59 protein-coding genes and 2 tRNA genes (2 of these 61 cut by a window edge) are annotated in these 54,126 nt (G+C 70.1%); 26 read left to right on the top strand and 35 right to left on the bottom strand.

The window, feature by feature from the left end; translation table 11 throughout:
• Positions 1–1,022 carry the 5' portion of a winged helix DNA-binding domain-containing protein gene (locus tag LWP59_RS01125; RefSeq protein WP_144632644.1) on the bottom strand. Its footprint begins 85 nt before the window's first position, so the window shows 1,022 of its 1,107 coding nt (coding positions 1–1,022); the start codon lies at positions 1,020–1,022; its stop codon lies off the left edge, out of view.
• 121 nt (positions 1,023–1,143) lie between these two features.
• Here LWP59_RS01125 and LWP59_RS01130 point away from each other — a divergent pair, with 121 nt between their 5' ends.
• Positions 1,144–2,142: a beta-ketoacyl-ACP synthase III gene (locus LWP59_RS01130; RefSeq protein ID WP_144632647.1), complete on the top strand. Its 999-nt coding sequence runs from the start codon at positions 1,144–1,146 to the stop codon at positions 2,140–2,142.
• Between the two features lie 28 nt (positions 2,143–2,170).
• On the opposite strand, the gene LWP59_RS01135 is transcribed toward LWP59_RS01130, so the two are convergent.
• From LWP59_RS01135 to LWP59_RS01160, 6 genes are all read right to left on the bottom strand, one after another.
• Positions 2,171–3,652: an adenylate/guanylate cyclase domain-containing protein gene (locus LWP59_RS01135; protein ID WP_144632650.1), complete on the bottom strand. Its 1,482-nt coding sequence runs from the start codon at positions 3,650–3,652 to the stop codon at positions 2,171–2,173.
• Between the two features lie 13 nt (positions 3,653–3,665).
• Positions 3,666–4,643: a non-homologous end joining protein Ku gene (gene ku / locus LWP59_RS01140; RefSeq protein ID WP_144632653.1), complete on the bottom strand. Its 978-nt coding sequence runs from the start codon at positions 4,641–4,643 to the stop codon at positions 3,666–3,668.
• A 3-nt stretch (positions 4,644–4,646) separates the two neighbouring features.
• Positions 4,647–5,591, bottom strand: coding sequence for a non-homologous end-joining DNA ligase (gene ligD / locus LWP59_RS01145; RefSeq protein ID WP_144632656.1), 945 nt, complete (start codon positions 5,589–5,591; stop codon positions 4,647–4,649).
• 45 nt (positions 5,592–5,636) lie between these two features.
• Positions 5,637–6,452 (bottom strand): SigB/SigF/SigG family RNA polymerase sigma factor, encoded by an 816-nt coding sequence (locus tag LWP59_RS01150; RefSeq protein ID WP_144632659.1) that lies wholly within the window; start codon positions 6,450–6,452, stop codon positions 5,637–5,639.
• Positions 6,449–6,886, bottom strand: coding sequence for an ATP-binding protein (locus LWP59_RS01155; protein ID WP_144632662.1), 438 nt, complete (start codon positions 6,884–6,886; stop codon positions 6,449–6,451). Before LWP59_RS01155 ends, LWP59_RS01150 begins: the two co-directional genes overlap by 4 nt.
• Positions 6,887–6,961: 75 nt before the next feature.
• A complete protein-coding gene (locus LWP59_RS01160) occupies positions 6,962–8,017 on the bottom strand; it encodes an Rv2629 family ribosome hibernation factor (RefSeq protein WP_144632665.1) in 1,056 nt (351 codons plus the stop codon).
• Between the two features lie 154 nt (positions 8,018–8,171).
• On the opposite strand from LWP59_RS01160, the gene LWP59_RS01165 reads away from it, so the two are divergent.
• Positions 8,172–8,936, top strand: a complete 765-nt coding sequence (locus LWP59_RS01165) for a sulfite exporter TauE/SafE family protein (protein WP_144632667.1) — start codon at positions 8,172–8,174, stop codon at positions 8,934–8,936.
• Here the strand turns inward: LWP59_RS01165 and hisC are convergent.
• On the bottom strand, positions 8,918–9,976 hold the full coding sequence (gene hisC / locus LWP59_RS01170; RefSeq protein ID WP_144632670.1) for a histidinol-phosphate transaminase: 1,059 nt from the start codon (positions 9,974–9,976) through the stop codon (positions 8,918–8,920). The two genes, LWP59_RS01165 and hisC, sit on opposite strands and share 19 nt — an antisense overlap.
• A gap of 105 nt (positions 9,977–10,081) precedes the next feature.
• Between hisC and LWP59_RS01175 the strand changes: the two genes are divergently transcribed.
• The 5 genes from LWP59_RS01175 to LWP59_RS01195 all read left to right on the top strand — a co-directional run bounded on the left by LWP59_RS01175 (position 10,082) and on the right by LWP59_RS01195 (position 14,714).
• Positions 10,082–10,708 carry a dienelactone hydrolase family protein gene (locus tag LWP59_RS01175; protein WP_144632673.1) on the top strand — a complete coding sequence of 209 codons (627 nt, stop codon included), beginning with the start codon at positions 10,082–10,084 and terminating at the stop codon, positions 10,706–10,708.
• Positions 10,709–10,722: 14 nt separating this feature from the next.
• Positions 10,723–12,708: an acetoacetate--CoA ligase gene (locus LWP59_RS01180; protein ID WP_144632676.1), complete on the top strand. Its 1,986-nt coding sequence runs from the start codon at positions 10,723–10,725 to the stop codon at positions 12,706–12,708.
• A 32-nt stretch (positions 12,709–12,740) separates the two neighbouring features.
• Positions 12,741–14,450, top strand: a complete 1,710-nt coding sequence (locus LWP59_RS01185; RefSeq protein WP_229858259.1) for a phosphatidylglycerol lysyltransferase domain-containing protein — start codon at positions 12,741–12,743, stop codon at positions 14,448–14,450.
• 59 nt (positions 14,451–14,509) lie between these two features.
• Positions 14,510–14,599, top strand: a tRNA-Ser gene (locus LWP59_RS01190).
• Between the two features lie 42 nt (positions 14,600–14,641).
• Positions 14,642–14,714, top strand: a tRNA-Arg gene (locus LWP59_RS01195).
• A 228-nt stretch (positions 14,715–14,942) separates the two neighbouring features.
• Here the strand turns inward: LWP59_RS01195 and LWP59_RS01200 are convergent.
• Positions 14,943–16,253: a nucleotide disphospho-sugar-binding domain-containing protein gene (locus tag LWP59_RS01200; RefSeq protein ID WP_144632679.1), complete on the bottom strand. Its 1,311-nt coding sequence runs from the start codon at positions 16,251–16,253 to the stop codon at positions 14,943–14,945.
• 83 nt (positions 16,254–16,336) lie between these two features.
• Between LWP59_RS01200 and LWP59_RS01205 the strand changes: the two genes are divergently transcribed.
• A complete protein-coding gene (locus LWP59_RS01205) occupies positions 16,337–16,984 on the top strand; it encodes a TetR/AcrR family transcriptional regulator (RefSeq protein WP_144632682.1) in 648 nt (215 codons plus the stop codon).
• Between the two features lie 141 nt (positions 16,985–17,125).
• Here LWP59_RS01205 and LWP59_RS01210 read toward each other — a convergent pair whose 3' ends face one another.
• The 3 genes from LWP59_RS01210 to LWP59_RS01220 form a co-directional block, all read right to left on the bottom strand.
• Positions 17,126–17,389: a tyrosine-type recombinase/integrase gene (locus LWP59_RS01210; RefSeq protein WP_144632685.1), complete on the bottom strand. Its 264-nt coding sequence runs from the start codon at positions 17,387–17,389 to the stop codon at positions 17,126–17,128.
• Positions 17,390–17,516: 127 nt separating this feature from the next.
• Positions 17,517–18,005: a hypothetical protein gene (locus tag LWP59_RS01215; protein WP_144632688.1), complete on the bottom strand. Its 489-nt coding sequence runs from the start codon at positions 18,003–18,005 to the stop codon at positions 17,517–17,519.
• Between the two features lie 125 nt (positions 18,006–18,130).
• The gene (locus LWP59_RS01220; RefSeq protein ID WP_229858257.1) at positions 18,131–18,382 is read right to left on the bottom strand and encodes a PIN domain-containing protein; all 252 of its coding nucleotides are present in this window, start codon (positions 18,380–18,382) and stop codon (positions 18,131–18,133) included.
• 280 nt (positions 18,383–18,662) lie between these two features.
• Here LWP59_RS01220 and LWP59_RS01225 point away from each other — a divergent pair, with 280 nt between their 5' ends.
• Both LWP59_RS01225 and LWP59_RS01230 read left to right on the top strand, forming a co-directional pair.
• On the top strand, positions 18,663–18,824 hold the full coding sequence (locus tag LWP59_RS01225; RefSeq protein WP_186383011.1) for a hypothetical protein: 162 nt from the start codon (positions 18,663–18,665) through the stop codon (positions 18,822–18,824).
• A 77-nt stretch (positions 18,825–18,901) separates the two neighbouring features.
• A complete protein-coding gene (locus LWP59_RS01230; protein WP_144632691.1) occupies positions 18,902–19,585 on the top strand; it encodes a serine/threonine-protein kinase in 684 nt (227 codons plus the stop codon).
• On the opposite strand, the gene LWP59_RS01235 is transcribed toward LWP59_RS01230, so the two are convergent.
• Positions 19,578–20,180 (bottom strand): response regulator transcription factor, encoded by a 603-nt coding sequence (locus tag LWP59_RS01235; protein ID WP_144632695.1) that lies wholly within the window; start codon positions 20,178–20,180, stop codon positions 19,578–19,580. The genes LWP59_RS01230 and LWP59_RS01235 overlap by 8 nt on opposite strands.
• Positions 20,181–20,247: 67 nt before the next feature.
• Positions 20,248–21,372 (bottom strand): IniB N-terminal domain-containing protein, encoded by a 1,125-nt coding sequence (locus tag LWP59_RS01240; RefSeq protein ID WP_144632698.1) that lies wholly within the window; start codon positions 21,370–21,372, stop codon positions 20,248–20,250.
• A gap of 389 nt (positions 21,373–21,761) precedes the next feature.
• Here LWP59_RS01240 and LWP59_RS01245 point away from each other — a divergent pair, with 389 nt between their 5' ends.
• The gene (locus LWP59_RS01245; RefSeq protein WP_229858256.1) at positions 21,762–22,256 is read left to right on the top strand and encodes a hypothetical protein; all 495 of its coding nucleotides are present in this window, start codon (positions 21,762–21,764) and stop codon (positions 22,254–22,256) included.
• A gap of 57 nt (positions 22,257–22,313) precedes the next feature.
• Here LWP59_RS01245 and LWP59_RS01250 read toward each other — a convergent pair whose 3' ends face one another.
• Positions 22,314–22,907: an ImmA/IrrE family metallo-endopeptidase gene (locus tag LWP59_RS01250; RefSeq protein WP_144632703.1), complete on the bottom strand. Its 594-nt coding sequence runs from the start codon at positions 22,905–22,907 to the stop codon at positions 22,314–22,316.
• 1 nt (position 22,908) lies between these two features.
• Entirely contained in the window at positions 22,909–23,280 is a 372-nt protein-coding gene (locus tag LWP59_RS01255) for a helix-turn-helix domain-containing protein (protein ID WP_144632706.1), read from the bottom strand.
• Positions 23,281–23,401: 121 nt separating this feature from the next.
• Between LWP59_RS01255 and LWP59_RS01260 the strand changes: the two genes are divergently transcribed.
• Entirely contained in the window at positions 23,402–23,623 is a 222-nt protein-coding gene (locus LWP59_RS01260; RefSeq protein WP_144632709.1) for a DUF2188 domain-containing protein, read from the top strand.
• 73 nt (positions 23,624–23,696) lie between these two features.
• On the opposite strand, the gene LWP59_RS01265 is transcribed toward LWP59_RS01260, so the two are convergent.
• Positions 23,697–24,311 (bottom strand): D-sedoheptulose-7-phosphate isomerase, encoded by a 615-nt coding sequence (locus LWP59_RS01265; RefSeq protein ID WP_144632712.1) that lies wholly within the window; start codon positions 24,309–24,311, stop codon positions 23,697–23,699.
• A gap of 86 nt (positions 24,312–24,397) precedes the next feature.
• Complete coding sequence (locus LWP59_RS01270) at positions 24,398–24,679, bottom strand: metal-sensitive transcriptional regulator (RefSeq protein ID WP_144632714.1); 282 nt, start codon at positions 24,677–24,679, stop codon at positions 24,398–24,400.
• 107 nt (positions 24,680–24,786) lie between these two features.
• Between LWP59_RS01270 and nicT the strand changes: the two genes are divergently transcribed.
• From nicT to LWP59_RS01285, 3 genes are read left to right on the top strand one after another with little or no spacing between them, the layout of a single operon-like run.
• Complete coding sequence (nicT, locus tag LWP59_RS01275; RefSeq protein WP_229858254.1) at positions 24,787–25,845, top strand: Nickel transporter NicT; 1,059 nt, start codon at positions 24,787–24,789, stop codon at positions 25,843–25,845.
• A 36-nt stretch (positions 25,846–25,881) separates the two neighbouring features.
• The gene (locus LWP59_RS01280; protein WP_144632717.1) at positions 25,882–26,085 is read left to right on the top strand and encodes a heavy-metal-associated domain-containing protein; all 204 of its coding nucleotides are present in this window, start codon (positions 25,882–25,884) and stop codon (positions 26,083–26,085) included.
• Positions 26,085–28,265: a heavy metal translocating P-type ATPase gene (locus LWP59_RS01285; RefSeq protein WP_144632720.1), complete on the top strand. Its 2,181-nt coding sequence runs from the start codon at positions 26,085–26,087 to the stop codon at positions 28,263–28,265. The genes LWP59_RS01280 and LWP59_RS01285 overlap by 1 nt, the downstream gene beginning before the upstream one ends.
• On the opposite strand, the gene LWP59_RS01290 is transcribed toward LWP59_RS01285, so the two are convergent.
• Entirely contained in the window at positions 28,262–29,410 is a 1,149-nt protein-coding gene (locus tag LWP59_RS01290) for a permease (RefSeq protein ID WP_144632723.1), read from the bottom strand. The two genes, LWP59_RS01285 and LWP59_RS01290, sit on opposite strands and share 4 nt — an antisense overlap.
• Positions 29,411–29,475: 65 nt before the next feature.
• Here LWP59_RS01290 and LWP59_RS01295 point away from each other — a divergent pair, with 65 nt between their 5' ends.
• A complete protein-coding gene (locus LWP59_RS01295; protein WP_144632726.1) occupies positions 29,476–30,618 on the top strand; it encodes a CaiB/BaiF CoA transferase family protein in 1,143 nt (380 codons plus the stop codon).
• On the opposite strand, the gene LWP59_RS01300 is transcribed toward LWP59_RS01295, so the two are convergent.
• From LWP59_RS01300 to LWP59_RS01325, 6 genes are all read right to left on the bottom strand, one after another.
• On the bottom strand, positions 30,601–31,380 hold the full coding sequence (locus LWP59_RS01300; protein WP_144632729.1) for an IclR family transcriptional regulator: 780 nt from the start codon (positions 31,378–31,380) through the stop codon (positions 30,601–30,603). The genes LWP59_RS01295 and LWP59_RS01300 overlap by 18 nt on opposite strands.
• Before the next feature lie 12 nt (positions 31,381–31,392).
• The gene (locus LWP59_RS01305) at positions 31,393–32,715 is read right to left on the bottom strand and encodes an MFS transporter (protein WP_144632732.1); all 1,323 of its coding nucleotides are present in this window, start codon (positions 32,713–32,715) and stop codon (positions 31,393–31,395) included.
• Between the two features lie 33 nt (positions 32,716–32,748).
• On the bottom strand, positions 32,749–34,029 hold the full coding sequence (locus LWP59_RS01310; RefSeq protein ID WP_222425399.1) for a glucarate dehydratase family protein: 1,281 nt from the start codon (positions 34,027–34,029) through the stop codon (positions 32,749–32,751).
• Between the two features lie 11 nt (positions 34,030–34,040).
• On the bottom strand, positions 34,041–34,967 hold the full coding sequence (locus LWP59_RS01315; RefSeq protein WP_144632739.1) for a 5-dehydro-4-deoxyglucarate dehydratase: 927 nt from the start codon (positions 34,965–34,967) through the stop codon (positions 34,041–34,043).
• A gap of 129 nt (positions 34,968–35,096) precedes the next feature.
• The gene (locus LWP59_RS01320; RefSeq protein ID WP_144632742.1) at positions 35,097–36,884 is read right to left on the bottom strand and encodes a thiamine pyrophosphate-requiring protein; all 1,788 of its coding nucleotides are present in this window, start codon (positions 36,882–36,884) and stop codon (positions 35,097–35,099) included.
• 65 nt (positions 36,885–36,949) lie between these two features.
• The gene (locus LWP59_RS01325; protein WP_144632745.1) at positions 36,950–37,972 is read right to left on the bottom strand and encodes a Ppx/GppA phosphatase family protein; all 1,023 of its coding nucleotides are present in this window, start codon (positions 37,970–37,972) and stop codon (positions 36,950–36,952) included.
• Between the two features lie 52 nt (positions 37,973–38,024).
• On the opposite strand from LWP59_RS01325, the gene LWP59_RS01330 reads away from it, so the two are divergent.
• The 3 genes from LWP59_RS01330 to LWP59_RS01340 all read left to right on the top strand — a co-directional run bounded on the left by LWP59_RS01330 (position 38,025) and on the right by LWP59_RS01340 (position 39,895).
• Complete coding sequence (locus LWP59_RS01330) at positions 38,025–38,387, top strand: hypothetical protein (RefSeq protein WP_144632748.1); 363 nt, start codon at positions 38,025–38,027, stop codon at positions 38,385–38,387.
• Between the two features lie 9 nt (positions 38,388–38,396).
• Entirely contained in the window at positions 38,397–38,717 is a 321-nt protein-coding gene (cutA, locus tag LWP59_RS01335; protein ID WP_144632751.1) for a divalent-cation tolerance protein CutA, read from the top strand.
• A 95-nt stretch (positions 38,718–38,812) separates the two neighbouring features.
• Positions 38,813–39,895, top strand: coding sequence for an MBL fold metallo-hydrolase (locus LWP59_RS01340; protein ID WP_144632754.1), 1,083 nt, complete (start codon positions 38,813–38,815; stop codon positions 39,893–39,895).
• On the opposite strand, the gene LWP59_RS01345 is transcribed toward LWP59_RS01340, so the two are convergent.
• The gene (locus tag LWP59_RS01345; protein WP_144632757.1) at positions 39,892–40,275 is read right to left on the bottom strand and encodes a PPOX class F420-dependent oxidoreductase; all 384 of its coding nucleotides are present in this window, start codon (positions 40,273–40,275) and stop codon (positions 39,892–39,894) included. The two genes, LWP59_RS01340 and LWP59_RS01345, sit on opposite strands and share 4 nt — an antisense overlap.
• Before the next feature lie 52 nt (positions 40,276–40,327).
• Between LWP59_RS01345 and LWP59_RS01350 the strand changes: the two genes are divergently transcribed.
• Positions 40,328–41,092, top strand: coding sequence for a metal-dependent hydrolase (locus LWP59_RS01350; protein WP_144633049.1), 765 nt, complete (start codon positions 40,328–40,330; stop codon positions 41,090–41,092).
• A 10-nt stretch (positions 41,093–41,102) separates the two neighbouring features.
• Positions 41,103–41,654: a TetR/AcrR family transcriptional regulator gene (locus LWP59_RS01355; RefSeq protein ID WP_144632760.1), complete on the top strand. Its 552-nt coding sequence runs from the start codon at positions 41,103–41,105 to the stop codon at positions 41,652–41,654.
• Here LWP59_RS01355 and LWP59_RS01360 read toward each other — a convergent pair.
• The 7 genes from LWP59_RS01360 to LWP59_RS01390 all read right to left on the bottom strand — a co-directional run bounded on the left by LWP59_RS01360 (position 41,647) and on the right by LWP59_RS01390 (position 48,908).
• Positions 41,647–42,756, bottom strand: a complete 1,110-nt coding sequence (locus LWP59_RS01360) for a hypothetical protein (RefSeq protein ID WP_144632763.1) — start codon at positions 42,754–42,756, stop codon at positions 41,647–41,649. The genes LWP59_RS01355 and LWP59_RS01360 overlap by 8 nt on opposite strands.
• The gene (locus LWP59_RS01365) at positions 42,731–43,912 is read right to left on the bottom strand and encodes a hypothetical protein (protein ID WP_144632766.1); all 1,182 of its coding nucleotides are present in this window, start codon (positions 43,910–43,912) and stop codon (positions 42,731–42,733) included. Before LWP59_RS01365 ends, LWP59_RS01360 begins: the two co-directional genes overlap by 26 nt.
• 2 nt (positions 43,913–43,914) lie before the next feature.
• Positions 43,915–44,235 carry a hypothetical protein gene (locus LWP59_RS01370; RefSeq protein WP_144632769.1) on the bottom strand — a complete coding sequence of 107 codons (321 nt, stop codon included), beginning with the start codon at positions 44,233–44,235 and terminating at the stop codon, positions 43,915–43,917.
• On the bottom strand, positions 44,235–44,765 hold the full coding sequence (locus tag LWP59_RS01375) for a YbaB/EbfC family nucleoid-associated protein (RefSeq protein WP_144632772.1): 531 nt from the start codon (positions 44,763–44,765) through the stop codon (positions 44,235–44,237). The genes LWP59_RS01370 and LWP59_RS01375 overlap by 1 nt, the downstream gene beginning before the upstream one ends.
• A gap of 69 nt (positions 44,766–44,834) precedes the next feature.
• On the bottom strand, positions 44,835–46,289 hold the full coding sequence (locus LWP59_RS01380) for an NAD-dependent succinate-semialdehyde dehydrogenase (protein ID WP_144632774.1): 1,455 nt from the start codon (positions 46,287–46,289) through the stop codon (positions 44,835–44,837).
• A 130-nt stretch (positions 46,290–46,419) separates the two neighbouring features.
• Positions 46,420–48,015, bottom strand: coding sequence for an ABC transporter permease (locus LWP59_RS01385; RefSeq protein WP_144632777.1), 1,596 nt, complete (start codon positions 48,013–48,015; stop codon positions 46,420–46,422).
• Entirely contained in the window at positions 48,012–48,908 is an 897-nt protein-coding gene (locus LWP59_RS01390) for an ABC transporter ATP-binding protein (protein WP_144632780.1), read from the bottom strand. Before LWP59_RS01390 ends, LWP59_RS01385 begins: the two co-directional genes overlap by 4 nt.
• A gap of 93 nt (positions 48,909–49,001) precedes the next feature.
• On the opposite strand from LWP59_RS01390, the gene LWP59_RS01395 reads away from it, so the two are divergent.
• Positions 49,002–49,493, top strand: a complete 492-nt coding sequence (locus LWP59_RS01395) for a GbsR/MarR family transcriptional regulator (RefSeq protein ID WP_144632783.1) — start codon at positions 49,002–49,004, stop codon at positions 49,491–49,493.
• Here the strand turns inward: LWP59_RS01395 and LWP59_RS01400 are convergent.
• Complete coding sequence (locus LWP59_RS01400) at positions 49,474–50,052, bottom strand: TetR/AcrR family transcriptional regulator (RefSeq protein WP_144632786.1); 579 nt, start codon at positions 50,050–50,052, stop codon at positions 49,474–49,476. The two genes, LWP59_RS01395 and LWP59_RS01400, sit on opposite strands and share 20 nt — an antisense overlap.
• Positions 50,053–50,141: 89 nt before the next feature.
• Here LWP59_RS01400 and LWP59_RS01405 point away from each other — a divergent pair, with 89 nt between their 5' ends.
• Positions 50,142–50,777: an NAD(P)-dependent oxidoreductase gene (locus tag LWP59_RS01405; protein ID WP_144632789.1), complete on the top strand. Its 636-nt coding sequence runs from the start codon at positions 50,142–50,144 to the stop codon at positions 50,775–50,777.
• Here LWP59_RS01405 and LWP59_RS01410 read toward each other — a convergent pair.
• Complete coding sequence (locus LWP59_RS01410) at positions 50,774–51,124, bottom strand: SRPBCC family protein (RefSeq protein ID WP_144632792.1); 351 nt, start codon at positions 51,122–51,124, stop codon at positions 50,774–50,776. The genes LWP59_RS01405 and LWP59_RS01410 overlap by 4 nt on opposite strands.
• Before the next feature lie 206 nt (positions 51,125–51,330).
• Here LWP59_RS01410 and LWP59_RS01415 point away from each other — a divergent pair, with 206 nt between their 5' ends.
• From LWP59_RS01415 to LWP59_RS01425, 3 genes are all read left to right on the top strand, one after another.
• Positions 51,331–52,479 (top strand): C1 family peptidase, encoded by a 1,149-nt coding sequence (locus LWP59_RS01415; protein WP_144632795.1) that lies wholly within the window; start codon positions 51,331–51,333, stop codon positions 52,477–52,479.
• A gap of 25 nt (positions 52,480–52,504) precedes the next feature.
• Positions 52,505–53,140 carry a hypothetical protein gene (locus LWP59_RS01420; RefSeq protein ID WP_144632798.1) on the top strand — a complete coding sequence of 212 codons (636 nt, stop codon included), beginning with the start codon at positions 52,505–52,507 and terminating at the stop codon, positions 53,138–53,140.
• 417 nt (positions 53,141–53,557) lie between these two features.
• On the top strand, positions 53,558–54,126 hold the 5' portion of the coding sequence (locus LWP59_RS01425) for an RNA polymerase sigma factor (RefSeq protein ID WP_144632800.1). 37 nt of this gene lie beyond the right edge of the window; 569 of the gene's 606 nt are visible here — the first part of the coding sequence; it begins with the start codon at positions 53,558–53,560; its stop codon lies off the right edge, out of view.

Below are 54,126 nucleotides of genomic sequence, written 5' to 3' on the forward strand. Positions count from 1 at the left end.
GCCGTGTCCTTTTTGGAGATTCGCTGGTGTTGCTCGATCTCCAGGGCCGCGGCACCCCGTTTCCCGGTGATTCTCCAGGTACCGCGGACGAAGCCGTCGACGAGCACCGTTCCGGGGAACACGCCGTTGGGTACTCCGAACACCCGTTTTCGTGCCTCGGCCGTCGGGACGCGGGTGCGATCGGCGTGCGAGAGCAGCAGGTTGACGAATTCCGCGATGAACCGCGGAGGAGCGGGGATGTCCGGGCCCGGACGCGGTGCGTCGGGCAGGTCGAACAGTTCGCGGCCCTGCTCGTCCTGGAAGGTCCTCAGCTCGGAGCGTAAGCCGTCGACGACCTCACTCAGCCGGGTGAGACCGCTCCAGGCTTGGACATCGTTCACCGTGGCCGGACCGAACGCGGCCAGATAACGGCGCGTCACCTCGTCGAGCCGGGCACGGGGGTCGAGCGGGCGGCCGAGCCACTCCTCGGCCGTCGCGTACTTGGGCTGTCCGCTGCGACCCCACACCGCTCGTGGCGGAATCTGTACGAGCGGTAGCAAGCCGCGGGCGGCGTGGGCGAGCGCGGCCGGCGGCCGTTCGGGATGCCGTTGCGCGAGCAGCTTGCCGAGCTCGGCTCCCGTGCACGGACGCTCGGCGAGCACGGCGCGGGCGTCCTTCGCCAGCGACGTCAGGTCCAGCCCCGTCAGCGCCGCGGCGTAGGCCTGGTTTGTCCGCAGGTCGCGATCGAGGATCGGCTGCACGAGCGGGCGCAGGAACAGGCAGTCCTCGGACGTCACCAGGTGGACCGTGCCGCGCATCAGCACGATCCGTACCACCGAGCGATCCAGCAGCAGGCGCGAAAGGCCCTCGGGTGCGAAGCCGTGCAGCCGCGACCACAGCCCGAAGTACGGCGGGAACGGCGCCTGCGCCTGCATCCCGCACAGGTGCCGGACGGCCTCCAGCGGCGACAGCTTCACCGGGCGCAGCAGGAACTGCCGCGCGAGGAGCGCGCGGTTCAGTGCCCTGGTGCCGAAGACCTGCATGGCCGCACCCTAGGCCGCGGCACTGACAGCTTTTCCTGCTCGTAGTCCTTTCGAGCGGACTTCCCGTGACCTGGAACACAACTGACCGGTCTACCCAGTGGTAGGACCTACAAGTGAGGGCATGCAGAAGGGGCACTCCGCCGTTGTGACCGGGCTCGGCGCCTGGCTGCCCCCGCGGGTGGTGGGCAACGACGAGCTGGCGCAGCGGCTCGACACCTCCGACGAGTGGATCCGCTCGCGCACCGGCATCCGCGAGCGCCGGATCGCGGACCCGGATACGTCCACTGTGGACATGGCGGTGCACGCGGGCGGCAACGCGCTGCGCAGCGCCGGCTCGGACGTCGTCGACGCCCTCGTGCTCGCCACGTCCACCGCCGACCAGCTCTGCCCGGCCAGCGCCCCGCAGGTCGCGTCCGGGCTCGGGTTGAGCGGGATCGCGGCGCTGGACGTGAACGCGGTCTGCAGCGGGTTCGTGTACGCGCTCGCGACGGCCGGCGGGCTGATCGCCGCGGGGACGGCGGACCGCGTGCTGGTCATCGGCGCGGACGTGTTCAGCCGGCTGTGCGACCCGCAGGACCGTGGCACGCTGCCGATCTTCGGCGACGGCGCGGGCGCCGTCGTGCTGCGCCGCGGATCGGCCGACGAGCCCGGCGCGATCGGCCCGTTCGACCTGCACAGCGACGGGGAGCTCGCCGATCTGCTGATCGTGCCCGCGGGCGGGGCGAAGCAGCGCGAGTCGGCCGACCCGCACGACTACTTCCTGACCATGCAGGGGACGACGGTCTTCCGGCACGCGTGCGCGCGGATGGCCGAGTCGGCGCGCACGGTGCTGGACCGGGCCGGGCTCGAGGTCGGCGACGTGGACCGGTTCGTCGGGCACCAGGCGAACCTCCGGATCCTGCAGGCCACCGCGAAGCAGCTCGGGCTGCCCCAGGACAGGGTGGTCGCGAACATCGGCCACGCCGGCAACACGAGTGCGGCCTCGATCCCGCTCGCCCTCGCCGACGCGTGTGACGACGGGAGCCTGCAGCCGGGGCACCGGGTGCTGATGGCGGCGTTCGGCGCGGGTCTGACCTGGGGTTCGACGCTGCTCAGCTGGCCGGACGTGAAGCCGGGGTAGGTGGGCCGAGGCGCGGTCGCACGACCCGTCAGGCGGTCCAGGTTGCCGTCGGCTCGTTTCGGCCTCGCAGCCGGATCTTGCGGTACGGCGTCCAGCGCTCGCGCTCCCCGGCGGAGCTCGACGCCAGCACCGCCTCGCTCGCCAGGATGCGGCCCGGCACCTTCTTCGCGTGCTCCGTCAGCCGGGCGGCCTCGTTCACCGCGTCGCCGATCACGGTGTACTCCAGGCGGCTGCGGGTGCCCAGCTGTCCGGCGAACACCATCCCGCACGCGACCCCGATCCCCAGGTCCAACTCGCCCTCCGCCCGGACGGCGTCGCGGATCGCACGCGCCGCGGACAGGGCCGAGGTCTCCGCGTCGGCCAGCTTCGTCGGCGCCCCGAAGACGCACAACGCCGCATCGCCCTGGAACTTGTTGACCAGCCCACCTCGCGCGCCGACCGCGGTGACCACGCTCGCGAACAGCCGGTTCAGCTTCCGCACGATCTCCTCCGGCGACGTCCGGTACGCGAGCGCCGTGGAGTCGACGACGTCCACGAACAGTGCCGTCACCTCGCGGACGTCGCCCGACAGCGAGACGCCGTGCTCGATCGCGTGCCGCGCCACGTCGTCGCCGACGTGCCGGCCGAACAGGTCGCGCATGCGGTCCCGCTCCCGCAACCCGGCGACCATGCTGTTCACCGACACCTGCAGCTGACCGATCTCACTGGCGTCGTCGACCCGCACCTCGACGTCCGTGCGGCCGCGCGCGACCAGGCCGAGCGCCGCCCGCAGCCGGTTCAGCGGCGACGCGACCGCACGCGCGAGCAGCGCCGTGCCCAGCGCGCCGGACAACAGGCCGACGATCGCCAGCATGATCAGGCTGGCCTTGTCGTCGGCGTGCCCGAGATCCGGCGGCGCCGCCACGATCAGCACGCCGAGCAGCGGCACCCCGCTCGCCACGCCCCAGGTCAGCACCAACCGCGACCGCACTGTCACCGACGTGACCTGCTCCGGCGGGGTGACCTCGAGCGCGACCGTCAGGATCGGCCTGCCCACCCACTCCGCCGCGAGGTACATCAGCCCCACCGTCAGCAGGCCGCCGGCGCCGATCGTGAGCGTCACGCCGAACGCGTCGAGCCATGAGCCCAGGATCGGCGTGATCCCGCCCAGCAGCACCGTGCCGCCCAGCCACAGCGCGCCACTGACCATCGCCATGTGCACGGGCAGGCGCAGCGCGCGTTCGGCCTCCGCCGCGGTCGGGCGCCTGCCCTCGGCGAACCAGACCGCGGTGCGCCGATGCAGGAACGCTGTCCACAGTGAACCGATCAGCACCGAAAGGACCACGTACGCGGCCGCGACGAGCACGAAGGTCAGGTTGCGCGAACCCATGTCCGCGGGCAGTCCCTGCAGGACGAGCAGCAGCGCGACGGCCGCCGCGCCGCAGACGCTCGAGCCGACACCGAGCGCCACGAACCCGAGCGCGGTGCGCAGCGCGACGCGAAACTTCGTGAACCGCGTGGGCCTGCGCACCCCGTGATCGTATTCAGGACGCGCGCTTGCGCGCGGGGCGAGCCTCGCTCACCGCCTCTTCCAGCTCCGCCCTCGACATCTTCGAGCGACCCTTGACGTCCAGCTCGCGCGCCATCTTGTCCAGCTCGGCCTTGCTCAGCTCGGACAGATCCGGCGTCTTCTTCCCCGGCGTCTTCTTCGGCGGCGAGGACGGGCGCTTCTTCCCGCCACCGCCCTTGCGGCTCTCCACACTGCGCGAGAGCGCCTCGAACAGGTCGACGACCTTCGTCGGCTCCGACGGCGGCGCCTCGACCGACACCTTCCGCCCGGCCTTCTTGTCGTCGATCAGCTTGTGCACCCGTTCGGTGTAGGTGTCGTGGTAGTCCTCGGGCTGCCAGTCCTCGGTCATCGAGTCGATGAGGCTGACCGCCATGTCGAGCTCCTTGCCCCGGGCCTCGGTCTTCGACGGCAGCTTGTGCAGCTCCTTCATCGGGTCCCGCAGGTCCTCGGCGAACAGCAGGGTGTCCAGGATCAGCACGTTGTCCCCGGCGCGGATGGCGGCGATCTGCTCCTTGCCGCGCATCACGAACCGGGCGACGCCCGCCTTGTTCGTGCGGTCCATCGCCTGCAGCAGCAAGCCGTACGCGCGGCCGAACTCCTCCTTCGACGGCGCCAGCCAGTAGCTCTTCTGGAAGAAGATCGGGTCGATGTCGTCGAGGTCCACGAAGGCCTCGATGTCGATGGAGCGCGAGCGGCCCGGCGCGATCTCGTCCAGCTCGTCCTGCTCGACCAGTACGTACTCGCCGTCGCCGAGGTCGTAGCCCTTGACGATGTCGTTGTAGTCCACTTCCTTGCCGGTGCGCTCGTTCACCCGCCGGTAGCGGATGCGGTCGGAGGTGTCGCGTTCGAACTGCCGGAAGTGCACGGTGTGGTCCTCGGTCGCGCTGTAGAGCTCGACCGGCACCGTGACCAGGCCGAAGTTGATCGCACCACTCCAGATCGCCCGTGCCATGGCTCACCCCTCCCGGATGACCTCGATCGGCGGCTTGTCGTCGCGCAGCCCGGTGAACCGCGGATGCCGGAGCTTGCCGTCGTTCGTCCACTCGGAGAAGCGGACCTGCACCACCAGCTTCGGCTCGACCCAGCGCGGCCCGCGTTCGGGCACGACCTCGCCGAACGGCGAACGGTCGCACCGCAGCTCGCCCAGCGTGCCGGCCAGCTCGCGCAGCGTCGCCTCGTTGTAGCCGGTGCCGACCTTGCCGGCGTAGCGCAGTTTGCCCCGGTCGTAGTAGCCGACTAGGAGGGCACCGAAGCCGCTGCGGGAGCCGCCGGGCTTGGTGTAACCGCCGACGACGAACTCCTGGTCCTTGACGCACTTGAACTTCAGCCAGTCCGAGGTGCGGCCCGGCCGGTACGGCGCGTCGGCCCGCTTCGCGATCAGGCCCTCCCAGCCGTGCGCGCACGCGTACTCGAAGTACGTCTCGCCGTCGAAGTTGCGGTGGTTCGAGTAGCGCAACGGGTCGACCCAGTCGAAAGCGTTGCGCAGCAAGTGTTTCCGCTGCCGTAACGGCAACCGGCCGGTGTCGGCGTGGTCGAACTGGATGAGGTCGAACAGGTAGTAGTACACCTGCACGCCGGTCGCCTCGATGCGGTCGCGGTCGGTCAGGTGGATGCGCGGCTGCAGCTTGGCGAAGCTGGTCTGCGGTCCGTCGAACGCCACGATCTCGCCGTCGGCGACGAAGTGCGACGGGCCGTGCGTGGCCAGCGCCTCGACGATCTCGGGATAGGAGTCGTTGACGACATGGTGGTTGCGGGACCAGAGCGTCGGCGTGCCGCCCGCGCGCGAACAGATCGCCCGGACACCGTCGAGCTTGCGCTCGAACAGCCAGTTGTCACTCGAGAAGCGCCGTTGAGTCAGCGTCGCGAGGGTGGGCTCGCGCCAGCCGGGCTCAGTTTGCATGATCAACGGGTACCCCCGATGCCGCAGCTGGAAACCGGGGTCCGATCAGGGTGAGACTACGTCCTCGTCCTGTTCGGTCAGCCCTTCGCGCAGCCTTTCCAGGGTCCTGGCGAGCAACCGCGAGACGTGCATCTGGGACACCCCGATGCGTTCCGCTATCTGCGTCTGGGTCATGTTGTGCACGAACCGCAGCCCGAGGATCTTGCGTTCCCGCTCCGGCAGCTCCTGGATCAGCGGCAGCAGCGCCTCGTGGTTCTCGACGCCTTCGAGCGCCGCGTCCTCCTCGCCGAGCGTGTCGCCCAGCGCCAGGTTCTCGGTGTCACCGGAGAGGACCTCGTCCAGCGACATCGAGTGGTAGGCGTTGCCGGCCTCCAGGCCTTCGAACACCTCGTCCTGGCTGATGCTCAGGTGCGCCGCGATCTCGCTCGGCGTCGGCGCGCGGCCCAGCCGCTGCGCGAGCTCGGTGTTCGCGGCCGAGATCGACAGGTGCAGCTCCTTGAGCCGCCGCGGCACGCGCACCAGCCAGCCGGTGTCGCGGAAGTGCCGCCGGACCTCGCCCATCACGGTGGGCACGGCGAAGGACAGGAAGTCCGAGCCGCGGCTCGCGTCGAACCTGTCGACGGCGTTGATCAACCCGACCGTGGCCACCTGGACCAGGTCTTCCTTCGCGACGCCTCGACCGGAGAAGCGTTGTGCGATGTGTTCTGCCAGTGGGAGATGACCGGTCACCAGTTCGTCCCGCAGCGCCGTCCGGCGAGGATCGTTCTCGTCGAGGGCCTTCAGCTCGTCGAACAGCGGAGCGAGGTGCTCGTATTCGTTGGACGAAGTGGGTTTTGCTGGCTCGGCTCGCGAGCCGGTCACGCGCCCGCCCCTGGCGCGTCGACCACGACCCGTCGCTTGGCGAGTTCGATGTCCACCTGGTGGCCGAGTTGCCCGTTCGAGGTGACCCGGCTGTCCACCGAGTCGGTCAGTGTCGTCAGCACCCGCCAGCCGAAGGACTTCGTGCTGGGAGAACTGTCGCTCTCGGAATGCACTGTTCCGGTGAACCGGAGCTCGTCGTCGGACACCGTGAACCGGCACCGCATGGTGCTGCCCGGCACCGCCCTGGTGATCAGCGTCGAGCACGCTTCGTCGACGGCCAGCCGGAGGTCGGCGATGGCGTCGAGGTCGAAGTCGGCGCGGGTGGCGATGGTCGCCACGACGGAACGCACGATCGGCAGGTGCACGAGATCGGCCCCGAGCCAGAGCTCGATGTCGTTGTGCGCGTGCAGGGGCGGTGGTTCCCAGTCTGCCACTTTCACCTCGCCGTAGTTCGGATGCTGCTGCGCACCATGATGCCTCGAACGGGGGACTCTCGCCTGCCGGTACCGTCACCCGTGCCGGAGGATCGCGCCGAAGCCTTCGGTAAGTGCGCTGTCAACGTAGACGAGGTCCGCGTCGACCGCGATGGCGGCCACCGGGACGGCCTCGTCGGCCCGCCGCTCGTGAGCCTGCGCGGCGCCGAGCGTCCGTAGCTCGGGCTCGGTGACGGCGATCTGCGTGGGGGACTCGCCGGTGAAGACGGTGCCGTCGCCCGGATCCGCGATCAGCAGGGTCTCGACGTTGCTTTCGACCAGGGCGCTCGTGACCGCCTCCAGACCGTCGACGGCCAGCCCGCTCTCGCTGTGGAGCGCGTTGTCGAACCGCTCCAGCACCTCGTCCAGCCTGCGCTGCTTCTCGGTCAGGACGACTTCGCCGGCGACGTCCTCGTGGGTCACTTCCCGGGCGATGTCCTGCAACCGCTTCGGCAGCGCCTCGCGTACGGCGCGCCGCCCCTGGATCTCCCCGGCCACGACGACCAGCTCGGCGCCGACGCGGTCGGCGAGCTTCGTCACGTCGTCGGCGATCTCCGCGACGTTCCGGCGGATGGTCTCCTCGGTGCGCCGGCGCATGTCGTACTGCGCCATGCCGCCTCCGCGCACCTGGTGCACGGGATGGTCGCGCCCGGACACCTCGTCGGTGTCGAGCTTGCGGCCGTGCTCGTCGTAGGCCGTGACGGTGGCGTCGACCTGGTTCACGGAGGCCACGACGTACCTGACGCCCGGCTTCGCGTACCGGGTCAGGGGCACCACGTAGGGCAGGTCGGACACCCGGGTGACGGGTGCGGCGGGCGGCTCGTCCAGGCGTTCGTCCACCACGACGGAGTCGCCGGCCGCGACCAGGGCGCGACCGCTGCGGCCGACCGCTCTGGAGCCGTTTCGCACCGCCGACTCGAGCGCGTTCAGCGTCTCTCCGGGGGCGTGCTGGGCCGAAAGCTGGTCGTGCAGCTCGCGCCAGCGCAGCTCGAGCTGCTTCTCGGCGTCCTCCGTGTCGTGGGAGTCCTCGAAGTAGACGGACGTGAACGGGCCTGGGGTGGTCACAAGCTGTCGTAACGTCGTCGTCTGCATGGGCCGGTGGTACCCCGCTGCGTGAGGGGCAAAACGTGCTGTTCGATGGGGTCATGGCGGCTGAGTTCAAGGATCTTTGGCTGGATGCGGACGATCATCGGACCCTCGCGGACCGGCGCGGCCCGGAGGGCGACGAGCTCCGGGTATCCGCGCGATGAGCTGGTGGCATGCGCTGATCGTGCTGCTCGCCGGGGTGTGGGCGGGCACGATCAACACCGTCGTCGGGTCCGGCACGCTCGTCACGTTCCCGGTGCTGGTCGCGCTCGGCTACCCGCCGGTGACGGCGACGACGTCGAACGCGCTCGGGCTCGCGCCGGGCACCATCAGCGGCGCGATCGGGTACCGGCACGAGCTGACCGGGGAGGCGCGGCGGCTCGTGCGCTACAGCGTCCCGTCGTTCCTCGGCGCCATCGGCGGCACCGTCCTGCTGTTGTCCTTGCCGCCCAACGCCTTCGAAAAGGTCGTGCCGGTACTCGTCGGGCTGGCGGTGGTGCTCGTGCTCGTGCAGCCTGTCGTGTCGGCCCGGGTGGCCAGGCGGCGCGAGCGCGCCGAGACGACGGCCGGCCACGGCGGTCCGCTGCTGCTGTTCCTGATCTTCCTCGTCGGGATCTACGGCGGGTACTTCACGGCCGCCCAGGGCGTGATGCTGATGGCGTTCATGGGCATGCTGCTGACCGACCCGATCCAGCGCATCAACGGCATCAAGAACGTGCTCGCCGCCGTGGTGAACGTCGTCGCCGGCGTGATCTACGCCTTCATCGCGCCGATCAGCTGGCCGGTGGTCGCGCTGCTCGCGGTCGGCTCCACGCTCGGCGGGCAGCTCGGCGCCAAGATCGGGCGCCGGCTGCCGGCCACCGCGCTGCGCGTCGTGATCGTGCTCGTCGGGGTCGCCGCGATCGTTCAGCTGGTCCTGCGGTAGCTGCGCGCGGCGTGCAGGAACAGGTCGTTCTCCTCGGAGTGGCTGATCGTCACCCGCACGCCGGAACCGGCGAACGCGCGGACCACGACCTTGTTCGCCAGCGTGTGCTCGGAGAAGTCGACCGCGTCGTCCCCGAGCGGCAGCCAGACGAAGTTCGCCTGCGTGTCGGGCACCTCGTAACCGGCCTCGATCAGCTCGTTCCGCACCCGCTCGCGCTCGGCGACGATCGTCTCGCAGCGCGCGAGCAGCTCGTCCTCGGCATCGAGGCAAGCCATCGCCGCGGTCTGCGCGAGGGAGTTGACGCTGAAGGGCACGTACACCTTCCGCAGCGCCGCGGCGATCTGCGGCGGGCCCGCGAAGTAGCCGACGCGCAGCCCGGCCAGGCCGTAGGCCTTGGAGAACGTGCGCAGGACGGCGACGTTGTCCCGCGTGCGCACGTAGTCGACGCCGTCCGGCACGTCGGGGTCGGTGACGAACTCGCGGTAGGCCTCGTCCAGCACGACGAGCACGTCGGAGGGCACCCGGTCGAGGAAGCGGTCCAGCTCCGCGCGCCGGTTCGCCGTGCCGGTCGGGTTGTTGGGGTTGCAGACCATGATCACCCGCGTGTTCGGCGTGATCGCGTCGGCCATCGCGTCGAGGTCGTGCGTGTGCGTCGAGTCCAGCGGCACCTTCACCGGGTTCGCGCAGGCGATCTGCGTCGCGATGGGGTAGGTCTCGAAGGACCGCCACGCGAACACCGCGTCGTCGCCCGGCGCGCACATCGCGTGCATCAGCTGGTGGCACAGCGCCACCGAGCCGCAGCCCACGGCGATCTGCCCGGCAGGCAGGCCCAGCTTCTCCGCGAGCCGGGCCGCCAGCTTGCCGACGCCGGGGTCCGGATAGCGGTTGAGATCGGTGGTGGCCTTGGCGATCGCGGCGGCGACGCTCGGCAGCGGCCCCCCCGGGGTCTCGTTGCTGGAGAGCTTGATCGCGCCGGGCACGGACCTTCCCGCGACGTAGTCGGGCAGCGTATCGAGGTCGACGCGGGGCTGGACCGGCATTACTGTGCTCCTTCTGGGCGAAAAGCTGCTGCTGTCACGTTAACCCGTGGCTTCGGCAGAAGTTCATGTTGACTTCTGTTCACTCCGGGATGGTTGAGTAGGGAGATGACGCAGACGCACACCGAACACTACGAGCGCGAGGACGGCCGCGCGATCGAGCTGACCTATGCCGAACCCGAGAACGTCGTGCGTGGCGGCCTCGTCGTCCTGCACGAAGCCGAGGGGATCACGCCCGGGGTGCGTCTGCTGATCGCGAGTCTGGCCGGCGAGGGATGGCTCGCCGTCGCGCCACACCTGAAGGGCGAGCCGGCGCGCGAGGACGTCCTCGCAGCGACGGACATCACGTTGGCCTGGCTGGTCGACCACGGCGTGCAGGCGGATCTGCTCGGCGTCGTCGGGTTCGACCTCGGCGGCACAGCGGCGCTCGTGGTCGCGTCGAACCGCAAGCTCGGCGCGGCCGTCAGCGTGGGCGGGCAGGGTGGCAGCGAGCTGCCCGCGCTCGTCGAGATCGCGGGCAAGCTGACCAGCCCGTGGCTGGGCATCTACGGCGACGCGGGCGACGAGCTCGGCGCGGCGGAGGTCGAGCAGCTGCGGGACGCGGCGGCCACCGCGGGCGTCGTGAGCAACGTGGTGCGCTACCCCGGCGCCAACCACCGCTTCGACGCCGATCCGAAGGCCGCCGTCGAGGCCTGGCAGCGCACGCTGAGCTGGTTCGACGCGCACCTGCGCTGACGTAAAGTCGCCGTGTGACCAATGCTGCTGACACCCCCGAAGTCCTCTGGCGGCCCACCTCGGAACAGATCGTCGGAAGCAGGATCCAGGCGTTCCGCGAATGGTTGCGCGGGCAGCGTGGCGTGCAGCTCGCCGACTACGACGAGCTGTGGCGGTTCTCGGTCGAGGACCCGGCGGGGTTCTGGGGCGGGCTGGCCGAGTTCCTCGGCGTGCGCTGGCACGAACCGCCGCGGTCGGTGCTCGACGGCGCGCGGATGCCCGACACGAAATGGTTTCCCGGCAGCACGCTGAACTACGCCGAGCACGCCCTCTCTCGCGGCGTCGCGGGCGCGACGAAGGCAGACGACGAGCTCGCGGTGATCCACCGGCGCGAGGACGGCGTCGAGGGGGAGCTCACGTACGGCGAGCTGCGCAGCCAGGTCGCGGCGGCGCGGGCGGCGCTGGCCGAACTCGGCGTGGGCAAGGGCGACCGGGTCGTGGCACTCGCGCCGAACTGCCCGCAGACGCTGGTCGCTTTCCTCGCCACGGCGAGCCTGGGGGCGACCTGGTCGTCGTGCTCGCCGGACTTCGGGGTGCGGGCGGTCGCCGACCGGTTCACCCAGATCGAGCCGAAGGTGCTCATCGCCGTCAACGGGTACGTCTACAATGGACGGTCCTTCGACGTGCGGCCGACGGTGGACCAGCTGCGCCGGGACATCCCCTCGCTCGCCGCGACAGTGCTCGTGGAGTACGTGGGCGACGGCGAACTGGACGGCACGCTCGACTGGGATGCGTTGCTGGACAAGCACTCCGGCGCCGAGCTGGCCTTCGAGCCGGTGCCGTTCGACCATCCGCTGTGGGTGCTCTACTCCTCGGGCACGACGGGGCTGCCCAAGGGGATCGTGCACGGCCACGGCGGCATCGTCGTCGAGCACCTCAAGGCGCTGGCGCTGCAGTCGGACCTCGGGCCCGGCGACCGGTTCTTCTGGTTCACCACGACCGGCTGGATGATGTGGAACTTCCTCATCGGCGGCCTGCTGGTGGGCACCACGATCGTGCTGTTCGACGGCAGTCCCGGTCAGCCCGACCTCGGCGCGCTGTGGCGGCTGGCGGACGAGCGGAAGATCACCTATTTCGGCACGTCGGCGCCGTTCATCCAGAGCTGTCTCAAGGCGCGTCTCGAACCGGGAGCCGACCACGACCTCTCGTCGCTGCGCGCGATCGGGTCGACCGGCTCGCCGCTGAGCGTCGAAGGGTTCCGCTGGATCGCCGGGAAGATCGGCGAGCACGTACAGATCTGTTCCGTCTCGGGCGGCACCGACCTGTGCGCGGCGTTCGTCTGCGCGGCCCCGGACCTGCCGGTGTGGCTCGGCGAGCTGTCCTGCCGGGCGCTCGGCGCGGCGGTCGCCTCGTACGACGACGACGGCAACGAGGTCGTCGAAGAGGTCGGTGAGCTCGTGGTCACCCAGCCGATGCCCTCGATGCCGGTGTTCTTCTGGAACGACCCCGACGGCACCCGGCTGCGGGAGGCGTACTTCGACTACTACCCGGGCGTCTGGCGGCACGGGGACTGGATCCGGATCACCGAGCGGGGCTCCGCGGTGATCTACGGGCGCAGCGACTCCACGCTCAACCGCGGCGGCGTCCGGATGGGCACCGCGGAGTTCTACCGGGTCGTCGAGGGCTTAGATGAGATCGCGGACTCACTCGTGATCGATACGACCAGTGCGGGGAATACCAACGGTGAGCTGCTGTGTTTCGTCGTGATGGCAACGCGCGCGAGCCTGGCGGACGTCGAGCCGGATCTGCGCAAGGTGCTGCGGGCAGAGCTGTCCCCGAGGCACGTGCCCGACCGGTTCGTCGAGGTGGCTGAGGTGCCCAGGACGCTGAACGGTAAGAAGTGCGAGGTCCCGGTCAAGAAGATCCTTGCCGGGATGGCGCTGGACCGGGCGGTGAGCCGGGACGCGCTGGCCAACCCGGCGGCGTTGCAGCCGTTCATCGAGCTGGCCAGGGGGAGTTAGACAGAAGGGGAGCTGGGTTGGTGGGGAGGTCGTTGACGGGGGAAGCGCATCCCGCGCTGTGGCGCCTGACGGGGGCGGCGTCGGTGGCGGCGATCACCTGGACCACGAGGCTGGTCGGGCTGGTCGCCGTGCTGTCGGTGGTGCTGCCCGCCGGGCGCCGGGGGATGCGCGGTCGCGTGGCGGAGTGGCTGGAGCTGCCGCAGGACGCGACCACTGGTGCGGCCGCCGTCGTGCTGGTGACGGGCGTCCTGCTGATCCTGCTCGCGTCAGGGTTGCGGCGGCGCAAGCGCCGGGCGTGGCAGCTCGCGCTCGCGGCGAGCGTGCTGCTGGCGCTTTCGCATCTGGGGCTGCGGCACGTGCTCGGGGCCGGGCTGGTGTCGGTCGCGCTCGCGGTGGCGCTGCTGGCCAACCGGCGGCACTTCATCGCGCTGCCGGATCCGGTGACCGGCCAGTGGCGTGCGGTGCGGGTGTTCCTGCAGCTGTTGCTGGCCGGCCTGGTGATCAACTTCGCACTGCTGTCCTTCGCGCCGCACAGCTTCGTCGAGCCGATGGCCTGGCAGGGCAGGTTCGCGTACGCGGCACTCGCGCTGATCGGCATCGGCGGGCCCGCGGTGTTCCACGCGATGTGGCTCGACGATCTGACGACCTCGGTCGGGCTGCTGTTCGGGCTCGGCGCAGTGCTGGTCGCGGCGTACTTCCTGCTGCGCTCCGCCGAGCCGGCGCCGCACCTGTCCGAGGAGGAGAAGGCGCGGCTGCGTGACCTGCTGGCGCAGCACGGCGCCCGCGACTCCCTGGGGTACTTCGCGCTGCGCGACGACAAGTTCGCGGTCTTCTCGAAGACGGGCAAGGCCGCGGTCACCTACCGGGTGATCGCCGGCGCCGCGGTCGCCTCGGCCGACCCGCTGGGCGACAGCGAGGCCTGGCCGGGTGCGATCGAGGAGTTCCTGGAGGTCTGCCGGCGGCACGGCTGGGTGCCCGCGGCGATGGGCACCTCGGAGCTGGGCGCGACCGTGTGGGCGCGCTACCACCTGGACGTCCTGGAGATCGGCGACGAGGCCGTCGTCGACGCGTCCACGTTCACCCTCGACGGCCGGATCATGCGCGGCGTGCGGCAGGCCGTGTCGCGCACGAAGCGGGCCGGGTACGAGGTGCGTGTCCGGCGGGCGGAGGACCTGGCCGAGGGCGAGCTCGCGGAGCTGGAGGCGCTGGCGGCGAACTGGCGTGGCAGCGACACCGAGCGAGGGTTCTCGATGGCGCTGGGACGGATGGGGGACCCGGGCTCGGTGCTGGTCACGGCGGAGCAGGAGGGGCGGATCCGGGGGTTGCTGCAGTTCGTGCCGTGGGGGACGGACGGGTTGTCCCTGGACGTGATGCGGCGGGACCGGACCGCGGACAACGGTGTGAACGAGCTGATGATCTCGGAGCTGCTGCTGGTGGCGCGGGAGCACGGGGTGCGATACGTCTCGCTGAACTTCGCCGCGTTCCGGAAGCTGATGGAGCAGGGCAGGCGGATCGGTGCCGGCCCGGTGGCAAGGGTGTCGGCGAACGTGCTGGGCTGGGCGTCACACTGGATCCAGATCGAGAGCCTGTACCGGTTCAACGCGAAGTTCCAGCCGAACTGGGTGCCGAGGTACCTGGTGTATCCAGGGGTACGAGAGCTGCCGCGGGTCGGGGTCGCCGTCTTCGAAGCGGAGGGCCTCGGCGGGCGTTCGCGCTGGTTGATGCGCATGCTGCAGCGGTGAGGGGGTGCCTCGCCGGGGTGGTCGGGGGCTGTGTACTCTGTCTGAGCAGTGGTCGTCCGGGAGGCTTCGCCTAGTCTGGTCTATGGCGCCGCACTGCTAATGCGGTTGGGGGTAACCCCCCCTCCCGGGTTCAAATCCCGGAGCCTCCGCTCAGCGCCGGTTCGCCGGATGCTAAGTTGATAACTGAACAAGCGCCCGTAGCTCAACGGATAGAGCATCTGACTACGGATCAGAAGGTTAGGGGTTCGAATCCCTTCGGGCGCGCGCAAGGTTGAGACAGCAAAACCACGAAACCCCCTGGCGACAGGGGGTTTCGTGCTGTCCGGGGTAGATCTTGCTGCCGGTCGTCCCCGGCCGGGTTTCAATGTCATCGACGGGTGCGAGTGCCCCAGCACGTCAGCGATCACCCGCTCGGCGGCAGAAGAGGACGTTTCCAGCGCCGCAGCCGAGAGCTCTCGCTCACGAGGGTCGTTGGCGTGATTGGCCGAGTGGCTACTGTCGTGCGAGACCGGTGCGCCGGTAGTCGGCGACCAAGGTGTCGACGATCTCGGCGAGTCGGTGAACCCCGCGAGTGGTGGTCATGCGCTCGGCCATGCGATGAGCGGCGTGCCGGTAGCGGGGGTCGCCGAGCACGGCACGGACGGCACGGCGGACGGCGTTCGGGGTTGGGGGGTTGGTCCTGATGCGACGTCCTACGCCCGTCCACGCGACTCTGGCGACGACTTCGGGCTTGTCCTCGTGGCTGCCGGCGGCCACGATGGGCACGCCGTAGCGCAGCGCGTACTGCACGCCGCCGTATCCGCCGTTGGTGACGTAGACGTCGGTCTTGGGTAACAGGTCGTCGTAGGGCAGGAACTCGGCCGCGCGGGCGTTCGCGGGCAGGGGCGGCAGCGATGCCACGGGGCGCCCGCCGGTGGCCACAGCGACCAGTACGTCTTCGTCAGCGAGGGCTTCGAGCGTTGGCTTGACGAGCTGTCCGAAGTCCCTGTTGGCGATGGTGCCTTGTGTGACGTGTACGACGGGTCTCGAGCCGTCGAGTTCCTGCCACCACGGGGGGAGCGGCGCTCGCGAGCCGGAGGCCGAGATCGGTCCCGTGAAGTGCAGGGACGCGGGGGCGTCGGATCGCGGGTACTCGAACTCAGGCACGGTGAACTGCGCGATTGCATCAGCCTGACGCGGCCAGTCGAGTACCGCGAAGGGAATCGGGCGGGCGTGTATCCGATGGAAGATCTGGTCGGCGATCTGTTCGACCGGCGGGAACACGACCTTGTCGGTGAGCAGTGCGAGCGCGGTGTTGCGGAGTCGGCCTAACGGGCCGCGCATCGGCGTGAGCCCCATGCCGAACGGCGCGGTGTCCCGACTGGGGATCATCAGCGGGCAGATGCCGCACATCACGATCGGCGGCCGGACGCCGAGCGGGTGGCCGAGGAGGAACGCGCTGCCCGTGAGGGCCGGATCGGTCAGCAGCACGTCGGCAGGCTCGGCGGCGAGCGTCGCCATGACGGCATCGTGTTGGGCCTCACCGGGGCGTACGAAGACGTGCACGATGTCATGGGCGATCGCCTTCGTGCCTTTCAGGGCGGCGCGCTCGGGAAAGGTCTTGTTCCAGTCCTGCCGGTCGTCGAAGTCGGCCTCAGCCGGCAGCGGCAGATGCTCGGCGCCGGTGGACCCGACGGCGTCGGCGAACCTGGATCCGGTGATGAAACGGACCCGGTCTCCTCGCCCCGCGAAGTGCCGGGCGGCGGCGAGCAGTGGGGTGACGTGCCCCTGGATGGGCACTGCGGCGATCGTGATCGACGGCATGACGGCGACTCCCTTGTCCCCGGCCAGATGAGATAGGTTGGACCCCATGGAGCAGTATTCATCTGTATGGTACCGTAGTCAATATGTCGGGTGCTGAGAGCCGCACTCGCACGTACCGTTCCGAGCTTCGGCAGCGCCAGGCGGCGCAGACCAGGCGATGCGTCGTCGAGTCCGCCGTCGAGGTGTTCAGTGAGCACGGGTACCACGGCGCCACGTTCGCGCAGATCGCGAAGCGGGCCGGCGTCTCGGTCGAGACGGTGCAGAAGCACGGTCCGAAGACAGCGCTGCTGTGGGCCGCGGTCGAGGTGGCGTCCTTCGGGGCCGAAGGTCAGATCGACTTCTTCGACACCGACCGAGGGACGGCGATGCTCCAGCTCGATGCACCGGACGCGTTCGCGACGTTCGTCGGCGAGCTGGTGCTCGCGATCAACGTGCCCGTCGCCGGTGTGTGGACGGCGGTCACCGCCGCAGCCCATGGGGACCGTGAAGTCCGGGGCGTCCTGGCCGAGAGACTCACCTCGATCAGGACGCAGGTCAAGAACATCCTCCGCACCGTCGCCGAGCGCGGCTGGCTGCGCACCGACGTCCCCTTCGACGACCTCGTCGAGGCGCTCTGCGTCATCACCAGCGTCGAAAGCTACGTGCGCTACGTGCGCATGGACGGCAAGTCACACGAGCAGTACAAGGCCTTCGTCACGCGCACAGTCCACGACACGATCCTCATGCGCTGATGCCCACGGTTCGTAGCTGTCGTTTCTTCTCCTGTTCAAGGCGGCCCCTGCGGGCCCGCTGACCCGGCCCGGATTCTGTCGAATGGCCAGGCGCGGCGTGCGGCTGGCGCCGGTCCCACGCGGCGGTTCGACATCAGAAGGTTAGGGGTTCGAAGCCCTTCGGGCGCGCGCAAGGTTGAGACAGCAGTACAGAGGGCCCCTGGTCACAGGGGATCCTCTGTACTTGTCGGGTGATACGCAGCAAGGCAGCTCCGCCACCTTGGGGCTGGCCTGCTTCCGTCCGAAGTAGGTGTCGAGCGTCATGCTCGCCCGCTTGTGCCCGAGCCGGTCCGCGATCTCCCGCACCGTCAGTCCCGCCTCGTCGAGCAGGGTGGCGGCGGTCTTGCGGAAGTTGTGACTCGTCACCCAGTCGAAGCCGAGCTTGCCAGGGCCTCCCGGAGGTCGGCGTTCGTGTTCGACCGGTCCCGGAGCTTGCCGACCAGCGTAAAGGGAGGCAGGGACGAGGGGGGTGATCTAAGGGGACCGGGCTTTGTCACGACTGCACGTGACCGCCTGGCTTTGCCGACTCCGGTTCGGGGGCTGTGTGGAGCGCATTGCGCGAGCGGTGCCGGCGCGAATCAACGGCCAAGCGGCGCAAGTAGGGCCAGACTGGCATGCCATTCTGAGCGTCGCGAAGCGCTAGGAAGCCCGATTGTTCGCCAGCGTCTACAAGGCGTGTAATCGTAATCCCCCACATTTCCAGGGCATCACGTCGAGGTATGTAACGCTTGAAATACAAAAATCCGAACAGTTCCAGCGTGGCCAGCGCGTGGTTTGCGTACCTGTGTTCTTCGCTGGTGAGATCACCCGGTTGCTGGTTCTGCTCGGCCAACTCGAAGAGCACACGTCGCCCGTGTTGCCGGTCCGCGTCGAGTAGCTGGTCATGCATCCGGACGTAGAGATCACGCTTACTCGCCCGGCGGTTGTAGAGGAACACGAAAGCGCTGAAGAGCAACGCGATGAATGACAAGACGATGGCCATCCACGCAGCCTCGCCGCCGCACGAAGCAGATCGACACCGACAACGCAACGACCTGGCAACACGTTGAGCTCAGGACGACCGTGTTTAGGCTCCGGACGCTACTCCGTCAGCAGCTCAAGCCCCTCCTACTCGACGAAGTCCTTGTAGTCCTTGACGTTCAGCGTCGCGAGAGGGACCTCGAAGGCCAGGCAGCACGCAGCGACCCACGTGTCGTTTTGCGGGCGTGGCTGGCCTCGGTGCTGGGCGTAGAACGACATCTCGCTCCAGTCCGCGCGACCTTCGGAGTACCAGGCAGGATCGGCAGCGGTTGAAGCTACTCCGCTCACGACGAGGCGCCCCCAGGAGCGCACGTGCGTCCATTTGCTCAGCTCGGCCAACGACAAACTTGATCGCCGGACGGCAGCCCACCAATTGCCATGCCAGCCAGGACTGAAGCTTCCGCTTGATCACCAGCGACGCGACGTACGGGGAGCCCGGCAACGAGCAGCCGCCGAAGTTGTCGCCGGCGCATGCGAACGACGCCCTTGGCCCGGCCAGGACTCGCCGCCTACAGCGTTCTCAGCGGGCTCGACAACAGCACTCTTCTGCACTTCTCCCAGTACACCGACCCGGACGCGCCGACGCTGGCGGGGCACCGGTTATGGAAAGACGAAGTCGATGCCGCCGTCCCGGCCCTGCAACGGGATCGGTGTCACGGCATGCCATCGCCACCGCCGCGCGGTCGTCGATCCGGCCGACCGGCCACGGGCCGAGGGGATGATCTCCGCCCACTTCTACACCAGCCTGGACGAGTCCCGGGTGTTCAACTTCGCCTACTAGACCTCGGAACAGGCCCACCGCGCGGTCGGCTCGGGGAACAGCCGGGGGAACGCGTCCTGCGTGTCCTGCGCAGCCCGGTGCCCGCGATCAACCGCGCCGAGGTGTCGGTCGGACTGTCCACAGTGGTCGCCCGGCTGCTCGCGCCGGACGCCGCGAACCGGCCGCCGGACGCCGCCTGGGTCGTCACGCAACTGGCCGGCATGCTGCCGCCCGACCCGGCCATGAGCAGTGCGAGCCTGGCGCCAGGCTTCCCTGGCGAACTCGATTTCGTCCCGCCGCCGGATCCCGCGGCCGGTCTCGTCGCGACCACCGGAACCGAGCGTCGCTCGCGGCGCGGCTACCTCGTGGCGGGCGGCACCGTGCTGGCCGCGCTGGTCATCGCCGCTTTCCTGCTGTGGTCACGCGGCGACTCCGACCAGCTGCGCACCACGCCCCGGCAGCCACCGCCACCGGCTTCGGCGACCGGCACGACGGCCCCGGCCGCGGTGCGGCTGGAGCCGGTCGACCCGGTCGACCTCGGCAACCAGGTGCAGCTGAGCTGGTCCGCCGACAGCGGCCGGACCCTCGACTTCGCGGTGATCGTCGCGGGGGGAGAGCGAGCCCAACCACACCCTGCTCGCGCAGCGGAACCACGCCATCACGGTGCCGGTCGACCCGGTGCGGAAGTACTGCTTCGAGCTGCAGGCCACCGACAGCAACCAGGTCTACCAGAGCCCGCCCAAGGCGATCCGCGGCGCGGTCTGCCACCCGTAGTCAGGTGATCAGGCCGTGCCGGAGGCCGGAGGCGACCGCGTGCGCGCGGTCGCGGACGCGGAGTTTGGCGTACAGCCGCCGGGCGTGGGTTTTCACGGTGTCCTCGGACAGGTAGAGGTCGCGGCCGATCTGGGTGTTGCTCTTGCCCTGGCTGATTCCGTACAGGACCTGCAGTTCCCGGTCGGTCAGCTGGATGTCGAGCCGGTCGGGGCGCTGGCGGGGGATCGGCGCCGGGGCGGTGCTCACGAGTGCGTGCGCGAGCATGGCGACGAGCACGGGCCGGGACGCGGTCCACTGCAGGAACCCCCGCGCCCCGGTGGCGATCGCGGCGGTGATGGTGGCGGTGTCGTCGGGGGCGCCGAAGACGATGACCGCGGCGCGCGGGTCGTGGGCGAGCAGTCGCCGGGTGGCTTCCACCCCGGCGTGCACCGCGCGCTGAGTGCCGATGAGAACCAGGTCGGCGGGATGCCGCCGGTAGGTGGCCAGTAGCTCGTCGGTGTCGACGACGCAGTCGATGTGACTGACTCCGGGCACCGCGGACATCACGCGGGACAGGCCGTCCCGGATGCTGCGCCGGTCGTCATGGATCAGGACGGTGGTCACCGGGTTCCTTCGATGGTCGAAGCGGGCCCCCGCGCAACGGCGGGGGCCCGCTTCCGGGTGAGGACTGTCAGTGACCGAGGGGCAGGTCGGTGTGCAGCGTGTCGGCGAGGTCGGGCAGCGCCGCGGCGTGGTCGACCGTGCCGAGGTCGGCCAGCGGGCTGTGCGACACGGTGTCGGTGACCGCGGTGTGGGCGCCGGCGATCAGCTGGTGCCCGGCGTCCGGGACGGGCAGCTGCGGCAGGCCGGCCATGGCGTGCACCGGCAGGTCGGTGGGCAGGGTCGTCGGCAGGTTCGGGGCCGGCAGGGCCGGGACGTGGGTGACGGCCTCGGACACCATGGCGGAACCGTCGGTGACGTGCCCGGCGAGCTCGCTGCCACCGGTCGCGACGGCCTGGCCCGCACTGCCGCCTGCGCTGGTGAAGTAACCGGCCACGGTGGCCGAATTCCCGGCGATGGCACCGGCGAGCGCCTCGCCACCGGTCGCGGTGTAGGCGGCGACCACGCCGGTGGCGGCGGTGGTGTCGCCGAGGGTGGCGGCGTCCAGAGTGGAGCCGGGGTCCACGCTGGGCGCACCGGCGGTGCTCACGCCGTAGGTGCCGAGCGGGGACACCGACTCCAGCGTGCCGGCGACCGCGTGGCCGGTGGTCGAGACGGCACCGGCGAAGCTGCTGTCGGGGCCGGTGATCGTGCCCGCGGCGGCGAGGCCGTCGGCGGTGACCACCCCGCTGCCGGTGAAGGCGCCGAAGTCGGAGGTGAGGGCACCGGCCACGCTGCCGCTGTCACCGTCGGTGGCGGCGGCCAGGGCGGCGTCGACGTGGTCACTCGCGTAGGCGAGGCTGCCGGCGAAGCCGTCCGGAGAGGTGGCGGTCGCCGTGGTGAGCGCGCCGAAGTCAGTGGCGGGCAGGGTGCGCGCGGTCTCGCAGAGGCAGTGCAGGTGCCGGATCGCGCAGTGCAGATCGTCGACGGGGGAGGCGGGGAGCGCGGCGAGCCTGGTCTCGATCATGTCCGCCGCGGGGGCCGGCAGGTGGTCGGTGACGAGGGCCGTGGCTTCCTGCACGTCGGCGCCCGTGGCGTCGGACAGGCCGGCGGTGGCGAGCGCGCCGGCCGGGTCGGCAAGGAACGCGGTGTGGCTGGCGTCGTCGGTCAGGAGCGAGACGACGAACTGGTGCAGGGACTGGATCGGGTGGGACACGGGTAGCTCCACGTGAGGTGTGCGAAGAGTGGGGTGGCGTGCAACCGCACGACCAGACCAAAGCTAGGGATCAGCACCGGCGGTGGCATCGGGGATCGATCCCCTCGATCAACTCTCGGAGGACCCCATCCCCCGATGGGGTGTTAGGGGATTTCACCCTATCGAGGCGATCGCCGGGCAGAGCTCACGGACCGTCGAGGCAACAAAGGGTTGGTGCCGGTGATCACCTGTTCGGCAAGCCGGTGCGCGCCCCCGCTGGCACGGACCTCGGTCGCGGTCGCCGTCCATTGCGGAAAACGCTGGCGGTTGGCGTGGACCAATCGCTAGGGTGTGGGCCGCCCGGCAGGCTACGGGGATTGGCGGTCGTCCGAATGGGTACTCGATCGGGTATGAGTCGCACGCTGCTCGGGATCTACCTCAACGATCACCTTGCCGGCGCGATGGCTGGTGTCGACCTGGCGAGACGGCTCGCGCGCAACGAGGGCGAGTGGGCGGGCAACGGCAAGCTCGAGCGGCTCGCCGAGGAGATCGAGCAGGACCGAGCCACCCTGCTGGAGATCATGGCGGCCCTCGGCGAACCCGTCCGGAGAGTCGAGATGCTGGCCGGCTGGGCGGCGGAGAAGGCCGCGCGGTTCAAGCTCAACGGCCGTATCGTCACGCGTTCGCCGCTCAGCAGGCTGATGGAGTTCGAGGCGATGCGCCTCGGCGTCGAGGGCAAGGTCGCCGGCTGGCGCACGCTCCGCGCCCGCGCCGCGGTCGATCCCCGGCTCGACGCGGCCAAGCTCGACGAGCTGATCACCAACGGGCGCAGCCAGATCACCCGGCTCGAACGGCTGCGCGCCCGGGCGGCGGCCGAGTTGTTCGGGGCCGGCGAGGACGGCTGACGCGGCACTGTCCTGTATGGACGGACGAGTTGTCCCCAGCTGTGCGCAACCTGTGGATCACTGCGCCGGCGCGAGTCGGGCCCGCGACGCCCTTTCCCGCCGACGGCAGGCGATCCGCCGGGCAGCGGTGACGTTCATCCGCCACTGCGCCATCGGCAGGCTGACGCGGAAATGGTTCGCCACCGACCGGTCCGACCAGTCCTTGAACGCCGCCAGCCGCGCGGCCTCGGCGGGGATGAGCAGCTCGCCCGACAGCTCCGCGGCCTCTTCCTCGATCTCCCGGACCGCCGAACGGCAGCCGTTCTCGTCGGTCAGCATCGGGCCGAAGGGGTGCTCCAGCAGGACGTGCGCCATCTCGTGCGCGAGCGTCGCCCGGCGGCGTTTCGGGTGGTGCACGTGGTTCTCGATGATGATCGCGCCGCTGGGCTCCAGCGGTACCAGCGCCGCGGAGAACACGTGCGGCCGGACCTCGGTCAGGTGCCGCACCGACTCCGGCGGCAACGCGGGATGGGTGAGGTCGAAGACCTCCACGCCGTACAGCTCGGCGAGCGCGTACGGGTCCAGCGGCGCGAACACCTCCGTGCCCAGTTCCTGCCGCACCTCGAGGGCGAGCTCCTTGGCTTCCTTCTTGAAGCCGCGCCGCAGAGCCACTTCAGCCTCCCTTGTTCCTGGCTCTCATGTGTCGAAGCGTGATGCCGACCACGTCCAGCACGTGCTGCTGGTCGGACTCGCTGAGTTCCTCCTCGGCACGCAGCAGCGGTGCCAGCTGCGCCTCCAGTGACGGCCGGGATCGCTTGTCGCGCACGCCTTCCGGCCACACCATGAACGTCTCCGCCGGCATGCCGAGCCACTGCACCAACGCGATGAACCCGTCGAGGTCGGGGCGGTGCCCGTTGCCCATGCGGCTGACCAGCGACGCGCTCACCCCCGCCTCGGCCGCGAGCTGGCGCCAGGACAGGCCCCGGGCCTCGCGCTCCGCGTCGAGCGCCCCGTGCAACCTGGCCGCGTCCAGCCGTCCCGCCATCGATCCACGCACCCTCCGTCTTTTCGTCGTTGCAGTGTTGCTGGGGCGTTGTGGTTGTGCAACACTTGTGCAGATTGGGAACACTGTTGCAGCTCTGCAACACCACGGAAGGGGATCTGCCATGTCGTGCACCGTCTACTGGGTCTCGCCGCTGTTCGGCAGCTGGGACGTCCGGCGGGTGGACCGGGTGGTCTCGCACCACGGGCGCAAGCGTGAAGCGGTGAGCGTGGCCGCGCGGCTCGCGCGGCGGGACAGGCCGAGCATGCTGAAGATCCAGCGGCGGGACGGGTCCATCGAGAGCCGGCGGGTCTACGGGCACGATGCCCTTCCGCCGGCCGGCTGAGCTCTGTTGGACGCAGGGGTTCTCGAACATGGGTTCGAGACTAGGGGTGGGGTCTGACAGTTCGGGGCGTCGGTCAGCCGGCCTTGCGGGGCGAGTCCGAAGTGGACAGTTCGTTTTCCAGTACAGCGCCCAGAATGTGCACCGCGACGAGATGTGCCTCCTGGACGGTGGCTGCCGTGCCGGGCAGGCAGATCGCGTCCTCGACGACGTTCGCGAGCGGGTTGGGGCCGGGGCCGGTCAGTGCCCACACGTTGGCGCCGGCCCTGATCCCCGCCTCCGCGGCTAGGGCGAGGTTGCGGCTGCGGCCGTTGGCGGACAACAGCACCAGGATGTCCCGCGGCCGCGCGTGTGCCGTCACCTGGCGGGCGAAGACCTCGGCGTAGTCGTGGTGGTACTCGTCCCCGATGGCGGTCAGGCTCGATACGTCCGCGGTCAGTGCGATCGCGGAGAACGGGGGTCTGCCCTGGGGGTAGCGCCCCATCAGCTCGGCGGCGAGCTGATGGGCTTCGGCGGCGGAACCACCGTTGCCCGCGGTGAGTACACGGTTGCCCTCCTGCAGGCGTTCGGCCACCAGGTGTCCCCACCGGGTCAGCCGAGCCATCTGCTGCCGGAGTGCGTCCAGCGTGTCGTCCAGGGTGCTCAGGTGTCCGCGCGCCACATTCGACAGGGGTGTGGTGGTCGCGCTCATGGCAGTGGAATGCCCCTCGCCGCGGAACTGAAACAGCGGCTGGATCGAGCGAGCTGGCGGGTTTTCCCGGGCCAGGGAGGGAGGTGTCAGGACTTCACGAGCCGCGCGATGGCGTCGGAGGCTTCGCGCACCTTGACCTCGGCCTCGTGGCCACCCGCCTTCGCGGCGTCGACCACGCAGCCGGCCAGGTGCTCGTCGAGGAGCTCGAGCGAGAACGACTGCAGTGCCTTCGTCGCCGCCGAGACCTGGGTCAGGATGTCGATGCAGTACTTGTCCTCCTCGACCATCCGCTGCAGGCCCCGGATCTGCCCTTCGATCCGGCGCAGGCGCTTGAGGTAGGCGTCCTTTTCCCCGCTGTAGCTTGCCATTGCGCTGCCCACCTTCGTGCTCGACTTCGTCCGATCATACCCGCTCCCCGTATCTCGAGACAGAAGCGAAACCCCAACCGGCTGCTCATCTGATTACTCTGGCAGGTATGAGCAGACGTGACTGGCTGCCGGTGTCCGCGATGGCCGGCTTCGTGGTCGTCCTCAACGTGCTGGGCTGGGGTGTGCTGACCCTGTTCGTGGTGCCGGAGCACTACGCGATCGGGAACGCGCAGGTCTTCGGGGTCGGGCTCGGGGTCACGGCGTTCACCCTCGGCATGCGGCACGCGTTCGACGCCGACCACATCGCCGCCATCGACAACACGACGCGCAAGCTCATCGCGGACGGGCAACGGCCGCTGACCGTGGGGTTCTGGTTCTCCCTCGGCCATTCGACGATCGTGTTCGTGCTGTGCCTGCTGCTCTCGCTCGGCGTGCGGGCGCTGACCGGCCAGCTGGAGAACGACGCCTCGACGCTGCACCAGGTGACCGGGGTGGTCGGGGTCCTGGTGTCCGGGGTGTTCCTGTGCCTGATCGGGCTGGTCAACCTGGTCGTGCTCACCGGGATCGTCAGGGTGTTCCGCGGGATGCGGGCCGGCGAGCTCACCGAGGCGCAGCTCGAGGAGCAGCTGAACAAGCGCGGCTTCCTGAACCGGATCCTCGGCCGGACCACCGCCGCGGTGCGCAAGCCGTGGCACATCTACCCGGTCGGCGTGCTGTTCGGCCTGGGCTTCGACACCGCGACCGAGGTCGGCCTGCTCGTGCTCGCGGGCGGCGCGGCCGCGTTCTCGCTGCCCTGGTACGCCATCCTCGTGCTGCCGGTGTTGTTCGCGGCGGGCATGACGTTGTTCGACGCCGCCGACGGGCTGTTCATGAACCGGGCCTACGACTGGGCGTTCGCGCAGCCGGTGCGCAAGATCTTCTACAACATCACGGTCACCGCGCTGTCCGTGGCGGTGGCCCTGCTGATCGGCGTCATCGAGCTGATCAGCGTGCTCACCGAGCAGCTGGGCATCACGACCGGGCCGCTCGCGGCGATCGCGAACCTGAACCTGGACTACGTCGGGTTCGTCATCGTCGGGCTCTTCGCGGTGACCTGGGTGGTGGCGCTGGTGGTCTGGCGCGTCGGCCGGATCGAGGAACGCTGGGCGGTGCCGGCCGAACAGTAGGTTTCCCCGGTACGGGTAGGGGGTATGATCGGCACCATGACTCAGACCAGCTACACCGTCACCGGGATGACCTGCGAACACTGCGTCAAGGCGGTCACCGAGGAGGTGGGCCGGATCGAGGGTGTCGAGTCCGTCGCGGTCGACCTGCCGTCCGGTGCGCTCACCGTCGTCAGCTCGGGCGAGTTGAGTGACGACGCGGTGCGCGCGGCGGTCGACGAAGCGGGCTACCAGGTCGCCTGATGACCGCCACCGCGGACCACGACCGGCTGGAGCTCGCGATCGGCGGGATGACCTGTGCGTCCTGCGCGATGCGGATCGAGAAGAAGCTCAACAGGCTCGACGGCGTCACCGCCACGGTCAACTACGCCACGGAGAAGGCCAACGTGACCTTCCCGGTCGGCGTGGACCCGAGGCGGCTGGTGGAGACCGTCGAGGCGGCGGGCTACACCGCCGCGCTGCCGCGGCCGGGGCAGGACGAGGACGCGACCCGTCCGTTGCGCCGCCGCCTGATCGCGTCCGCGGTGCTGGCTATCCCGGTCGTGGTGCTCGCGATGGTTCCCGCCTGGCAGTTCGACTACTGGCAGTGGGTGTCGCTCGCGCTCGCGACCCCGGTCATCGGCTGGGCGGCGTGGCCCTTCCACAAGGCGAGCTGGACGAACCTGACGCACGGCACCACCACCATGGACACGCTGATCTCGGTCGGCACGCTGGCCGCGTTCCTGTGGTCGCTCTACGCGCTCGTCCTCGGTGACGCGGGCATGATCGGCATGCGGCATCCGTTCGCGCTGACCATCGAGCGCTCGGCCGGGGACGCGGTCTACTTCGAGGTCGCGACCGGGGTCATCACCTTCCTGCTGGCGGGGCGGTACTTCGAGGCACGGTCCAAGCGGCGGGCCGGCGCCGCGCTGCGGGCGCTGCTCCAGCTGGGCGCGAAGGAGGTCGCGGTCCTGCGGGACGGCGCCGAAGTGCGGATCCCGGCCGACCGGCTCGCCGTGGGCGACCGGTTCGTCGTGCGGCCGGGGGAGAAGATCGCGACCGACGGCGTGATCGAGGAGGGCGCGTCCGCGGTCGACGCGAGCATGCTGACCGGCGAGTCCGTGCCGGTCGAGGTCGGGCCGGGGGACGCGGTCGTGGGGGCGACGGTCAACGCGGGCGGGCGGCTCGTGGTGCGTGCGACCCGGGTCGGCGCGGACACGCAACTGGCGCAGATGGGCCGGCTCGTCGAGGCCGCGCAGGCCGGGAAGGCGCAGGTCCAGCGGCTGGCCGACCGGGTCGCCGGGGTGTTCGTGCCGATCGTGCTGACGCTCTCGCTGACCACGCTGGTCGGCTGGCTCGCCGCGGGCGGCACGCCGTCGGCGGCGTTCACCGCGGCGGTCGCGGTGCTGATCATCGCGTGCCCGTGTGCGCTGGGACTGGCGACGCCGACGGCGCTGCTGGTCGGCACCGGGCGCGGGGCGCAGCTCGGCATTCTCATCAAGGGGCCGGAGGTGCTGGAAGGCACCCGCCGGATCGACACGATCGTGCTGGACAAGACCGGGACCGTGACCACGGGCCGGATGTCACTGGTGGACGTGCGGCTCGCGCCGGGCGAGGACCGCGCCGAGGTGCTGCGGCTCGCCGGGACGCTGGAGCACGCGTCCGAGCATCCGGTCGCCAAGGCCATCGCCGCCGCGGCGCCGGAGACCGGGGAGACCGCGGAGTTCGTCAACGTCGAGGGCCTCGGGGTGCGGGGCGTCGTCGACGGCCGGTCGGTCGTCGTGGGACGGGCGGCGTTGTTCGACGACCTGCCCGTCGAGCTGGCCGAAGCCAAGGCGGCGGCGGAGAAGCTCGGCCGGACGGCGGTCGTGGCGGGCTGGGACGGCAAGGCGCGGGCGGTACTGGAGGTCGCGGACACGGTCAAGCCGACGTCTGCGGAGGCGGTTCGCCGCTTCGCCGCGCTGGGGTTGCGGCCGGTGCTGCTGACCGGCGACAACGAGGCCGTCGCCCGCGAGGTCGCGCGGGAGGTGGGGATCGACGAGGTCGTCGCCGAGGTGCTGCCGGCGGGCAAGGTCGACGTGGTCAAGCGGCTGCAGGAACAGGGACGCCGGGTAGCCATGGTCGGCGACGGTGTCAACGACGCCGCCGCGCTGGCCCAGGCCGACCTGGGCCTGGCGATGGGCACCGGCACCGACGTCGCGATCGAGGCCGGCGACCTCACGCTGGTGCGCGGTGACCTGCGTGCGGCGGCGGACGCGATCCGGTTGTCGCGGCGGACGCTGGGGACGATCAAGGGGAACCTGTTCTGGGCGTTCGCCTACAACGTCGCCGCGCTCCCGCTCGCGGCGCTGGGCCTGCTCAACCCGATGATCGCCGGGGCGGCCATGGCGCTGAGCTCGGTGTTCGTGGTCAGCAACTCCCTGCGGCTGCGGAGCTTCCGCTAGCCGCTGTGCTCGTCGCTCGGGTCGCCGCCCATCATCCTGAGCATCGACCAGCCGCCGGAGCGGACGAAGCGGATCAGCAGCACGGCGGCGAGCAGCAGGAACGCGATGTTCAGCCAGGTCGTGTAGTTCCAGGAGATCCCGGCCTCGAGGACCTTCGCGTTCCGTTCCGTGGGGGCCAGCCCGGTCACGCCGAACAGCAGCTCGACGACGTACCCGGCGGCGACCATGGCCAGGTAGAACACGCCGAGCAGGGTGAGTGCCATCCGCCCGCCGTAGTACTTCCGGTAGATGTTGAGGATCGGCAGGATCAGCAGGTCGGCGAAGATGAACGCGACCACGCCGCCGAAGCTGATGCCACCGTTCCACAGCACCGCCGCGAGCGGCACGTTGCCGATCGAGCACACGAAGCTCAGGATCGCGACCACCGGACCGACGACCGGCCCCCACAGCGCGGAGCCCAGCGGATGGTCGGTCAGGAAGAAGCCGCGCCAGAACGACTCCGGCACCCAGGCACCGATCGCGCCCGCGATGAGCAGGCCGACCACCAGGTCGCGCAGGATCGCGGCCCACTCCATGACGAACACGTGCGAGACGGACGTGAACCCCTCGGCCGATCCCAGCCGTCGCCAGAAGGAGCCCTCGCGGGTGACGGACATGTCCATCGCCGCGTGTCCCTCCATTGCGCCGGCGATGCCCTTCTCCGCCTGCTCACGCGCCGCGTGCAGGAGCCGGTCGCGGACGAAGAGGCGGAACATCAGCGCCACGAACACGATCATCAGCGGCCCGCCGACGAACTCGGCCACCGTGAACTGCCAGCCCATCAGCAGCGCGAGCAGGATGCCCAGCTCGACGACGAGGTTCGTGGACGCGATCTCGAAGGTCATCGCCGCCGTGAAGTTCGCGCCCTTGCGGAACAGCGACCGGGCGAGCGCGACCGCCGCGTAGGAGCACGACGAGGAGGCGACACCGAGCCCGGCTGCGGTCGCCAGCGTGCGCGCGCGGTCGTCGCCGAGCAGGCGCACGACCGTGGACCTGCGCACCACCGCCTGTACCACGGCGGACAGGCTGAACCCCAGGATCAGTGCCCACAGGATCTCCCAGGTCATCGAGCCCGCGAGCGCCAGTGCGTCCCCGATCGCGGCCATGTTCATACCTCCAAGGGGTATCAGACGGGTTCGACTGTAGCCGGTCGTGCGGTAGAAGGGAGGACGTGACTGATGGACCACTGTCGGGGGTGCTGATCGCCGACTTCAGCCGGGTGCTCGCCGCGCCCTACGCGACGATGCTGCTGGCCGACCTCGGCGCCGAGGTGATCAAGGTGGAGCGACCCGTCGCGGGGGACGACACCCGCGCCTGGGGGCCGCCGCACGTCGACGGCGAGGCCGTCTATTACCGCTCGGTCAACCGAAACAAGCGCTCCGTCGTGCTGGACCTGGGCGACCCGGCGGGGCTCGCGGCGGGGCGGGAGCTGGCGCTGCGGGCGGACGTGCTGATCGAGAACTTCCGGCCGGGGCTGATGGCCCGCTACGGCCTCGACCACGACAAGCTGCGCGTCGGCAACCCCGGGTTGGTGTACTGCTCGGTCTCCGGGTTCGGCGGCGGCGCGGGCGCCGCGCTGCCGGGGTACGACCTGCTGGTCCAGGCTGTCGGCGGGTTGATGAGCGTGACCGGACCGGCGCCGGGCGAACCGACGAAGGTGGGTGTCGCGCTCGTCGACGTGCTCACCGGCCTGCACGCGGGCATCGGGATCCTGGCCGCGTTGCGGCACCGGGAGGCGACCGGAGAGGGGCAGCTCATCGAGGTGGACCTGCTCAGCGCGCTGCTGTCGAGCATGGTCAACCAGAGCGCGAACCACCTGATGGCCGGGCTGACGCCGGGCATCATGGGCAACCGGCACCCCTCGGTCGCGCCGTACGAGGTGTATCAGGCGGCGGACCGGCCCATCGCGCTGGCGGTGGGGAACGACCGGCAGTTCGCGTCGCTCGTCGGGGCGCTCGGGGCGCCGGAGCTCGCGGCGGACCCGCGGTTCGTGCACAACGCGAGCCGGGTCGCGCACGTCGACGAGCTGGCGGCGCTGCTGAGCGCGCAGCTGGCGACGCGCACGGCGGACGAGTGGTTCGAGCTGCTGACCCCGCTCGGGGTGCCGTGCGGGCCGGTGAACGACCTCGCCGAGGCCTTCGCCCTGGCCGAGCGGCTGGGCCTCGAGCCACGCGCGCCCGGTGGCTCCGTCCGGAACCCGATCAAACTGTCGGCCACCCCGCCCGCGTACCGGCTGCCGCCGCCGACGCTCGGGGAGCACACGACGGAGATCCTGGAGTGGCTCGCGAAGCCGGAGTCACCGCCAGGTGGCTGAGCGGACCGCGCGTTCGATGGCCGTCCTGGCGCCGGCGAGGGCGTCGAGGACTGAGGACTCCGTCGCCGGGGTCAGCCGGGCGATCGGGACCGAGCAGCTGATCGCGTCGATGACGGGTGTCTCGTAGCGCAGCGCCATCCCGAAGCACCGCAGGCCGACGGTGCCTTCCTCGTTGTCGATGGAGTAGCCGCGCTCACGCACCCCCGCCAGATCGGTCAGCAGGCCGGGGCGGTCGAGGGTGTGCTCGGTCAGCGCGGGCAGCTCCGACGGCAGCAGCTTCTCGACCTCGGCGTCCGTGCGTTCGGCGAGGATCGCCTTGCCGAGCGACGTCACGTACGCCGGCAGCCGGCGCCCGACCCGGCTGAACGGGCGCAGGTAGTGCCGGGACTCCCGGGTCGCGAGGTACACGATGTCGGCGCCGTCGAGGCGGGCGAAGTGCACGGTCTCGCCGACCTGCTCGCCGAGGTCCTCCAGGTGCGGCTTCGCGGCCGCCAGCCGCGGGTCGCCGTCGAGGTACGAAGTGCCGACGAGCAGCGCTCGCACCCCGATCGCGTACAACGAGCCCGTCGGGTCGGTGCGCACCCAGCCGCGGTTCACCAGCGTCTGCAGCAGCGCGTACAGGCTGCTGCGCGGCACGTCCATCCGCTCGGCGAGCTGACGCAGGCTGATCGGCTGGCCGTCGAGGCTCCCGAGAACCTCGAGAACCTCGACGGTGCGCGCGGCCGACTTCACATCACGCACGCCCTTCTGCTGCTCAGGCATGCTCGCATCTTCTCACTGCACTACCGGGGCGGTGACCTTCGAGCGGGCGGGCACATGCCGTGCCCGCACCAGGAACACCGTCACCGCGGCGACCACGGACACCAGCGACAGCGTGTAGAGGCCGCCGGACGTGCTGCCCGTGTTCTGCTCGACGTACCCGACGACGGTCGGCCCGACGAACCCGCCGAGGTTGCCCAGCGAGTTGATCAGGGCGATGCCCGCCGCGGCGATCTTCAGGTCCAGCGAATGCTGGGCCATCGGCCAGAACGCCGACGCCGCGCACTTGAACCCCGTCGCGCCAAGGCACAACGCCACCAGCGCGAACCACGGCGAGCCGAAGGTCGCGAGGAACGTGCCCGCCGCGCCGAGCACGAGCCCGACCGCGACCCACGGCCGCCGCTTGCCGGTCCGGTCGGTGTACCAGGCCAGCGCGTACATCGCGACGATCGCGCAGATCCACGGGATCGCCGACAGCAGGCCGACGGTGAAGTCCGTGGTGCCGGGGATCTTCTTCACGATGCTCGGCAGCCAGAAGGTGATCGCATAGCCGGTGAGCGACATGGCGAAGAACAGCCAGCACAGCAGGAGCACCTGCGGGTTGGTCACCAGCTTCCAGCGCGGCACGCGCTCGGTCTTGGTGTCGGCGCGGATCGCCTCGTCCCGCTCGACCGCCGCGCTCAGCGCCGACTTCTCCTCCTCGGTCAGCCACTTCGCGTCCTTCACGCGGGACACCAGGAAGAATCCGGCGATGATCCCGATGACCACCGAGATCCCGCCCTCCAGCAGGAACATCCACTTCCAGCCTGCGATCCCGGCGAGGCCGTGCATCTCCAGCAGGGCACCGCTGACCGGCCCGGTGACGATGTACGCCGCGGCGGAGCCGCCGAGGAAGATCGCGACCGCCCGGCCGCGTTCGGCGTTGGGCAGCCATTTCGTGAAGTAGTACATGACACCGGGGAAGAACCCGGCCTCGGCCACACCCAGCAGGAACCGCAGGATGTAGAACGTGGTCGCATCGTGGGTGAACGCCGTCGCGGCGACCACGATGCCCCAGGTGATCATGATGCGGGTCAGCCACACGCGGGCGCCGAACCGTTCGAGCAGCATGTTGCTCGGCACTTCGAAGATCGCGTAGCCGACGAAGAAGAGGCCGGCGCCGAGCCCGAAGGCCGCGGCGCCGATGCCGAGATCGGTCTTGAGGTGGGTCTGCACGAAGCCGACGTTCGTGCGGTCCATCTGGTTGACCACCAGCATGAACACGACGAGCGGCAGCATGCGGCGGAAGAACTTCTTCACCGCGCTGCGGTAGGCGGGACTTTCGGACGACAGCGTCATCGACGTCTCCGGTTCCTGGGAGAAGGGGGTGAGCTACCAGCGGGGGAACGTGGGCGCTGCCCAGTCCGGGTGTACGCGGCGCATCGCCGCGGCGTCGTCCCGGCGGCGTACATCGTTGTCCTGCCAACGTTTGTGCAGTTTTTCGAGGCTCTCGCGGTCGAGTTCGACACCCAGTCCCGGTGCGTCGGGCACGGCGAGCTTGCCGCCGGCGAAGGTGTGCGGCTCGGTGATCACGTCCTCGGTCTGCCATGGACGGTGGGTGTCACAGGCGTAGCGCAGGCCCGGAATGGTCGCGGCGACCTGGGTCATCGCGGCGAGGCTGATGCCGAGATGGGTGTTGGAGTGCATGGAGAGGTCGACGCCGAAGGTCCGGCACACCGCGGCCAGGTCCTGCGTCGCGCGCAGGCCGCCCCAGTAGTGGTGGTCGGACAGCACGACCTGCACGGCGTTGGTGCTGAACGCCTCGGGCACCTCGTCGAACGCGGTCACACACATGTTGGTGGCCAAGGGAAGTGAGGTCTTGCGAGCGACCTCGGCCATGTTCGCCGTGCCCGTGGTCGGGTCCTCGAGGTACTCGGCGACGCCCTCCAGCGCGGCGGCCACTTCGAGGCTCGTCGAGACCGACCACGCGCCGTTCGGGTCGAGGCGCAGCGGCTGCCCGGGGAAGGCCTCGGCGAGCGCGCGGACGGCCGCGACCTCCTGCGCGGGCTCGAACACGCCACCCTTGAGCTTGAACGAGCTGAACCCGTAGTCGTCGGCCATGCGCTTCGCTTGCGCGACAACGCCTTCCGGGTCGAGCGCGGCGCCCCAGGTGTCCTTCGGCTCGTCGGGTTCCGGATGCTCGGCCCAGCGGTAGAACAGGTACGCGCTGTACTCGACCTCGTCCCGCACCTTGCCGCCGAGCAACGCGTGCACGGGCACGTCCAGCTCGTGGCCCAGCGCGTCGTAGACCGCGACCTCGAACGCCGAGGCCACGCTCGACGCGATCTTCGACAGGGTGCGGCTGCCGCGCAGGCCCTCGGCCTGGACGGTGTTGTCCACTCGCTCGGCGCCCACGTCGTCCAGGCGTTGCACCACGGTCGCATACAGGTTGTTCACAACGAGTGGGCGACCGACGAGCTGCGGCGCGACGGCCTCGGCGAGGTTGAGATAGTCGGTGTCACCGTAGGTTTCGCCGAGACCGACGGCACCGCTCTCGGTGATCACCTCGAGGATCGTGCGAGGTGTATACGGCTGGTGCACACCCTGCAGATTCAGCAGCGGCGGGTCGGAGATCAGAATCGGGGTGACGCGAACTTCCGCGATGCGGGACAACAGTGTCCTCCTCAGACGAGGTCGAGGCCGGTGGCCAGCAGGGCTTTCAGGGTGGTGAGCTCTTCGGGAGACGGGTCGGACAGCGGGGCACGCACCGGCCCGACGGGCAGGTCGCGCAACCGGGCGGCGGCCTTCACGAGCGAGACCGCGTATCCGGCCCGGTGATCACGCAGTTCGACGAACGGCTGGTAGAACTCGCGCAGCAGTTCGTCCACACGGGACTGATCGCCGGCGTGCAGCGCCGTGAAGAACGCCTTCGAGATCTCCGGCGCGAACGCGTGCACGGCCGAGGAGTACGCCGGGATGCCGATCGCGCCGTACGCGCGCGCCTGCATCTCCGCCGTGGCCACGCCGTTGAAGAACAGGAAGTCCTCCGGCGCCGTCAGCCGCAGGCGCTGCAGCTGGTCGAGGTCGCCGTGGCCGTCCTTGAGGCCGATCACGGTCGGGATCTTCGCGAGCATGCCGACGGACGTGGCGTCGAACGTGACGTGGTCCCGCTGGTAGGCGATCAGCGGCAGCGATGTCGCCTCCGCGACCTTGCGCACCTGCTCGACCAGGCCGTCGACCGGGGCCTTGACCAGGTAGTGCGGCATCAGCAGGGCGCCGTCGGCACCCGCCTCCTGCGCCCGGGCCGCGTACTGGGCGGCGATCGCCCAGCCGTACCCGGCGCCCGCGATGACCGGGATGCGGTGGGCCGTCTCCTCGACGGCGATCCGCACCACCTCGGTGTACTCGTCGAGCGTCAGCGAGAAGAACTCGCCCGTGCCGCACGCCACGAACACCGCGGCGGGATCGGCGGCCAGCTGCGACCGGAAGTACGTGCGGAACGCGTCCGGGTCCAGCTCGCCGCGGTCGGTGAACGAGGTCAGGGGGAACGAAAGCACCCCGGCGGCCATGCGTTGCCGGAGCAGATCTGCGGTTTCCTGAGATGTGGTCATCAGCTCGTCTTCATATGTAGACAACGACTCGATATGAAGACAGCCTACGAACGGATCACCGCCCGAGTCAACGCCCCGAACGCGCCGAGGGGCCCCTTCGCGGTGAAGGGGCCCCTCGGCGACGGCCGGTCAGCGGGAGGGCAACAGCTCCTCGGCCTTGGTCTTGAGGCCTTGGGCCATCAGGTGCCAGGCGTTGGGGTCGCCCTTGAGGACGGCTTGTGCGGCCGACTTCATCTGCTCGAACGTGGCGTGCGGCGGGATCGGCGGCACCTCGGGGTCGCAGCGGACGTCGAGGACGGTGGGCCGGTTGACGGAGAAGGCGCGGTCCCAGGCAGGGGCGAGTTGGTCGGGGGTGTCGACGGTGATGGCTTGGAAGCCGAGGGTGTGGGCGAAGTCGGCGTAGGAGATGTCGGGCAGGGATTGGGATTCCACGAACTTGGGCGAGCCGCCCATGGCGCGCAGTTCCCAGGTGACCTGGTTGAGGTCGTTGTTGTGGAACACGCACACGATCAGCCGCTGGTCGGACCACAGTTCGCGGTAGCGGGCGATGGTGATTAGTTCGGCGAGCCCGTTCATCTGCATGGCGCCGTCGCCTTCGAGGGCGATCACCGGCCGGTCGGGGTGGGCGAACTTGGCGCCGATGGCGTAGGGCACGCCGGGTCCCATGGTGGCCAGGGTGCCGGAGAGGGATCCGCGCATCCGGCCGCGGATTTTCAGGTTGCGGGCGTACCAGTTGGTGGAGGAGCCGGAGTCGGCGGTGATGATCGCGTCCTCGGGGATGCGCTTGGAGAGTTCGTGCACGATGCGCATCGGGTTGACCGGGTTCGCGTCGAGCATTGCCTGTTGCTCGACGGTGTCCCACCAGTTGGTGACGTTCTTCTCGATCGTCTCCCGCCAGGATCGATCGTCCTTGCGCGTGATCATCGGTAGTAGTGCGCGCAGGGTGCCCTGGGCTTCGCCGATGAGGTTGACCTCGGTGGGGTAGCGCATCCCGATCATGGAGCCGTCGATGTCGATCTGCACGGCGCGGGCGGTGCCGAACTCGGGCAGGAACTGGCTGTAGGGGAAGTTCGAGCCGACGATCAGCAGCGTGTCGCAGTCGCGCATCAGTTCATAGGAGGGGCGGGTGCCCAGCAGCCCGATCGAGCCGGTCACATACGGCAGGTCGTCGGGGAGGACGTCTTTGCCCAGCAACGCTTTCGCCACCCCGGCGCCGGTCCGTTCGGCGAGTTCGCGGACCTCGGCGGCGGCGTTGCGGGCGCCCTGGCCCACCAGGATCGCGACCTTGTCCCCGGCGTTGAGGAGGTCCGCGGCGCGGGCGAGTTCGTCCTCCGGTGGGATCGTGACCGGGTGTGGCCATCCCGGGGCGCTGGAGGGCACGTGTTTGAACTCGTGTTCCGGTGGCGTGTACCGCGTCTCCTGCAGATCGGCGGGGACGATGAGCGCGGTGGGGGCGCGTTTGGCCAGCGCGGTGCGGATCGCCCGGTCCAGGGCGTTGGGCAGTTGCTCGGCGACGTTGACCTCGACCAGGTACTCGCTGGCCACGTCCTTGTACAGGGCTTGCAGGTCGACTTCCTGCTGATACGACCCGCCCATCGCGGAACGGGCGGTCTGCCCCACGATCGCCACCACCGGCACGTGGTCCAGTTTCGCGTCGTACAAGCCGTTGAGCAGGTGGATCGCCCCCGGCCCGGAGGTGGCCATGCAGATACCGACCTGCCCGGAGAACTTCGCGTAGCCGACCGCCTCGAACGCCGCCATCTCCTCATGCCGCGCCTGCACGAACCGCGGCTGGTTCCCGGCCTTCTCGAACGAGGCGACGATCCCGTTGATCCCATCGCCCGGATAGGCGAACACCTGCTCCACGCCCCACTCACGCAACCGCCGCAGCAGGTAATCCCCAACCGTCTCGGCCATGGTGCCTCCTCATGCTGTTCACCGGGTTCGCGCTTCGGCTACCCGTGGTGGGAGGCGGCGACACATCAGGCGTTCAGGCGATCCGGCACCGGTCGCAGCAGCGCGGCGTCCGGGGACGGCGTCACCGCGTTGATCGTCTGCAACGGCAGCATCTCCTCGTGCACCTGCAGGCTCGCGAGGTGGTGCAGCATGATCCCCTCGCGCAGGGCCCAGGGGCAGATGTCGACCTCCTTGATGTCGAGGGCGCTCATCATGGCCTTCGCGACGATCGCCCCCGCGAGGATCTGCTTGGCGCGCGAGGCCGAAACACCGCGCAGGCGGGCGCGTTCGGCCGCGCGCATGTCGGCGAGCTCGGGGATCCACTTGTCCAGCGCCTCGCGACGGAGCGTGCGCCGGACGAACGGGCCCTTGCGCTGCGCCGGCGCGCCGGCGAGGCGGGCCAGCTGCTTGAAGGTCTTGGAGGTGCCTACCGCGCGGGCCGGCGCGCCTTCCCAGCGAAGCCGGTCGGCGACCTCGCGCAGCATGTCGCGCACGTGCCGCTGCACGTCCTTCACCTGGCGGCGGGACGGCGGGTCGTCACGCAGGAACTGGCGGGTCAGCCGACCCGCGCCCAGCGGCAGGGACAGTGTCAGGTCGGGTTCGGCGTCGCGGCCGAGCGCGATTTCGAGGGAGCCGCCGCCGATGTCGAACAGCAGGATGCGCCCGGCGGACCAGCCGTACCAGCGATGTGCGGCGACGTAGGTCAGGCGTGCTTCGTCCTCGCCGGTGAGGTACTGCGGGCGGACTCCGGTGCGTTGCTGGATGCGGTCGAGGATCTCGTCGCGGTTCGCGGCGTCCCGAATGGCGGAGGTGGCGAACAGGAACAGTTGCTCGACGCTGTGTCTTCGCGCCGCGGCCAGCGTTCCGTCGATCGCTTCGACCGCGCGGTGCACACCCTCCTCGGACAACGACCCGTCGTCCTCGATCAGCTCCGCGAGCCGGGTCGGTTCCTTCACCGCGAGCGCGGGCAGCGGGGGCGCGCCGGGGGAGGCGTCCACGATCTGCAGCTGGGCGGAGTTGGAGCCGATGTCGAGCACGCCTAATCGCATGAAGACCGAAGTACCCGTTTAAGTGATCGCTCACACGGATATCTCCAGGCTCATGGGAACCGTTCACTACAGCGCACCCGCGGACATCCCCGCTGACGAAGCGTTCGCGTTCATGTCCGACGCGCCGGACCTGCCGCGCATCCTGCCCGGGACCACGGACGAGGCCCGGGTCCGGGCCGACGAGGCGGCCAGGCGGCTGACCTGGGGTACCGAAAGCGACGGCGACGACCACGGTGAGCTGCGTGTTGTCGAACGGGGCGCCAACCAGTGCGAGATCGAGATCTCGGTGACCACCCAGCGGGCGGACACCGACCAGGTGAAGGAGGAGCTCGCGCAGGCCGTCGCCGCGCTGGCGCACAAGGCGAGCGCGGACGCCGACGAGGAGCGGGCCGGCCCGGGCGGGGGCTGGGCCTAGGGTGGGCGCATGCCCGGGCACGTGATCGTCACGACCACCACCGACAGTGCGGAAGCCGCCCGTGACCTGGCCGCACAGGCGGTCGCGGCGAAGCTGGGGGCGTGTGCGCAGATCGTCGGCCCCATCACGAGCGTGTACCGCTGGGAGGGCGAGGTGCGCACGGACGCCGAGTGGCGGGTGGAGATCAAGACCGCGGCGGATCGCGTGCCGCCGCTGGTGTCGCTGTTGAAGTCGGTGCACAGCTACGACATCCCCGAGATCATCGCGACGCCCATCGAGGGCGGGAGCGCGGACTACCTGGACTGGCTGGTCTCCGAGACGCGGGTGTAGTTCGGTCTGCCCATCGTCGGCTCGAGGCTCCGATCGCTCGTCCGGGTTAACGCGGTACCGAGGAACTTCCGGGCGAAGTGGGTAGTTTTCCGGACATGGCGAGAAAACTTCGGTGGACCATCCCGGCGCTGCTCGGCGCGCTGGCGTGGACTGTGTGGGAGATCCCCCTGGCCTTCGGCGGCAGGCCCGACCTCGAGGTGATGAAGCGGTCACCCCAGTTCCGCGACGGACGGTTCCAGAACCTGGCGCCGCCGGTGCCGCAGACCGCGAGCACGGGGCGTGACCTGCTGCGGGAGATGCTGCTCGGTGGTCAGCAGCGCCGACCGCGACGGCCGATCCCGCTGGTCCCACAGCGGCCGGACTCTCCCGAAGACGGGCTGCACATCACCTGGTTCGGGCACGCCTCGTCGCTCGTCGAGATCGAGGGCACCCGGATCCTGCTCGACCCCGTGTGGGCGAAGCGCGCCTCGCCGTCGCGACTGGTCGGTCCGCGGCGGATGCACGAACCGCCGCACGAGCTGACGGAGCTGCCGCGCCTCGACGCGATCATCTTCTCGCACGACCACTACGACCACCTCGACGCGGCTGCCGTCCGGACGCTGACCCGGACCCAGCAGGCGCCGTTCATCGTGCCGCTGGGAGTCGGCGCCCACCTGCGCCGTTGGGGGGTGCCCGCCGAGCGGATCACCGAACTGGACTGGCACGAGAGCACCGAGGTCGCGGGCGTGCGCATCACGGCGGCGGACGCCCAGCACTTCTCCGGCCGGGCCTTCACCCGCAACAACACGCTGTGGGCGTCGTGGGTCCTCGCGAGCGCGAACCGCCGCGTGTTCTACACGGCCGACTCCGGCTACTTCGACGCCTACCGCAGGATCGGGGAGAAGTACGGGCCGTTCGACGCCTCGCTGGTGCAGATCGGTGCCTACCACCCGTCGTGGCCCGACATCCACATGACGCCCGAAGAGGGTGTCGCCGCGCATCTCGATGCCCGCGGCGGCGTGCTCATCCCGGTGCACTGGGCGACGTTCCGGCTCGCGCTGCACGGGTGGAGCGAGCCGGTGGAGCGCGTCTGGCGCGAGGCGAAGGCACACGACGTCACGCTCGTCGTGCCGCGCCCCGGCGAGCGGGTCGACATCGACAACGTGCCGCCGGTCGATGCCTGGTGGCAGGCCCTCTAGGACATCCCGAGCCTTCGGGTGAGGGTGATCTCGATGACCACGCGTTCCGGGTTCGGGCGGGGCTGACGGCCGTAGCGCGCGGCATAGCGGTCTTCGGCGTCCCGCACGGACTCGGGGTCTTCGCGGACGACGGCGATGCCTTCCAGCGTCGACCACCGGCGGCGCTCCACCTGGCTCACCGCCACCCGCGCCCCGGCCTCACCGGCGGCGCGGACGTTGCGCGCCTTGACGCTGCCGCGCGAGCAGATCACCCGTGCGACCTCGAACTTCTCGTCCACGGTGACGCCGACCGGCACGACGTGCGGCGAACCGTCACCGCGCAGGGTCGTCAGCGTGCACAGGTGCCATTCGGACCAGAACTCCCGCAGTTCGTTGCTCATCGCGTGTCCCCCTCAGGTTTTGTCACACCCTATTGCCAAGATCGTCCCCATGATGGGCCGCACGCACGCACTCACCGGCTGGTGCGCCGGGCTCGCCGTCGCCCCCGTGGTCGGCGCGGGCTCGGTGCACCAGGCCGTCGCCTTCGCCGCCACCACGGCGGGCTTTGCGCTGCTGCCCGACCTCGACCACCCTGGCGCGGGCGCGTCCCGGCTGCTCGGGCCGATCACCGGCGCCGTGTCGTGGCTGTTGCGCCGGGTGTCCTCGGCGCTGTACGCGTTGACGAAGGGGCCGCGCGACGAGCGGCACCACGGCATGCACCGGCACCTGTCGCACACGCTGCTGTTCGCCGTCGGGCTCGGGGCGCTGACGATGTGGGGCACCCGCGCGGGCGGCTGGTACGCCGTCGCGGGCGTGGTGCTGTTCGGCGTGCTGCTGGCGGCCGACGCGCTGGGGGACTGGCTGTTGCTGGTCGCGGGCGGCGCGGCGGCGTGGTGGGCGCTGACGGCGAGCGCGGCGGGGGAGCTGCGGGAGCTCACGGGCTGGCTGGGAGTGGCCGTCGCGGTCGGCTGCTTCACGCACTGCCTCGGTGACGCGCTGACCGAGGCAGGCTGTCCGTTCCTGTTCCCGGTGCCGATCGCGGGCGAGACGTGGTACGAGCTTCGCCCGCCCGGCTTCCTGCGGTTCCGCACCGGGAAGCGGGTGGAGAACCTGCTGGTCTTCCCGGTGTTCGTGGTGCTCGCGGTGCTGCTCGTGCCCGGCGCCTGGCACGGGCTGACCGGGCTGTTCGAGCAGTCGACGGTGCAGGCGGGACAGTAGAATCGGGCCGATGAGCAAGCCGACCCTGCGCGCCGATGCGCGGCGCAACCGCGCGCGGGTACTCGCGGCGGCGCAGGAGGCGTTCGCCGACGAGGGGCTCGCCGTGCCGCTGGACGAGATCGCCCGGCGCGCCGGGGTCGGCGCGGGCACCGTGTACCGGCATTTCCCGTCGAAGGAGTCGCTGTTCGAGGCGGTGGTGCTGGACGGCGTCGAACGGCTCGCCGAGCAGGCGCGCGAGCGCCTCTCCGAGGACGACGCCGGCCGCGCCTTCTTCGACTTCCTCGAGATCGTCGCCGAGCAGGCGCTGCTGAACAAGGCGTTGTGCGAAGCGCTGGAATCCGCGGGCAGCGGCCTGTCGAAGCGCGTCGAACCGGCCACGGACTTCCGCGCCCGGTTCGGCGAGTTGCTGCGCCGCGCGCAGGCCGCCGGCGCGGTGCGGGACGACGTCGAGCCCGGCGATCTGACCGGGCTCCTCGCGGGGTACCTCGCGATCAGGAGGCAGTCGCCGGCGAACCGTTCACTGAGCCGGATCCTCACCGACGGCCTGCGCCGCGCTACTTGATCTCGAACCGGCCGGTCCGGGTGCTCGCGCCGCGCCAGACCTGCGGGGCGAACTGTTGTACGGCCGCACCGATCTGCCCTGCCGCGCCGCGCTGATCGCCCAGCGGAAGGTCGCGGTTCTGCCCGCCCGTGTGCAGCACGACGTGGTCGAGACTGCGGCCGCTGGTCCAGGTCCACGGCGAGCCCTTGACCACAGTGGACCGGATCGCGACCGAGGAGATCTCCTGCCAGGGCAGGGCGAAGGAGTCCTCGCCGGGGTCGTCCCAGGTGAAGGCGTAGGGATCGAGCACCGCGTATCGCCTGCGCGCCAGCAACGGCACGCTCATCAGGATGCCGACCGCGAGCAGCAGGAACGGTGAGCCGACCACGGCGAAGACCGCCCGCATGCCCGGACTCGTGCCGCCGCTGAAGGCCGCGATGAACGCGACCACGCCGAAGAAGGCCGCGAGCGCGCCGCCGGTCAGGCCCTGCCCGGCCAGTCGCCTGCCGATGTCCACCACCACCGGCCGCGCGAGGTCGGGCTGCGGGATCACCTGCGGCGCGATCCCCGGTGCGGCCGCGAGCGCGTCCCACGGGCCCGGCGCGAACCGCTGCCAGTCACCCGGTGCGCCGTCGCGGACGGCGGCCACGACGCCCGCGCGGCGGGGCAGCCTGGCCAGCAGGCCGCCGTTCTGCCGAAGCGGGATGAGCGAACCACCGGTGAGACCCGCGGACTTCGGGAAGAACACGAGCGCGAGCCCGAACCGGGCGTCCACCTCGGCATCAGAGTGCACGCCGACCGCGGCGAGCTCGGACCAGCGCAGCTGGAACCCGCCGCCCTTCTTCGATTCGTAACTGATCCCCTCGGGGCCGACGGTGAGGGTGCGCGGCCACACCAGCGAGCGCCAGCCCTGCAGCCGCAACAGGGCGACCAGCAGGAACACGACCCCGATCACGATCATCGGCACCGTGAGCCAGCCGCTCCAGTCCAGCAGCGCGCCGAGCACCACCAGTCCGACGCCGATGACGACGACGTTGATCGCGACCGTGACCTGGTCCAGCCGCGCCTCCCAGCCCAGCCGGACGCGGGTCACGCCGTCACTCGCCGCCGGATTTCCCTTCACCGTGCTCCTCTTCGTAGGGTTCCGCGGCTTCCTTCGACCGGTCGCCCTGCTCGTTCTCCTGGCGGCGGCCCTCCACCACGGTGGCCACCGTGTCCGCGTTGTTCCACTTGGGCACCCCCTCGCCCTCGGTCCATTTGCCGAGGTCGAGGAAGCTCTTCTCGCCCGCCTTCTCGCCCTCTCCCGCCTCCTTGAGCTCCTGGGCGGTCTTGCGCGCCTCGGCGGCCTCCTTGGCCTCCTTGCCCGCCTGCTTGAGGTTGTTCGCCGTCGACTCGATCTTCGTGGCCGCGTCCACGCTCTTGTCGACGATCCTGTCCGCGGCCTTGCCGATCTTGCCCAGCGCCTTGGCGGCGGCCTCGATCGCGGCCTTCGACTTGTTCGCGTTCTTGGCCAGCGACTCCAGCTTCTCCACGATCTTCGCGATCCGGGTACTGATCTTCTCGGCGAGGATGCCGCCCTCCACCACGGTGTCCGCGATGAACGCCGCGATGGTGCCGCCGAACGAGCACCACGAGGTGGCCAGCGCGGCGAGCCCCTTGACGATCAGGCCGCCGACGAACTCGGAGATCATGTCCCGGATCAGCCCGCGCTCGGTGCCCACGATGGCGGCGCCGACCTGCATGGCCGTGGAGGCGTTCTGCGCGTGCCCTGCGGCGCCGCGCAGTGAGTCGGCGTAGCTCTTGGCGGTCGCCTGGTAGGCGTTCGCGCCGTCGCCGCCCTTGTAGGACTCGCCGGCCTTCCCCGCCGACTTCTCGTAGGTCTCGGCGGTCTCGGACAGCTGTTTGGAGACGTTCTGCCAGGTCTGCGCCTTGGCGGTGACCGCCTCCGGGTTGCCGGCCAGCTTGTCCAGGCCGTCCTTGAGGAAGCTGATGTGCTCGATCAGGAAGCCGACGCCGGCGCTCGCGAGCGTGCCGAGCGGATCCATCGCCGCGCCGAGCAGGTCCAGGCCGTCGGTCGCGACGTCCATCGCCGCGTTCGCCCAGTCACCGTCCGAGAAGTCCTTCACCGACGTCGCGACGTCGTTGAACAGGCCGGATCCCGCGGTCTGCGCGGGCAGGTTGTCGATCGCGCTCGCGCCGTCCTTGCCGGTGTTCGTCAGCAGGCCGGACGAGGGTTCGGACTCCGCGACCAGCGGGTTCTCGGTCTCGGTCGAGGTCACGGTCACACCTCCTTGCCGAGCGCGGTGAGTGCCGCCTTCGAGTTCTGCTCGTGCGTGGACATCGCCTGGTGCGCCGTGCCGACCTTGTCGGCGAGGTCGTGCCCGGCGTCGCCGAGCCCCTTGACGAAGCTGGTCGCGCTGTGGATCCAGTACTCGATGCCCGCCGCGACGACCTGTCCGACCAGGCCGAACGCGTTGATGTCACCAAGGCCCTGCGCCGCGCCGGTGGCGTCGATCGCCTGGTGGACCTGCTCCGCGACCCCGCGCACCTCCGGCTCGTGTGCCGCCAGCGCCTGCAGATCGACCTCGTATCCGCCTGCCATCACCAACCCCTTTGCATGATCGAGCCGAAGTCGTCGTCGCCGTCGTCGTCGTTACCCTGCGGCCGCGCGGGCCGGGGAGGCGCCGGACGGGGAGGCGCCGGGTGCGGTGGCGCGGCAGGCCGCGGGGGAGCGGGCGGCGGCTCCTCCTCCTCGGTGAAGCCCGGTCGGCGTTCGCCTGTCGCGGGTGGCTGTTCTTCCGGCGGTTCGGGCGCCGGAAACTGCTCTTCCAGGAAATGCATCGCATCGCTGTCGGTGCCGATCACCGGCGCCATGATCGCGGTCAGCCGGCGCGCGGCCTGCGCTTGTGCGCGTTGCGCGGTGGCGACGACCGCCGCCGCCAGTTGGTCGAGCGGAAGTTCGCGCGCTTTCGCCCCGAATGCGAGTTTCTGCAGCGCACCGCTGGCGTTGACGGTCACGGTCGCCGCACCGTCGTGGCTGGAGACGGTGGCCGACAATTGCTGAAGCTGCGCCTTGGCCGCTTCCGCTTTGTGCGTGATGTCCGCTATTTCCTCGGCTTCGGACGAATTCATGCTCACTCTGATGGAGCTAAGTGCAATCAGGTTCCATGAACAAGAGGAAAGGTGAATTGTCCGATTAGGTCATTCTTTCAGGGCTAGTGCCATATACTTCACGTCGAGGTACTCCTCGATGCCCTCGTTCCCGCCTTCGCGGCCGAAACCGGACTGCTTCACCCCGCCGAACGGTGCGGCCGCATTGGACACCAGCCCGGTGTTGATGCCGACCATGCCGGTGGACAGCCGCTCGCCGACCCGGATCGCGCGGTCCAGGTCGCGGGTGAACAGATACGCGACGAGACCGAACTCGGTGTCGTCGGCGAGCCGCACAGCTTCGTCCTCGGTGTCGAAAGTGGTCACCGGCGCGACGGGGCCGAACACCTCTTCGCGCAGGATGCGCGCGTCCGGCGGCACATCGGTGAGCACGGTTGGCGCATAGAAGAAACCGTTGCCGTCCAACGGTTTTCCGCCCGTGGTGGCGCGTGCGCCGCGGGCGAGCGCGTCGTCGACGAGCTCGATCACCTTGTCCCGCTGGTCGGCGCTGATCAACGGGCCGACCTTGACGCCGTCCTCGGTGCCGTGCCCGACCTTCAGCGCGGACATCTCCTCGGTCAGCCGCCGCACGAACTCGTCCGCGATCGACGAGTGCACGTGGAACCGGTTGGCCGCGACACAGGACTCGCCGTTGTTGCGCATCTTGGCCGTGACCGCACCGGTGACGGCGTCGTCGAGCGAAACGTCCTCGAACACCAGGAACGGCGCGTTGCCGCCGAGTTCCATCGACATGCGCTGCAGGTTGGGCGCGCACTGCTCGACGAGCTTGCGCCCGACCTCGGTCGAGCCGGTGAAGGACATCTTGCGGATGCGCGGGTCCTCGAGCGCGGGGCTGACGACGCGGCTCGCCGACGTCGTCGGCAGTACGCTCAGCACGCCGTCGGGCAGCCCGGCCTCCTTGAGCAGCGCGGCGAGGTTCAGCATCGACAACGGGGTCAGCTGTGCGGGCTTCACGATCATGGTGCAGCCCGCGGCGATCGCCGGACCGAGCTTGCGGGTGCCCATGGCCAGCGGGAAGTTCCACGGCGTGATCAGCACGCACGGCCCCACCGGATGCTTGGACACCAGCATCCGGCCGGCCCCGGCGGGGTTGCGGCCGTAGCGGCCGTCGACGCGGACGGCCTCCTCGGAGAACCAGCGGAAGAACTCGGCCGCGTAGGTCACCTCGGCCTTGGACTCCTCGATGCTCTTGCCCATCTCGAGGGTCATCAGGCGAGCTGTGTCCTCGGCGCGGTCGGTCATCAGCTGCCAGGCGCGGCGCAGGATCTCCCCGCGCTCGCGCGGCGCGGTGGCGGCCCACTCGTCCTGCGCGGCGACGGCCGCCTCGATGGCCTCGCGGACGTCGGCGTCCTGCGTGTCGGCGACCTCGCACAGTTGCCGCTCGTTGCCCGGATCCTGCACCCCGAACCGGCTGCCGTCCGCGGCGTCGCGCCACTGGCCTGCCAGGAAGATCTGCTTGGGTACGCGGTCGATCAGCTCGCTCATGTGGGCTGGTTACCCTGGCACCGCGCCGCGTATGCGTCGGGCAGACCATGCATCCGGCACATCCTGGCCGACACAGGAAAAAGAGCCCGGACCCCCGACCTGCCCGGGCTCTTCCTCCATCGGGTCCTGGTTACCCGATGTCCCGTCGCCTGAAACCGGCCAACCCGACAACGAGGGTGACCACCGCGATCCCCGTCAGCCACAGCATCGGGGTCGCGGTGAGCGTCGCGCTCGGAAGTTTCGGGACGTGGGTGAACGGCGAGATGTCCAGCACCGGCTGCGGCAGGTTCAGCACCGGCCCGTACAGCGCGATCGCCAGCGAGAGCGACGCCACCGACCAGCTCGTGGTCGCGTACTTCGGCACCAAACCGAACAGCAGCACCGAAATCCCGGCGACCACCCACACCGCGGGCAGCTGCGCGAGCGTCGCGCCGAGCATCGACGGGACCTGTCCGCTGACATCGCCGATGCGCAGCCCGTGCAGCAGGCCCGCGGCGGTGCCGGCCACGACGAGCAGCAGCGCGCTCCCGAACAGCGAGAACACCAGGTGGCTCGCCGCCCACTGCAGCCGCCGGACGCGTGTCGCCAGCAGGGGTTCGAGCCGGTACGCCGTCTCCTCGCTGCGCATCCGCAGGTTCGCCTGCACGGTGTAGATCGCGGCGATCATCCCGGTGATCCCGGCGATCGCGGCCAGGTAGGCGTCCACCAGCGCCGACGCGCCGCCCATCCGCTCGAACACCTGCCGCACCTCGGTACTGCCGCCCACCACGTCCCCGATCCCCGCGGCGAGCGAGCCGAAGAGTGCGCCCGACAACGCGAAGCCCACCAGCCAGCCGATCAACATCCCCCGCTGCAGCCGCCAGGCCAGTGCGAACGGCGAGCGGAGGCCGGGTGCGGCGACGGCGGGGCCGGGGCGCGAGGGGAAGACGCTCAGCCCGACATCGCGTCGCGTCAACAATCGGTAGGCGAGTCCGCACAACACCACGGTCGCCGCCAGCGGCAGCAGGAGCACCGCCCACCGCTCCCCGGCGAACGGGCGTACCTGCGCCCCCCACCCGAGCGGCGAGAGCCAGGACAGCCAGCTGATGTCCTTCGCCGAGTCGCCGACCCCGCGCAGCAGGAACGCCAGCCCGAGCACCGCGCACGCCAGTCCGTTCGCCGTCCGCGAGTACTCGACGAGCTGCGCCGTGACGGCCGCGACCGCGCTGAACACCCAGCCGGACAACGCGAGCCCCAGTCCGAACGCGATCGAGCCCGTCGCGGGCAGGCCGGCGACGACCAGTGCCACCGTCGAGATCAGGCCGGTCGCCGGCGAGGCCAGCCCGGCCACGAGCAGTGACGCGGTGAGCGCGGTGTACCGGCCGGTCACACCCGAGGACAGCAGCTCCTGGCGCCCGGTCTCCTCCTCCTGCCGGGTGTGCCGGGTGACGGTGAAGATGCAGGCCAGCGCGAGGAACAGGGACAGGAAGGTGAGGTAGCGCCAGGCGGTGAACCCGCCCGCTGTGGACAGGTCGAAGGCCGGTCCGTACAGCAGCGCGACCGAGGGGTTGCCCGTCGCGCCCGCGGTCAGCGAGGCCCGGCCGGCCGCGTCGGGGTACAGCTGGTCGTAGAGCCCGGCGGTGGCGGCCGGGATGATCCCGATGAGCACCACCCAGATCGGCAGGACGAGCCGGTCCCGCCGCAGGGCGAGCCGGACCAGGTGCCAGGTGCCGGCGAACGGCTTCATCGCGCGCTCGCCTCGGCCTTGTAGTGCCGCAGGAACAGCTCCTCCAGCGTCGGCGGCTGGCTGGTGAGGCTGCGCACACCGGCGTCGGTCAGCTGTCGCAGCACCTTGTCCAGCGAGTGCGTCTCGACGTCGAAGCGCACGCGGTTGCCCTCGACCTTCAGGTCGTGCACGTCCGGCAGGGACGACAGGCCGTTGGGATGTCCGGCGAGCTCGGCCGTGATCGAGGTCCGGGTGAGGTGCCGCAGGTCCCCCAGCGTGCCGCTCTCGACGGTGCGCCCGTTGCGGATGATGCTCACCCGGTCGCACAAGGCCTCGACCTCGGCGAGGATGTGGCTCGACAGCAGCACCGTGCGGCCCTGCTCGCGCTCCTCCTGGATCGCGTACTGGAAGGTGGCCTCCATCAGCGGGTCGAGGCCCGAGGTGGGCTCGTCGAGCACCAGCAGGTCCACGTGGGACGCGAGCGCCGCGACGATCGCGACCTTCTGCCGGTTGCCCTTCGAGTAGGTGCGGCCCTTCTTCTTGGGGTCGAGGTCGAAGCGTTCGACGAGCTCCTTGCGCCGGCGCGGGTCGAGGCCACCGCGCAGGCGGCCGAGCAGGTCGATGACCTCACCGCCGGAGAGGTTGGGCCACAGGTTCACGTCGCCCGGCACGTAGGCGAGGCGGCGGTGCAGATCCGCGGCGTCCCGCCACGGGTCGCCGCCGAGGAGGCGGACCTGGCCGGCGTCGGCGTGCAGCAGGCCCAGCAGGACCCGCACGGTGGTCGACTTGCCGGAGCCGTTGGGGCCGAGGAAGCCGTGCACCTCGCCCGTCGCGACCTCCAGATCGAGGCCGTCGAGGGCCTGGGTCGGCCCGAACGCCTTGCGCAGACCGGAGATGGAGATGGCGTTGTCCATGGCTCGGAAGCTACACTCGCTTCACAAATTTGTGAAGTTAGGAAAACGTCAAGATCGCGTGAAGGCTGGGGGAGGATGAGAGAGGATGATCGAATGCCGACCGACCCAGCCGTGCACCTGGACGAGGCCGCGCTGCAGTTCGTCGAGAAGTTCGGGCAGGCGCTGACCGACGCCGGCGTGCCCCGGATGCCGTCCCGGGTGTTCGCCGCCATCCTCGCCAGCCCCGAGGGCAGCCTCACCGCCCGCGACATGACCGAGATCCTGCGCATCAGCCCGGCCGCGGTGTCCGGTGCCGTGCGTTATCTGGGGCAGATCCAGCTGCTGCGACGCCGGCGGCGTCCAGGTGAGCGCCGCGATCATTTCGTGGTCCGCAGCGACTACTGGTACGAGATGGTCAGCACCCAGGACAAGCGCTACCAGGACCTGCTCGGCGCGTTGAGCGACGGGATCGACGCGGTGGGCCCGGACAGCCCGGCGGGCGAGCGGCTGCAGGAGACACACGACTTCTTCGCCTACCTGGCCGAGGAGATGCCCCGGCTGGTGGAACGCTGGCGGGCAAGGCGGATCAGCGAAGAAGGGGCTTGACCAGGCTTTTCGCCAACGCGTCGAGCTCATCCGGTGCCGGCGGCTCGCCCTCGAACGAGATCAGGAACGCCTGCTGGAAGCACGCACCCAGCAGCAATGCCGCCATCGCGTCGACGTCGGTCGCGCGGGGCAGCCGGCCCAGCCGCTGCTCGGCGCGGAGGTATCGGCTCAGCATCCGCTGCGGGTTGCGTGGCCCCACCCCGCGTTCGCGCACCGCGTCCCGGTGCTTCGTCCGCAGGTCGCTGGTCGAGAACAGCGAGGCCGAGATCGGGAAGCTCGCCACGTAGAAGTCCAGCGCGGCCCGGGCGACCTTGACCAGGTTCGCCCGCACGGTGCCCTTGCCAGCGTCCTCGGCGAGCTCCGTCAGCAACGCGCCGAGCGCGGGCAGTTGCTCCGACAGCACGCCGAGGAAGATCTCGGTCTTGTCCGCGAAGTGCTTGTACAGCGTGGCTTCCGAGTAGCCCGCCGCCCGGGCGATCTCCTTGGTCGTGGCGCGCGCGTAACCCTGCTCGCGCATGATCCGGCTCGCCGCCGCCAGGATCTCGTCCCGTGTGCCCAACCTGAGCCCCTTCTCAGCCTCGCTTGACGAGTGGGTGAGTACTTACTCACCATAGCTGGTGAGTGAACACTCACCGCAAGGAGGAGATCATGAAGCTCACGGTTTTCGGCGCGACCGGCGGTACCGGCGTCGAGGTCGTGCGTCAGGCGCTGGACCAGGGACACCAGGTGACCGCGGTGGTCCGCGACCCCGCCCGGCTGGACGTGCCGTCGCACGAGCGGCTCGAAGTCGTGACCGCTAACGTCTTCGAGCCGGCGGAGATCCTGCCCGCGGTCAGCGGGAGCGAGGCGGTCATCTCCGCGCTCGGCCCGCGGGATCGCGGTCCCACCACCATCTGCCGGGTCGGCACGAGCAGCATCATGTCCGCCATGGACACCGCGGGCGTGCGGCGGCTGGTGGTGGTCAGCAACAGCGGGATGCACACCGACTGCGACGGGGTGTTCGTCCGGCGGATCGTCAAGCCGATCCTGATCCGCGTGCTGCGCGAGGGCTACGAGGACATGGGGATCATGGAGGACCGGGTGCTGGCGAGCGGTCTCGCCTGGACCGTCGTCCGCCCGCCGATGCTGACGAACAAGCCGTATACAGGTCGTATAACGAGCAGTGTGGGGGAAACCGTCCGCGGCAGAGTCACGATGTCCCGGGCGAACCTCGCCGACTACCTGCTCCGTGCGGCCGGGGATGACACGGTCATCGGCACGGCCCCGTTCGTCGCGAACGGTTAGGACTCCAGAAGTCCTTTGAGGGTCCGGAGATCTTTCATCACCCAGTCGGCGTCGGCGGTGAACTTCTCGTCGTCCATCCCCGGCTGACGGAACAGCGTGAACAGCACCTCCGTGCCGGTGCCGTTGCGCACGGCGCGCATCGGCACGTACACGTCCTGCCCGTCGGGCAGGTGGACCGTGTGGTCGAGGACGCCGAACTCGTTCGGCTCGGTGTTGGTGACGGTCCCGGAGGTGTCCACTCCGGAGGCCCATTTCGCGGAACTTCCAGGCTCCGTCAGGAATTTGTAGACCTCGGCATACGGCCGTTCGATGCGAACGCTCAGGGTGCGGGAAGGCATAGTCGTCATGTCGTGAAGTCTGCCCGGACGGGCAGCCGTCCGCTTGAACGAATCGGACACCGTTCCACGGCGAGTAGGCAGACGCTGCGCCGAACGGGTGAAAGTTCAAGCGTCCGACCAGGCCGTTCGAAAAAAATTCTGGCCGTGTGTATCTGGAGCAGCCCGCCGTGCGTCATAGGAGCGTTGGTTGAATTGGCCCCCCAGTTGGAGGATGCATGAGCTCCGACCGCTCTTGCGAGGAGGAAATCGCGGCGATCCGCGATTCCCTTGCCACGCTTGGGGATCCGTGGCAAGCAGGGGAGACCTTGCTGAGCAGGCTGGGGGGCGGGTCGCGTGCGGTGCGGCTGGGGGTGCCGGCCCCGAGTGCGGCCGCGGTCGAGGCCAGGGCGGACCTGCCCGGGCTGATGGCCGAGGCCGCACTCGGGACTGCCGGGCAGCAGTGCACGGCGGCGTACGCGCCGACGTGGGAGCTGCCGCGGGCCTTCGACCTGCGGCGGACGTGCGACGGCGACTACACCACGCCCGTCAAGGACCAGGGGGAGCGCGGTTCTTGTACCGCGTTCGGGGTCATCGCCGTGCTGGAGGGGACGGCGGCGTACACCCGGCGGGCGGCGCGGCTGGATCTGGACCTGTCCGAGGCACATCTGTTCTTCGGACAGGCCACCAGCCGCCAGCTCGGTGGGGAGGACGGCACCTGGCCGGACGACCTGCTGGGCGACTGCGTGTCGACCGGGGTCACCTTCGAGGACTACTGGCCCTACACCGACACCGGTGCCGGTTCATTGAACCCGAACTGGCCCAACCGTCTCGTGCACGCGGAGAAGATGGTCGACCTGACCCGGGACCCGGCGGGGATCAAGCACCACATCTACGGGTACGGGCCGGTCACCACCTGCATGGTGGTGTACGAGGACTTCTTCCACTACACCGGCGGCATCTACCGGCACACCACCGAGGAGACCAACGGCGGCCACTGCGTCGCCCTCGTCGGCTGGGACGACGACCAGGGCTGCTGGATCGCGAAGAACTCGTGGGGCACCGGCTGGGGGGAGGGCGGCTACTTCCGGATCGCCTACGGGGAGTCCTACATCGAGGACTATCCGGAGGAGCGGCCGACCACGCTCGGCTGCACGGGCACCACCCTGCGCGCGTGGTTACCCGCGCAACGCGCGCTCGGCCTGTTCGCGTCGGCGCAGGACGCGGGCGGATGGGCGTTTCTGGAGAACCTGGGCTGGACGCGGCTCTCTGGGGGAAGGAGCGGCGCGAACCAGCTCGCGCTGCTCGCCGAGGCACGGGCCGGCGGCTATCCCGTCATCCCGTACGTCGTGAACGAAGAGTTACGAATGGTCCAGACCACATTCTGATCGTGCGAGCAGGGGAGCAGTAACGATGACCACGAGCGAAACCGAGAAGCCGGCCACCGGGCCGGAGGACGACCCAGAACCGACCCACGTCAACGCCCCGACGGGTGCGTGGGATCCGAATACCCCGCCGCCCACTGGCGCGTGGGATCCGAACACTCCGCCGCCGACGGGTGCGTGGGATCCGAATACGCCGCCACCGACTGGCGCGTGGGATCCGAACACTCCGCCGCCGACGGGTGCGTGGGATCCGAATACGCCGCCACCGACTGGCGCGTGGGATCCCAATACGCCGCCGCCCACTGGCGCCTGGGACCCGAACAGTCCGCCGCCGACCGGCGCGTGGGATCCGAACAACCCGCCGCAGCCCCAGCCGCCCGCGCCGCAGCCGCAGCCACCCGCGCTGCGGCCGCAGCCGGGCAACGGGACTGCCCCGCAGGCCACCGGCCTGTGGATCCGCAACCGCGTCATCACGCATCTGCTCTCCTCGAGCGCCTGCCCAGGCGTGTGGGTGTTCGTCGCGGGCCTGGGCTGGAAGCAGCTCGCGGCCGTCGAAACGGGCCGCAGCCCGTTGACCGGTCTCGCGGTGCTGGCCAAGGCCAACGGGCTCACTGTGTCGTTCCACGAGAACGCCTACGGCCTGATCGACCAGTTGCTGGTCTGACCTGAGCTGGTGGTGGCCGGCAGCCGAGGGGGCCGCCGGCCACCACCGTCCGGCGGGCCGCCGAAGTGGACAGACCGGGACGCCGCGCACGCCAGGCCGACGAGGGGAGACGGCAGGCGTGTGGGGGTGCGGCGGAGACGGCGGTGCACGAAGGCGGTCCGGTGGTCGTCGAGGCACTGAGCGGGGGGGACGACCACAGGGTGCGGTGGCCGTGGGGACGGCCACCGGGTGCAGGGGGGTGGCCGGCCGGCGTCCGAGAGCCTCGGCGCCGGTCGGCAGCTACCGCGGCGTGACAAAGTTCCTTACGCCAATCAGGTGACATTTGTATCTGACGGTCGCAAGGCTTCTCTCATACGGCGAAGGCGGGATACTGCGAGCGTCGTTCGAGGAGAGACCACGGAGAGCGGGGCGAATGGGGTGACGGAAGTCCACACCGCCGAGGCGGACCCTCCCTGGGAAGGCCTGCGCGGCCCCGAACTGTTCGAAGCGTGCCTGCACGCGGCTCGGGAAGGGGACAAACGCGGGCTGGACCGGCTGGTCGCCGAGTTGACGCCGCTCGTGTGGAACGTCGCGCGCGGCCACGGGCTGGACAAGCACACCGCCGAGGACGTCGTGCAGACGGTGTGGCTCGCCCTGCTGAGCAACCTCGACCGGCTGCGTGAGCCCAAGGCGCTCGCGGGCTGGCTCGTCACCACCGCCCGCCACGAGTCACAGCGTTCCAGCGGCCGGAAACAACCACCCGTGCCGTTGACCGACGAAATGGCCGAGGCCGTGCCCAGCACGTTGCCCGCACCGGAAGCCGAGGCCCTGCGCACGGAGCGGGACCGCCGGATCTGGGCGGCCTTCGGCAAGCTTCCGCAGCGGTGTCAGGAACTGCTGCGGCTCACGGTGCTCTCCGGACGCGCGGAGTACCGGGTTGTCGCCGAGGCATTGCAGATGCCGCGGGGCAGTATCGGGCCCAACCGAGGCCGCTGCCTGAAGACGAT

Origin of the sequence: Amycolatopsis acidiphila (genome assembly GCF_021391495.1) — a bacterium.
GTDB classification, from domain to species: Bacteria; Actinomycetota; Actinomycetes; order Mycobacteriales; family Pseudonocardiaceae; genus Amycolatopsis_E; species Amycolatopsis_E acidiphila.

Bases quoted from the DNA above. Each gene is read 5' to 3' on its own strand.
- LWP59_RS01130 (WP_144632647.1), top strand. From the start codon at position 1,144: ATGCAGAAGGGGCACTCCGCCGTTGTGACCGGGCTCGGCGCCTGGCTG.
- ku (WP_144632653.1), bottom strand. From the start codon at position 4,643: ATGGCACGGGCGATCTGGAGTGGTGCGATCAACTTCGGCCTGGTCACG.
- ligD (WP_144632656.1), bottom strand. From the start codon at position 5,591: ATGCAAACTGAGCCCGGCTGGCGCGAGCCCACCCTCGCGACGCTGACT.
- LWP59_RS01160 (WP_144632665.1), bottom strand. From the start codon at position 8,017: ATGCAGACGACGACGTTACGACAGCTTGTGACCACCCCAGGCCCGTTC.
- LWP59_RS01165 (WP_144632667.1), top strand. From the start codon at position 8,172: ATGAGCTGGTGGCATGCGCTGATCGTGCTGCTCGCCGGGGTGTGGGCG.
- hisC (WP_144632670.1), bottom strand. From the start codon at position 9,976: ATGCCGGTCCAGCCCCGCGTCGACCTCGATACGCTGCCCGACTACGTC.
- LWP59_RS01175 (WP_144632673.1), top strand. From the start codon at position 10,082: ATGACGCAGACGCACACCGAACACTACGAGCGCGAGGACGGCCGCGCG.
- LWP59_RS01200 (WP_144632679.1), bottom strand. From the start codon at position 16,253: ATGCCGTCGATCACGATCGCCGCAGTGCCCATCCAGGGGCACGTCACC.
- LWP59_RS01205 (WP_144632682.1), top strand. From the start codon at position 16,337: ATGTCGGGTGCTGAGAGCCGCACTCGCACGTACCGTTCCGAGCTTCGG.
- LWP59_RS01215 (WP_144632688.1), bottom strand. From the start codon at position 18,005: ATGGCCATCGTCTTGTCATTCATCGCGTTGCTCTTCAGCGCTTTCGTG.
- LWP59_RS01225 (WP_186383011.1), top strand. From the start codon at position 18,663: ATGCCGCCGTCCCGGCCCTGCAACGGGATCGGTGTCACGGCATGCCAT.
- LWP59_RS01245 (WP_229858256.1), top strand. From the start codon at position 21,762: ATGAGTCGCACGCTGCTCGGGATCTACCTCAACGATCACCTTGCCGGC.
- LWP59_RS01255 (WP_144632706.1), bottom strand. From the start codon at position 23,280: ATGGCGGGACGGCTGGACGCGGCCAGGTTGCACGGGGCGCTCGACGCG.
- LWP59_RS01260 (WP_144632709.1), top strand. From the start codon at position 23,402: ATGTCGTGCACCGTCTACTGGGTCTCGCCGCTGTTCGGCAGCTGGGAC.
- LWP59_RS01265 (WP_144632712.1), bottom strand. From the start codon at position 24,311: ATGAGCGCGACCACCACACCCCTGTCGAATGTGGCGCGCGGACACCTG.
- LWP59_RS01270 (WP_144632714.1), bottom strand. From the start codon at position 24,679: ATGGCAAGCTACAGCGGGGAAAAGGACGCCTACCTCAAGCGCCTGCGC.
- nicT (WP_229858254.1), top strand. From the start codon at position 24,787: ATGAGCAGACGTGACTGGCTGCCGGTGTCCGCGATGGCCGGCTTCGTG.
- LWP59_RS01280 (WP_144632717.1), top strand. From the start codon at position 25,882: ATGACTCAGACCAGCTACACCGTCACCGGGATGACCTGCGAACACTGC.
- LWP59_RS01285 (WP_144632720.1), top strand. From the start codon at position 26,085: ATGACCGCCACCGCGGACCACGACCGGCTGGAGCTCGCGATCGGCGGG.
- LWP59_RS01290 (WP_144632723.1), bottom strand. From the start codon at position 29,410: ATGGCCGCGATCGGGGACGCACTGGCGCTCGCGGGCTCGATGACCTGG.
- LWP59_RS01300 (WP_144632729.1), bottom strand. From the start codon at position 31,380: ATGCCTGAGCAGCAGAAGGGCGTGCGTGATGTGAAGTCGGCCGCGCGC.
- LWP59_RS01305 (WP_144632732.1), bottom strand. From the start codon at position 32,715: ATGACGCTGTCGTCCGAAAGTCCCGCCTACCGCAGCGCGGTGAAGAAG.
- LWP59_RS01315 (WP_144632739.1), bottom strand. From the start codon at position 34,967: ATGACCACATCTCAGGAAACCGCAGATCTGCTCCGGCAACGCATGGCC.
- LWP59_RS01320 (WP_144632742.1), bottom strand. From the start codon at position 36,884: ATGGCCGAGACGGTTGGGGATTACCTGCTGCGGCGGTTGCGTGAGTGG.
- LWP59_RS01325 (WP_144632745.1), bottom strand. From the start codon at position 37,972: ATGCGATTAGGCGTGCTCGACATCGGCTCCAACTCCGCCCAGCTGCAG.
- LWP59_RS01330 (WP_144632748.1), top strand. From the start codon at position 38,025: ATGGGAACCGTTCACTACAGCGCACCCGCGGACATCCCCGCTGACGAA.
- cutA (WP_144632751.1), top strand. From the start codon at position 38,397: ATGCCCGGGCACGTGATCGTCACGACCACCACCGACAGTGCGGAAGCC.
- LWP59_RS01340 (WP_144632754.1), top strand. From the start codon at position 38,813: ATGGCGAGAAAACTTCGGTGGACCATCCCGGCGCTGCTCGGCGCGCTG.
- LWP59_RS01345 (WP_144632757.1), bottom strand. From the start codon at position 40,275: ATGAGCAACGAACTGCGGGAGTTCTGGTCCGAATGGCACCTGTGCACG.
- LWP59_RS01350 (WP_144633049.1), top strand. From the start codon at position 40,328: ATGGGCCGCACGCACGCACTCACCGGCTGGTGCGCCGGGCTCGCCGTC.
- LWP59_RS01355 (WP_144632760.1), top strand. From the start codon at position 41,103: ATGAGCAAGCCGACCCTGCGCGCCGATGCGCGGCGCAACCGCGCGCGG.
- LWP59_RS01370 (WP_144632769.1), bottom strand. From the start codon at position 44,235: ATGGCAGGCGGATACGAGGTCGATCTGCAGGCGCTGGCGGCACACGAG.
- LWP59_RS01375 (WP_144632772.1), bottom strand. From the start codon at position 44,765: ATGAATTCGTCCGAAGCCGAGGAAATAGCGGACATCACGCACAAAGCG.
- LWP59_RS01380 (WP_144632774.1), bottom strand. From the start codon at position 46,289: ATGAGCGAGCTGATCGACCGCGTACCCAAGCAGATCTTCCTGGCAGGC.
- LWP59_RS01385 (WP_144632777.1), bottom strand. From the start codon at position 48,015: ATGAAGCCGTTCGCCGGCACCTGGCACCTGGTCCGGCTCGCCCTGCGG.
- LWP59_RS01390 (WP_144632780.1), bottom strand. From the start codon at position 48,908: ATGGACAACGCCATCTCCATCTCCGGTCTGCGCAAGGCGTTCGGGCCG.
- LWP59_RS01395 (WP_144632783.1), top strand. From the start codon at position 49,002: ATGCCGACCGACCCAGCCGTGCACCTGGACGAGGCCGCGCTGCAGTTC.
- LWP59_RS01405 (WP_144632789.1), top strand. From the start codon at position 50,142: ATGAAGCTCACGGTTTTCGGCGCGACCGGCGGTACCGGCGTCGAGGTC.
- LWP59_RS01410 (WP_144632792.1), bottom strand. From the start codon at position 51,124: ATGACGACTATGCCTTCCCGCACCCTGAGCGTTCGCATCGAACGGCCG.
- LWP59_RS01415 (WP_144632795.1), top strand. From the start codon at position 51,331: ATGAGCTCCGACCGCTCTTGCGAGGAGGAAATCGCGGCGATCCGCGAT.
- LWP59_RS01420 (WP_144632798.1), top strand. From the start codon at position 52,505: ATGACCACGAGCGAAACCGAGAAGCCGGCCACCGGGCCGGAGGACGAC.